This is a genomic window from Streptomyces sp. KR55, from assembly GCF_052245645.1.
Classification (GTDB): Bacteria; Actinomycetota; Actinomycetes; order Streptomycetales; family Streptomycetaceae; genus Streptomyces; species Streptomyces flavusporus.
In genome coordinates, this window is sequence record NZ_JBQQCE010000007.1 from 1 (window position 1) to 51,791 (window position 51,791).

Sequence of the window (51,791 nt, forward strand, 5' to 3'; positions counted from 1 at the left end):
GTACTGCTGCTCGACGAGCCCACCAACAACCTCGACCTTCAGGCCCGGCACAAGCTCTACGACGTGCTGTCGGACTTCACCGGCTGCCTGCTGCTGGTCAGCCACGACCGAGCGCTGCTCGACCGCATGGACCGCATCGCCGAGCTCGGCAGCGATGAACTGCGCTTCTACGGCGGCAACTTCACCGAGTACGAGGAGGCCGTGCGCGCCGAGCAGGAGGTCGCCGAGAAGAACGTCCGCAACGCCGAACAGGAACTCAAGCGCGAGAAGCGGGAGATGCAGCAGGCCCGCGAACGCGCCGAGCGCCGCATGAGCAACGCTTCCCGCAACCTCAAGAACGCCGGTCTGCCCAAGATCTTCGCCGGCAACATGAAGCGCGGCGCCCAGGAGGCCGCGGGCAAGTCCGGCCAGATGCACGCCTCCCGGGTCAGCGAGGCCAAGGCCCGCCTGGACGAGGCCGGACGTGCGCTGCGCGACGAGCAGCGCCTCACCCTGGAACTTCCCGACACCCAGGTGCCCGCCGGGCGCAACCTCTTCCTCAGCGAGGGGATGCAGGTCCGTCTCGAGGACAAGGACGTGTTCGCTCCGGGCGGGGTCGACCTGACCGTTCGCGGCCCCGAGCGCATCGCGCTGACCGGGCCCAACGGCGCCGGAAAGACCACCCTGATGCGGCTGATCACCGGCGAACTCGCCCCGGACAGCGGGGAGATCAAGCGCAACGACGGGCGGATCGCCTACCTCTCGCAGCGCCTGGACCTGCTGGACCTGGACCGCACCGTGGCGGAGAACTTCGCCGCGTTCGCCCCCGAGCGGCCCGAAGCGGAGCGGATGAACCTGCTCGCCCGCTTCCTCTTCCGGGGCGCGCGGGCACACCTGCCCATCAAAGTGCTCTCCGGCGGCGAACGTCTGCGCGCCACCCTGGCCTGCGTGCTGTGCGCCGAACCGGCCCCCCACCTGCTGCTGCTCGACGAGCCGACCAACAACCTCGACCTGGTCAGCGCGGGCCAGCTGGAGAGCGCGCTCAACTCCTACCAGGGCGCCTTCCTGGTGGTCAGCCACGACGAGCGGTTCCTCGCCGAGATCGGCGTGAACCGTTGGCTGCGGCTGGCCGACGGATCCCTCACGGAGACGGGAGCCCCCGCGGTGTGAGCCGCCGACGTGTGACGTGGCCCGCGTCCGAGGCGGCACGCCCCGCGGGCCGAACACCGATCACGTTGGACGGTTCCCCATGCCCCAGCCCCATCCGCAGCCTGCTCTGCTCGCCCACGACCTCGTCCGCACCCTGGGCGGCCGACGCGTCCTCGACGGCATCTCCCTGACCGCCTCCCCCGGCCACCGCATCGGCCTGATCGGGGAGAACGGCGTCGGCAAGTCCACCCTGCTGCGCGTCCTCGCCGGCGTGGACCAACCCGACGCGGGAAGCGTCACCCGCCCGGCCGACCTGGGCTTCCTGCACCAGGAGATGCTGTACGACGCCGACTCCACCATCGCCGCGGTGCTGGACGAGGCGCTGCGCGAGGCCCGCGAGGACCTCGCCGAGCTGGACCGGCTCGGCGAGGAACTCGCCAGCGCCCCGGAGGACAACCCCGGCCACCAGGAACTCCTCGACGCCTACGGCAGGCGCCTGGAGCAGGCCCAGGACCGGGAGTCCTGGGACGCCGACCGCCGCGCGGCTCTCGTGCTGGACGGCCTGGGCCTCGGCGCCTTCGGGCACGACCGCACGCTCGGCTCGCTCTCCGGCGGGCAGCGCGGCCGGCTGGCCCTGGCCGCCCTGCTCGTACGGCGGCCCTTGGCGCTGCTGCTGGACGAGCCGACCAACCACCTCGACGACGGCGCCGCCGCCTTCCTGGAGGAGCAGATCCGCGGCCTGCCCGGAACCGTGGTCGTCGCCAGCCACGACCGGGCGTTCCTCGACGCCGTCTGCACCGACCTGATCGACCTCGACCCCGCGGTGGACGGCCCGGTCTGCTACGGCGGCAACTACAGCGCCTACCTGTCGGAGAAGCACGCCGAGCGGGAGCGCTGGGAGCGGCGGTACGCCGAGGAGCAGGAGGAACTGACGGAGCTCAGGCACGCGGCGGGGGTGACCGCGCACCGGGTCGCGCCGAACCGCGGCCGCACCGACAACGAGAAGATGGGCTACGGGCACCGGGCCGGCCGGGTGCAGAACCAGATCTCCCGCCGGGTCCGCAACGCCACCCGGCGGCTTGAGGAACTCGAGCGCACCCAGGTCGCCGAGCCGCCGCGCCCGCTGCGGTTCGCAGCAGGGGAACTGGCCGCGCGTACCGAGGAGGGCCCGCGACCCCTGGTCTCCCTGCACGAGGTGCGGGTGCCCGGCCGGCTCGCACTGGACGGCCTGGAGGTGTCGGCGACGGACCGGCTGCTGATCACGGGCGGCAACGGGGCGGGCAAGTCGACGCTGCTCGCCGTGCTCGCCGGGCGTCTCCCGGCCGAGGGCGAGGTGCACCGGCGGCGCAGGCTGACGGTGGGGCTGCTCACCCAGGACACCGTGTTCGAGCGGCCCGACCGCACCGTCCGCGACACCTACGAGCTGTCGCTGGGCGCGCAGCGGGCCGAGAAGGTGCCGCTGGGCTCGCTCGGCCTGATGCACGAGGCGGACCTGGACAAACCGGTCGGGCAGCTGTCCGTGGGGCAACGTCGACGGCTCGCGCTGGCCCTTCTGGTGGCCCGCCCGCCCCAGCTGCTGCTGCTCGACGAGCCCACCAACCACCTCTCCCCGCGACTGTGCGACGAGCTGGAGGCCGCCCTGGGGCCGGGGCCCGGCGCGATCGTCGTCGCCAGCCACGACCGCTGGCTACGCCGACGCTGGCACGGCCGCGAACTCCGCCTGGAACCGGGACGCGGGCGACGGGAGGAAGCGGGCCCACACTCGTGGCCCACCCCCGCCCACGGCCCTGACCATCGCTGACCGAGCCCGGTGCCGTACGATCTCCAGCACTCTGGCACCAGGGAGAACCGTCTGGAGCGGTGACGCTTCTTGCATCCGGCGTAAGTCACCTGTCAAGATGGTGATGTGAATCTTGACCATGTATTCGTATGCGGGCACCCGGCTCTCGACTTCGCGGCCACCCTCCGGGCCCGGCGCTCGATCCGGTTCGAGATGTTCGTGACGCCGGAGCGGCTGAATGCCTGGTACTTGGAGTCCGGGCTGGTGGACACGATCACTCCCGGCGGGGAGGACGACGTCCGGGAGGCCACGACCGTACGCGAGGCCATCTACCGGCTCGTCACCAACCGCCGACTCGGCGAGGAGTTCGACCGGGAGGCGCTCGACGCGGTCAACGCCGCCGCGCGCAAGACTCCGGTGACGCCCCAGCTCACCCTGACCGGGCGGCTCACCGAGGCGACGCCCGAGCAGGCGCTGGCGACCGTCGCCCGGCAGGCGGTGGAGCTGCTCAGCGGCCCGGACGTCCCCCTGATGAAGGAGTGCGGCAACCCCGAGTGCACCCGGGTCTACATCGACCGTTCCCGGGGCATGCGGCGCCAGTGGTGCGGCATGGAGTCCTGCGGCAACAAGATCAAGGCCGCCGCGTACCGCGCCCGCAAGAAGTCCGCGCCCGCCGTGGCCGCACGCTGACCTCCTGACCTGGGCGGCGCGCGGTCCCGGCGAACGCGGGGCTCAGTCGGCGGCGAGGTCCTTGAGGGTCCCGCGGAACCTGTTCACCAGCATTCCCCGAGCCCAGCGCACCGGCGGCGGGAAGGCGGCGTACACGTGATCCCGGCCGGGGACGGGCTCGGGGTGCTCCAGTAGACCGAAGACCAGGTGCGGCCCACCCCGCCGTACACCGTCGGCCACCGCCTTGCGGAGCTCTAGGACGTCCTCGTCCAGAGGCTTGCGGAGCAGCCCCCTGAGCAGCGGTTCCACGACGGCGAAGTGCTCGGCCAGCCCGTCCCGGATCCGGCGGGAGGTGAGCGTCCCCTCCTTCATCGCGTGCCCCCAGCTCACCGATCCGCCGACCCGGCGCTCCTCGGCGATCCGCGCGATGCCGCTCTCCAGCTCGTCGAGCCCCTCGGCCAGCGAGTCGCCCTCCTCGCCCAGCAGGTCCAGACTGCGGACCGCTTCGGGGCACCGCTCCCGCAGCACCGGCCAGAGCAGCTCGTCCTCGCTGCGGCGGTGCCGACGTACGAAATCGACAAACCACTGCACGGTCGTCACCAGGGTCTTCGTGTCGACGGCCGCACCGCCCGCCAGCCCGGTGAAGGACCTGACGACGAGCTCGGCGCCCCGGGTCATGACGGCGTGGACGGCGAGGATTTCCCTGAAGAGAGGGGCGCCTTCCGTGACCGGCGCCTGCGTGGCGGACATCCGTGGACCTTTCTTCCCTGTTTCCCGCGCCCCCATGACGACATGTGTACGGCCCGCTCCCGCCACAGGGAGCGGGCCGTACCGGTCCAGCCGTTGGGATGAGGACCTGAACCCGCGGCCGTCCTTGGAGGATCCGTCTCCAGGGGCCGTTCACTGCAGGAACGGACGGGCCGACGGCAGTGGTTCACGACATGTGCGCGCTGGCGGCCGAGGGGGACTCTGGCCGCCAGTGCGGGGACGGGAACGGACCACGAGAGCGTGGCCGGACTCCGAATGTCCCGTCACGGCACCGCCGCCCGCGTGTCCAGACGGCAGAGCCTTCCATCTGGAGAGCGCAGCAACAGGCCGAAAGGTTCACCACAGCATGCGCATCCGGCCGTCACCTTCGAGGTGTCTCAGAGATACATGGCTCGATGACTGCGGTAGGCGAACGTGTCGCCCGAGCTGAGGATGGTCACGATCTCCTCGCAGAAGCGTCGGTACTCCTTCTCCTGCTCGGCCAGCAGGGTCACGGAGACGACGGATCCCTGGGGCACGACGGGCCGCAGGGTGCCCAGAAGGCCTTGCGGGGGCGGCAGCAGCAGCACTTCCATGACGCGTCGGAAGACATCGGTGAGACTCTCCTCCCGATCCGGCGGTTCGGCACACGCCTGCTCCGGCACCGGACGCCAGACCTTGTCGGCCTCGACGAACAGGTCGAGGCAGGCCGCCAGGTGTCCGAGATCGACCTCGGTCAGCTCGATCGGGTACAGACTCGTCAGCTGGTCGCCGCGCACGCTGTGCATGGTGTACCGCTCGGCCGGAGCGGGGTCGGCGGACGCTTCTTCGCCGTGCCACCGGGACCACAAAGACAGCTTCAGCAGCACCTGCACCCAGCTGTCGTAGGCATCCTAGACGATCCGCTCGTCGGACTCCAGGCCCGCGCTGTGCAGTCGGTAGAGGTGGCGGAGAAGCGGTTCTTCGAGGCTCTGGAACTTCGCGAAGAACACGGGATCGTCAGGGACCAGGGCGTACAAGGGCTCCTCCTCTCACCGGCTTGGCGGCTCGAAGCCGAGCGCGGTACGGCCGTCGCGCGGGACACGTGTGCACCGCCTGGCGTCACCGCTCGGACCGGTCCGCCGGTGAGCAGGCTCCCACAGCACTCGCCCAGCCGGCAGGAGCCTGTCATGAAAGCGAACGGAACAGGCCACCGCGGGGTTCACCGGGCGCGCCCTGCCACGTCACTCCCGCGAGTAACCACCTTGACAGGTGACGAAATCTCATGAAACCATCGTCACCTGTCAAGGTGGTTACTTCTCTTCTTTCGGAGGCGCCCATGTCGGTCGTGCGACGCGCTTGCGGACGCGGCAGGAGTGCAGAGTCGGCTGACGGATCCGCCGACTGCCGCCGGCTGCCAGTCTCGGCGCGGCACTCGACACCCTGGGGAGTCATCCCGGCCGCGACTGCTCAGCAGAGACGGTTCCACCCGGACACCACCGCCGCGATGACACACCTCGAGCCCTTCTCCGCTGCGCACACGTGTCACGAATCGTGGCTACACTTCGCGGTCTTGGCCGCAAGCCCCTCGGGCGAAGACGGCTTGGGTCCCCCGGCGGCGCGGTGACGACAGGCGATCAACAGCACCTCATGAGAAATGGCGAGGCCAGCCGCGAGATGGACGCGACAGTGCGCTACTCAATCCTCGGTACCGTGCGGGCGATGCGCGGGGACACCGAGATCGACCTGGGCCCTCCGAAGCGACTGGCCCTGCTCGCCCTGCTGCTGCTCCGTGCCCCCGGCCCGCTCACCCTGAGCGAGGCGGTCGACATCCTGTGGGACGAGGAACCGCCGGTCAGCGCCGTCAACGTGGTGCACCGGCACATCGGCGCACTGCGCAGGACACTCGAACCCGAACTGCGCAGTCGTACCCACGCCGAACACCTCGTCCGCGCCTCCGACGGCTACCGCCTGCTGGTCGACACCTCGACCTCGGATCTGCTGCGCTTCCGCGACCTGCGCGCCCAGGCGCAGCTCGCGGTCAGGGGCGGCGCTCCCGCACAGGCCGCGGAGGACTTCGTCGAAGCCCTCCGGCTGTGGCGCGGTCCCGTCGTCGCCGCTGGCACCTCGGTGGCCCGGCATCCGGTGTTCACCTCGGTCGGCCACGAGTTCGTCGCGACGGTGAAGGAGGCCGCCGACGCCGTCCTGACCGCGGCACCCGCGCTGACGGAGGAGGTGCTCACGATGCTGCGGCGCGCCGTGGAGAGCCACCCTTTCGACGAGGCACTCCACTCCCGGGTGATCGCCGCCCTGGCCGCCACCGGCCGACAGGCAGAGGCCCTGCAACAGTTCGAGACCATCCGGGACGCGCTGGCCGAGGAACTGGGCGTCGAGCCCGGTCCCGAACTGCGCGCCGCCCAGCAGCACCTGCTCCAGCGCAGGGTCTCCCGGGCCCCGGACACTCCCCCACCCCGTCCCACGGAAGCCGAAAGGCCGGCCCAACTGCCCGCGGACTGCGCCTCCTTCGCCGGCCGTCGGCAGACGCTGAGCCAGTGCCTGGAGCTGCTGCCGCTCAAGGGCGAGAGCCGGCCTCCCACGATGACCGCGGCCATCTGCGGCATGGCGGGAGTGGGCAAGACGACACTGGCCGTGCACTGGGGCCACATGGTCGCCGACCACTTCCCCGACGGGCAGATCTACGTCGACCTCCAGGGCCACCACCCCTCCCGCCCCCCGCTCGACCCGGCCGAGGCCATCGCCGAGGTGCTCGGCGCGCTGGGCGTGGAGCACGACCGTTCGCACTCGAGCGCCGCCGCACTCGCCGCCGCCTACCGCAGTGCCCTGGACGGGCACCGGCTGCTCCTCGTCCTGGACGACGCCGAGGACAGCGAGCAGGTACGTCCCCTGCTCCCCGCCACGCCGGGCTGCCTCGCGATCGTCACGAGCCGACGGCGGCTGGAGGGCCTGGCCGTCACGGACAACGCCCGGATCATCACGCTGGATCCCATGACCCGCGAGGAGGGTCTCGAACTGCTCGACCGGCGCCTGGGCACCGACCGGATCAGAGCCGAGCACGAGGCCGCGGAGGAGATCGTGGAGCTGTGCGGCGGGCTGCCGCTGGCGCTGGCCGTCGCCGGCACCCGGGCACTGGTGCAGCCGCAGTTCCCACTGGCCTCGCTCGCGGCCAGGCTCCAGGACGCCGACGACTGTCTCGACGCTCTGTCCAGCCGCGACGCCCGCACCAACATCCGCAGTTCGTTCCACCGCTCTTACGAAGCGCTCAGCAGCAGTGCCGCGCGGCTGTTCCGGCTGCTCGGCCTGCATCCCACGCGTGACATCACCCTGCCGGCCGCCGCCAGCCTGACCGGCACCGACCCGCGCAGCACCCGGCAGGACGTGGCCGAGCTGATGGACCACCACCTGCTCGTCGAACTGACCGCCGGCCGGTACACCTGTCACGAACTGCTGCGCGCCTACGCGAGGGAGCTCAGCTCGCTCCTGGATTCCCCGACCGTGCGGTCCGAGGCGCTGGCCAGGATGTTCGAGCACTATCTGTACAGCGCCAACGCCGCCACGGCGTTGCTCGCGCCGCACTGCGGCACCGTGATCCTGCCGCCGCCGAGACCGGGGGTCCGGCCCCAGGAGTTCGGCGAACGCGCGGACGCCGCCGAGTGGATCGTCGCCGAGCAGTACCTGCTGCCGGAGCTCGTCCGCGCCATCGGCCACGACCCCCGCGGCGAGACGTTCCGACGCCAACTGACCTCAGCGCTGGAGATGTGTCTGCACTCGACCGGTTTCTAAGCGGCCTCTGCCTCTGACCCTACGACGCTCCGCAGCTTGCGCAGGGCGTTGTGGTGACGGCTCTTGACGGTGCCGGCCGGGATGCCGAGGATGCCGGCGGTTTCCTGAATGCTGCGGTCGCATAGGTATATGTGGACCAGCACGGCGCGGTGATCGGGAGACAGCCGACGCAGTAAGGGCCTGGCCACCAGGGTGTCGTGCACCACCTCGGTGCCGTCGGTACCCGACACGGGGTCGTTATAGGTGACTCCGACGACCTCCCTTCGGGCATGGGGTTTGCGCACCCAGTCGATGACCAAGTGCCGGGTCACGGTGAACAGCCAGCCGCGGACCGACCCCTCCATCCCTAGCAGTCTGTCGACGTTCCGCCAGGCCCGGATGATGGTCTCCTGGACGATGTCCTCGGCGAGTCCGTGGTCACCCAGCATCTTCTCGGCGTACGAGACAAGACCGTCCCGGTGTTCCCTCATGATGGTGCCGAGCAGATCGGACCGGGACATAGTCGTGAGGGGCGTAGCCATAGTGTTCTGAACCATCCTGGTTCTCTGTCGTGCGGCGACGGGGGCCTGATGTAACCCCCGCGTGCGCACTTTAGGCAGCGGCAAGTGCCAGAAACATGCCGCATTTGTGTCGCCGTAGTGCCGCGGCCCTCGACCGGCGAACACATATGCTCGCGAGGTGCTCGTCCGGCGCCGGAGAACCCCTTCTCACCAGGTACTTTTCCACCCGAGGCACCGATTCCCGCTATGACGCACTCCAAACGGATGCAGCATGTGAGTTGTATGTCACGTGTGCCTAGCCGCCTTGACCCCGACAGAGGGTGTGCGGCTCCATGGCCCGAAACTACGTATGTGACACTGTCGCATGTTCCATGCGAGACAGTGAAAGGTATGACACATTGCGTAAGAACCTGCTGCGACTGGGAGTGACCATGGCTGCCGCCGCCGGTCTGTCCCTCGGCGCGGGCACCGCGTTCGCCACCCCGGCCGGTCCGGGTGTGACGGGCAAGATCATCTCCCAGACCACGTTCGGCGGGAAGGACTACATCCTCCGCCAGGTCACCATTCCCCCGGGCCAGAGCACAGGCTGGCACTACCACGACGGAACCCTCTACGGCTTCGTCCAGCAGGGCACGCTCAGCCACTTCGACTCGGACTGCGAGTCCGACGGCGTCTACAAGGCAGGCAGCGGCCTCACCGAGCCGTCCGGCGCGGACCACGTGCACATCGGCCGCAACCTCGGCACGACCGACGTCGTCCTCGACGTCCTGTACGTCCTGCCGCACGGCGCCGCGCTGTCGGAGGACGCCCCCAACCCGGGCTGCGACTTCCAGTAGGTCCCCGGCCCCTGCGCAGCACATGACGAGCCCGCCACGGCGACACACCGTGGCGGGCTCCTCGCACGGTGGGGCCCCGAGGCCCCCTCACATGTCGGTGGGCGACCAGGAATGGAACACCGCGGCCTGGCCGTGGATCCGCCCGCGGGTGTCCATCAGGTCCCACATGGTCACGTCCTCGATCCAGAAGGCCCGGCCGCTCTTGCCGACGCGTATCCCCCGGTAGCCGGTGGCGTAGTGGTGGGCCGTCACGGCGCGCACGAAGGCCTCCCGATCCTCCTGGCCGTCGGGGCGCGCCGACAGCCGGGACGGCAGGCCGACGAACTCGTCCCAGGAGTAGCCGAAGCAGTTCTGCGCCGTGCAGTTGGCGTAGACGAAGCGCGGGTCGGCGGACGTGTCGTGCGCCAACAGCCCGAACGGGGCCTGCTCGTACAGCCACCGCGCGGCATCCCGTCCACTCTCCCACACCGCCGGACACAACGGCTCGCCCACCAGCCGTAGATGGCTGGAGAGCAGCAGCTCGGCGAAGGCGGGGCTGGTGGGCCGCACGGGCAGGGTCATCGGCGTGGCGCCGTCGTCAAAGGATGTCATCACCGTTCACATGTTTCTTCGTTCGGCAGGGCCGAGGGTTTCGTCATCGTCAAGGGCCTTGACAGGGAAGCGTCCGCCACAACAGCCTATGGCAACGTTGTCAGATCGCGGGGGCCGCCCCGTACCGGCAACATGCACCGCCTCTCACTCACCCCCTGTGATTGGACGACTACACATGGCCGATCAGTCGTGTCCCTCACGACACCCCTCCCGGCGCACCGTCGTCGCGACCGGCTCGACGCTACTGGCCGGATTCGGCCTCGGCATGGTCTTCGTGCCGGCCGCCGACGCCGCCGCCCGGACCGCGGGCACGACCGGCACCGGCTCATCCTCCGCACCGGGTGAGATTGCCGCCTACCGCCCGGTCCGGGTCTCCTCGCAGGCCTACGCGCCCGCCCCCGCCGAGTTCGTGGTGGACGCGATCCCGGCGCAGGGGGTGCGCGGCACCGGATGGCGCGCCGAGGCGGGCGACCCGCAGTGGATCGAGGTCGACCTCCAGGCGGACTGCCGCGTCGACCGGATCCGGCTGACCTTCGAGGCCAACGCAAGCGATCCCGTGTTCACCCCGCCGACCAGCGGAAACCCGCGCCAGGGCACCACCGGTAAGGAGCTCCTCTCCAGCTACGCCAGGGAGTTCGTCCTGGAGACGTCCCGCAACCGCGACTCCTGGACCAGCGTGTACCGCACCTCGGCCGGCACCGGCGGCGTGGTGGACATCCCGCTGCCAAAGCCCGTCACGGCCCGCTGGGTACGGATGACGGCCCACCAGCGCTCCAGCCCCAACCCCCTCGGCCTCAACGGCTTCGAGGTGTACGGCACCGCTCCCGGCCACCGCCCGAAGGCCACCGGCTGGACCGACTGGGGCACCCACCACGGCAACGCCCCGCGGCTCACGGTCGCCGCCGACGGCACGGTGCCGCTGGAGTCGGGCTGGACGCTCACCCTGGACGACTGGGCGGACGGCGACGGCACGGCCCTCTCGCAGACCGGCGTGGACACCAGCCGCTGGCTGCCCGCGACCGTGCCCGGCACCGTCCTGGGCTCCCTCGTCGACCAGGGCAAGCTGCCCGACCCGGTCGCGGGACTGAACAACCTGCGTGTCCCCGAGGCGCTGTCCCGCCACTCCTGGTGGTACAGGCGGGACTTCGACCTGCCCCGCGGCCTGCGCACCGGCCAAGGGCGGCATCTCTGGCTGGAGTTCGACGGTGTCAACCACAAGGCCGAGATCTGGCTCAACGGACACGGAGTGGGCGAGGTGACGTTCCCCTTCGCCCGCTCCGCCCACGACATCACCGAACTCCTGGCCGCCGAGGGCGGCAACGCGCTCGCCGTGAGGATCTCCCCCATGCCGGTGCCCGGCAGCCCCGGCGACAAGGGACCGGCGGGCGAGGCCTGGGTGGACGCCGGAGCCAACACGATGAACCTCAACTCACCGACGTACCTCGCCTCTTCGGGATGGGACTGGATGCCGGCCGTCCGCGACCGCGCAGCCGGCATCTGGAACCACGTACGGCTGAGATCGACCGGCCACATCGTGATCGGCGACCCGCGGGTCGACACGGTTCTGCCCGCGCTGCCGGACCTGTCGGTCGCCGAGCTCACCCTGACCGTCCCGGTGCGCAACGCCGACTCCACCGACCACGAGGCCACCGTCTCCGCCTCGTTCGGCGACGTCCGCGTCTCGCGCACGGTCACCGTCCCGGCCGGCGGCGACATCGATGTCATCTTCACCCCTGACGCGTTCAGCGCCCTGCGGGTGAAGAACCCCGAGCTGTGGTGGCCCAACGGCCTGGGCGAGCCCACCCTGCACGACCTGACCCTGGTCGCCCGGACCGGTGGCGCCGAGAGCGACCGGCGCACCACCCGTTTCGGCATACGGCAGTTCGGCTACGAGTACGACACCCCGCTGAAGTTCACACCTTCCTCCGACGCCTACACCCAGACCGTCCCGCTCGGTGACCGGCGCGCCCGCCACGTCCGCGTCCGCTGTCTCACCCGGGCCACCAGCTGGGGCAGTTCGCTGTGGGCACTGTCGGTGTTCGACAGCGCCCACCCCGGCACCGACCTCGCCCTGCACGCCCCGGCCGAGGCCTCCAGCACCGACGAGGACGGCCACTGTGCCGTCAGCGTTACCGACGGCGACTCGAACACCCGCTGGTCCTCCGCCTTCGCCGACGACCAGTGGATCCGCGTCGACCTCGGCTCGGTGCAGTCCTTCGACCGGGTCGACCTGGTATGGGAGCAGGCCTACGCGCGGACCTTCGTCGTGCAGGTCTCCGCGGACGGCGAGCAGTGGACGGACGCCGCGTCCGTGGACAACAGGGCCGTACCGCTGCCCTTCAACAGCGGCGACGCCAGCCTGCGGGTGACCGACTTCGAGGCCCGTACGGCCCGTTACGTCCGTCTGTCCTGCGGCCTCCGCAACACCAGCTGGGGCAACTCCCTGTGGTCCCTCGCCGTCATCGACAGCGCCGAGCCGGGCACCGACCTCGCACTGCACCAGCAGGCGACCGCCTCCAGCGAGGAGGACGGCCGCCCGGCCGCCCACGCCACCGACGGCGACCCCGGCACCCGCTGGTCCTCCGCCTACGAGGACCACCAGTGGCTCCAGGTCGACCTCGGCTCCGCCCTGCGCTTCGACCGGGTCGCGGTCCTGTGGGAGCAGGCGTACCCGAAGACGTACTCCATCCAGGTCTCCGACGACGGTGACACCTGGACCGATGTCACGACCGTCTCCAACACCCCCGACCCGCTGAAGATCAGCGTCAACGGTGTGCGGGTGCTGGTGCGCGGTGGCAACTGGGGTTGGGACGAGCTGCTGCGCCGGATGCCCGCCGAGCGGATGGACGCGGCGGTGCGGATGCACCGGGCCATGAACTTCACGATGATCCGCAACTGGGTCGGCAGCAGCAACCGCGAGGAGTTCTACGCCGCCTGCGACGCGCACGGCATCCTGGTGTGGAACGACTTCCCCAACGCCTGGAGCATGGACCCGCCGGACCACGAGGCGTTCCTGTCCGTGGCCCGCGACACCGTGCTGCGCTATCGCATCCACCCCTGCGTGGCGGTGTGGTGCGGCGCCAACGAGGGCAACCCGCCGGCCGCGGTCGACGAGGGCATGAGTGAGGCGGTCGAGAGCCAGGTGCCGGGGGTGCTCTACCAGAACAACTCGGCCGGCGGCATCGTCACCGGTGGCGGCCCCTACGGCTGGGTCGAGCCGGAGCGCTACTTCGATCCGTCGACGTACGGCAGCAAGGACTTCGGCTTCCACACCGAGATCGGCATGCCCGTCGTCTCCACCGCCGCCAGCACCCGCGCCATGGTGGGCGACGACGGGCCGGAGTGGCCGGTCGGCGGTGCCTGGTACCACCACGACTGGAGCGAGCGCGGCAACCAGGCGCCGCAGAACTACAAAACCGCCATCGAGACCCGCCTCGGCACCGCCCGCGACCTGGACGACTTCACGCGCAAGGCGCAGTTCGTCAACTACGAGAACTTCCGCGCCATGTTCGAGGCCTGGAACGCCAACCTGTGGGACAACGCCAGCGGGTTGATGCTGTGGATGTCCCACCCGGCCTGGCACAGCACGGTCTGGCAGACCTACGACTACGACTTCGACGTCAACGGCGCCTACTTCGGCTGCCGGAGCGCCTGCGAACCCCTGCACGTCCAGGCCGACCCGGTGAAGTGGCAGGTCATCGCGGTCAACCACACCCGTAAGGCGCTCAAGCGCGCGACGGTCACGGCGGAGACGTACGACCTGTCCGGCCGCCGGATCGCCGACACCCGGCAGGCGCGCGTGGACGTGGACCCCGCGACCTCGGCGACGGCGTTCACCGCTGCCCCCGCGGACGACCTGCCGGACCTGCACCTGCTGCGGCTGACCCTCACGGACGACAGGGGCCAGGTCCTGTCGCGCAACACCTACTGGCGCTGCCGCACCCCCGAGGCGCTGCGCGCTCTCGACCAGGTCCAGCAGGCCAGGCTGTCGGCCTCCCTCACACAGGTGTCGCGCGACGGGGACCGGCGTACAGCGACCGCCACGGTCCGCAACCGGGGGTCCATGGTCGCCGCGATGGTCCGGCTCTCCCTGCTGGGCGAGGACGGCGCCCGCGTCCTGCCGACTCTCTACGACGACAACTATCTGTGGCTGCTGCCCGGTGAGACACGCACGGTCACACTGTCGTGGCCCGCGTCCGCCCTGCCCTCGGGCCGGCCCAAGCTGCGGGCCGAGGGGTACAACACTCCCCCGGTCACGGTGCGCGGCTGAGCCGTACCGGGAGAGGCCGGGGGCCGTTGCCTCCGTATCGGCGGCACCGGCCCCCGTGCGTGTGTCACACGCTGCGCTCGTAACTGGCCCACGCGATGTGCGACTCGTGCAGAGTCACGACCACCTCACGGATCCCCCGGCCGCGCTCCCCCAGCGTCCCCGCGTGGATCGCCTCGACCAGGCGGTCGGCGATCACCTTGGCCAGGTACTCCGTCGAGGTGTTGATCCGGTGGAACCGCTCCTCGTCGTCGAGGTTGCGGTAGTTGAACTCGCCGATCACCTTGCCGAGTTCCGCGGTGGCCAGACCGATGTCGACGACGATGTTGTCGTCGTCCAGCTCCGGGCGCCGGAACGTCGCGTCCACGACGAACGTCGCGCCATGCAGCCGCTGGGCCGGGCCGAAGACCTCGCCGCGGAAGCTGTGGGCGACCATCATGTGGTCACGTACGGTGATGCTGAACAAGAGTCCTCCAAATGGGGGTGTGCGCTCGGCACGGAGCATAACCGGCGCACATGTGAACCAAGTGTGCGGTCCCCTCGTGTCCTTCATGTGTCGGAAGGCCCTGGGCCGGGTCGCCCTCCGGCACACCCGTCCTCTTCCCCTTTCGGGGACATGCGGCGAGGATGTGCGTGCCGCCTGCGGGTGGCTGCACCGGCAGAGGAGGACGATGGAGACGTCACCGGGAAGTCGTCTGGAGCAGGTCCTTGCCGATTTCGCCGAGCGGTACGGAACTCTGTCCAGGGCCCGGGAACAGATGAGGGCGCTGTCGGTGACGGCGCGTTCCAGGGACGGCGTCGTGGAGGTCACCGTGGGTGCCAACGGCCACGCGGCGTGGATCCGCTTCGTCGACAATCGGTTCCGCGGGATGGCCGCCCCACAGCTGGGCGACAGTGTCCTGGAGGCTCTGACGACGGCCCGGGCCGAGGTCGCGGCCAGGGCGGCCGCCGTGATGACGGCCGCGAACCTCCTGCCGGCGTTGCCCGCGCAACCCGTGCCCGGAGGCGAGCCGACGAGGTCACGGCCGCAGGGGCCGCTGTGGGGCCGTAGGCCCTCGCTGGACACTCCCCTGCCGCCGGAGCTGCGCGAGGCCGTCATGGCGCTGAGAGACTCCGTGTGCGAGCCATGAGCGACTCCTGCCGGCCCTCGATGTGCGGGTGTGCGGGGGTGCCGGAACAGCCGGGGAGAGGTGCGGGCATGGCCGCCGGGCCCGCCTGACGGCATTCCGTCCGGGCCATCGGATGTGTTCAGGGCTGAGGGCAGACACACAGGTTTGGCCACTCACACGTTACTCTGTGGCTGGAGAAATCCCACAGCGAAATGTGCCGGTCTCCGCCGGGTGTCCTAGGCGTGCGTCCCACTTTCGTGTTCCTCGATTCTTTGTCACTCTCCGAGCAGGAGTCACACATATGACCAACTTCCCCTCTCCGCCGCCGGTCCCCCAGGACCGTCAGTTCGTTCTCGGCCAGCATCTGCGCCTGTCGGTCCTCGCCTCCGGGGAGGAGACCGAGGGCCGGCACGACGTGTCCGATGTCATCCTGCCCCCGGGCGCCGGGACGCCGCTGCATCTGCACACCGGCTACGAGGAGCGCATCTGGGTCGTCTCCGGCTCGCTGACGGTCTGGGCGGGCTCGGACGCCTTCACCCTGCGGTCCGGGGACTTCTACGCCATCAAGATGAACACGCCCCACACCATCAAGGCGGGGGACGACGGTGCGCGCACCCTCGCCATCACCTCTCCCGCCAGGTTCGCGGAGCTCATCAGCCGCACCGGTACCCCCGCGCACCTGGCCACCACCGAGACCGAGTGGGACATGGGGCTGTTCCAGGCCGTCACCGAGGAGTTCGGCGACGTCATCCTCGGCCCGCCCGGAGCCACTCCGGCCGATCTCCAGCGCGACACCAAGTGACACGACCGGACCTGCACTGCGGGGTGTGACGACGGCGCCCGTCCGGTCACCCTCCGCGCTCAGGTAGCCGCTTCCCGCGCCGCGCGCCGACGGCGCGCGGCGCGAAGGAAGGGCCCCTCACCCAGCGACAGGGCCCCTCAGGGTTCCGGCCGCAACGAGAGGATCAGAAGGACCATGCCGAAGCTTCTGCGTGAGGACGACATCGTCCGCGTCGAGAGCAACGTCTATTCGGTGTCAGGCAGCAACACCAACTGGGTCATCGTCAAGGACGGCGACAGCTGCACCCTCGTCGACACCGGCTACCCGGGCGACCGCGACGCCGTGCTGGCCTCACTGGAGGCGGTCGGGCTGAACGCCCGCTCCGTGGCCGCCGTCCTGGTCACACACGCGCACAACGACCACATCGGCGCGGCCGAGCACCTGCGCGCCACGTACGACGTGCCGGTCCTCATGCACCAGGAGGAGGTCCCGCACGCCCACCGCGACTTCCTCGACCAGGTGTCCGTCGGCCAGGTGCTCGCACAGGCATGGCGGCCCGGTGTGCTCCCGTGGGCCGTACACGCCCTCCGAGCCGGCGGAACCACGCATGTTCCGGTCGGCGAGCCGCAGGCGTTCCCCGCGCCGGGAGCACTGGATCTGCCCGGTGCGCCGGTGCCCGTGCACACACCGGGGCACACCAAGGGCCACTGCGCCTACCACCTGCCCGGCAGCGGCGTCCTGATCACCGGCGACGCCCTGGTGACCGCACACCCCACGTCACGGATCAGTGGACCGCAACTGTTGCCCGACATGTTCCACACCGACCGTGCCCGGGCTCTCGATTCCCTGGCCGTGATCGAGGGCCTGGACGCGGGTCTCATCCTGCCTGGTCACGGACCCGTGCATCGCGGGTCGGCCAAAGAGGCAGCCCTGACGGCCCGCGAGTGCGCCGCCAGGTGACGGCCCCGGATCCGAGGCGCGGTCCGACACTCGCACTCGTCCCCCCGACGGGGCAACACGGTCCCACACATACAACGACCCACCAAGGGTCGTCAGGGAGGCGGTTCGACGACATACTTACCGGGCAGTATTGGCGGAGGGAGCCTCGTGCGAGTGACGTCGTCGAACCCTCCGGAGGTCGAAGAAGGTCCACACTTCCTCTATACGCAGGCACATCAACGCCTATCGTGGAGAGTGGACATGCTAGACGAACCATCTGGCGTCGACACTTATCTGCACGGGACCCTCGGCGTGGGTACCATGCGCAACGTCATCCATATCGAGGGAGTGAACGGTGTGACCAGCCAATCAGCCGCCACGCTCCGATCGCGGTACGTAGCACAAGCCGCGTCGGACCTGGAGGAGAACCGTCGGCGACAGCAGGAGCTGATGGAGAAGATCAGGATGCTGAAGCAGGAGGAGGCCCTCCTGGCGGACATCATCAACCTCGCCGAGCAGTACGAGGGTTTCACGGACGCGTCCCGTCTGCCCGAGCAGTTGCAGGAAGAGCCCGTCGTCGAAAAGGCGAAGCAGGCCCCGGCCGAAACCGCTTCACGACGCTCCACGTCGGCCAAGACCACTCCGGCCGCCAAGACTGCACAGGCCAGCGCGAAGGGGAAGTCGCACCAGCCTCTGCTCGGTGACCTGCTTGCGGACCTGCTCGGCCAGTACGAGGAGCCGCGTCTGGCGAAGGAGCTGCGGGACGAACTCCTCAAGAAGCACCCGGACCGCAATCCCACACCGCAGGTGGTACGAAACACCCTCGAATCCCTGGTCGCCAAGGGACGTATCAGGCGTCACAAGCAGCAGCGTTCCGTCATGTACACCCTGGTGTAGCGGGCGAGGCGGACAGCTCCGACTGACACCCACGCGCGTCCCGCGGGCGGTGGGCCGCAACCGGGCACTGCAATGCACCTCATGCGACACAACCCGCCACGCGGGACGGGTGCGGCACTTCAGGGCGTGTACCAAGGGTTCCTCCCTACGGAGCCACATCCGCCAGCCATGCCTCGTCGACAGTCGGGGCGAGCATGAGTTCGTCGACGCCGAGGTCCTCGTCGCCCAGGGCGAAGTACGCAACAGCGACGAGGTCCCGCGTGCCCTCGCGTCCGGCAGCCTTCCAGGCTGCACGTGCGCGGCCGAAGGCCGTGGCCGGCACCGACGGGCTGGTGTCGTCCACCACGAAGTCGTCGGCTCTTCCGCCCAGTCCGAGATCGAGAGTGAGCCGCCCGCCGGAGACCGCGTCGAGATACGCCCGAGCGAGCTGAACCCGGTCTCCTCCGACGCCTTGGCCCAGGTCGGGACGGCGTCGGGCCGGACATCTCGGATCTGGTGGGGGCACGATACCGATCCTCACGAGCGCGCCTTCTCCTCACGACGGTCCGACGGGCGGAAAGATCCCGGCTTCCTCTGTTCCCTATAGCTCCACGTACTTCTAAGGGGAAAAGGTTCACACGGGGTTGCCACAGCGTCTGTAGGAGCCGACGGTCGATCAGCCGACCGGTGCCCTGAGCGGCCTCGTCCAGGCAGCGGAGTCTCAAGACGCCCCAGGACGGTCCGATCGACACCATGTCCTCGTCGGGCCCCGGTCCGGCCGTCGCCGCCCTCTCCCACGAGGCAGGTGTGAAAGCCCCACTCACGGTGTGACCACGCCCGTCGGCGCGCCCGCTCAGCGGCCCTATCCCCGCCACACGTTGTCGAACGCGGCGTTCTCGACGTCCCGCCGCAGTCGTACGGCCTCCAGCTGCGTCACCGCGTCGCCGACGGCGGCCAGCACCGTCGTGACCGCGTCCCCGGTAAGGCTCTCGCGGGCCTCGGCCGGGTCCTCCCCGATCCCTGCGGCCGCCAGCAGAGCGGCGAGGACGGGCTCGCCGGACGCCCTGCGTTCCTCCGCACTGCGGCGGGCCTGCGAGGCGGCCAGGACGGTCCGCGCGGACCGCAGCCGGAAGTGGCCTCGTGGGTGGGTGACGAGCCCGGCCCGCTCCAGGTCGTCGACATAGGCCGCGGCGAGCTCGCCACCGCGGCGCCACAGCCACTCGTCGACCTTCTCGTACGGCTCCCGCCGGGTGAGCGAGGCGTGCGCCTGGTCCAGCAGACGGTCACCCGTCGCCACCCGAGGGCCGGGCATCATGCGGTCGCCGTCCAGGCTCAGCGCTCCGCTCTCCAGGAGATCGACCGCCTCGGCCCCCGCGAGCGCAAGGGACAGGTCTCCCTGTGCCACGGGCCGATCGGACGGCATACCCAGGGCGACGAGCGCGAGGTCGCGTGCGGTGGTCATGAGTCCCTCCTCGTCTCGAGCAGGCGCAGCCACACCTCGCTGATGGTGGGGAACGCGGGTACGGCGTGCCAGAGACGCTCGACCGGCACCTCCCCGGTGATGGCGACGGTGGCCGAGTACAGCAGCTCGGCAACGCCCGGTCCTACGAAGGTGGCGCCGACGACGACCTGACGGTCCCGGTCGATGAGGATCCGGGCCCTGCCCCGGTAGTCGGGGCGGTACTGGACGGCGCCCGCGAGGTGACCGATCTCGTAGTCGACGACCTCGACGGCCCGGCCGGTGCGCTCGGCCTCACGGACGGTCAGGCCCACGGAGGCGACCTCGGGGTCGGTGAAGACGACGCCGGGGACGGCCTCGATGTCGGCCGTACTGCTGTGCGGAGCCCAGCGGCCGGTGTCCAGCTGATCACCCCGGGCCCGGCCGGCGATCACGGCACCGGCGATGCGCGCCTGGTACTTGCCCTGGTGGGTGAACAGGGCCCGGCGATTGACGTCGCCGACGGCGTAGAGCCAGTTTCCGGGGACGGCAGTGACGGTGAGGCTGTCGTCGGTGGCGAGCCAGTCACCCGCCTTCAGTTCCACGGTGTCGAGGCCGATGTCCTCCGAGCGCGGGGCGCGGCCGGTGGCGAAGAGGATCTCGTCGGCGGTGATCTCACCGCCGTCCGACAGGCTGACACGGACCTCGCCCTCGCCGTCGTCCACCCGCTCCGCGCCGACGACGAAGACGCCGAACCGTACGTCCGCACCGGCCTCCCGCAGGCGCTCGGTGACCAGCTCGCCCGCGAAGGGCTCCATCCGGGGCAGCAGGCCGTCCTCCCGGGCGAGCAGGGTCACCCGGCTGCCCAGGGCCTGCCAGGCGGTGGCCATCTCGACGCCCACCAGACCGGCGCCGACGATCACGAGGCGCTGCGGCGGCTGCTGGGCGCTGGTCGCCTCCCGGCTGGTCCAGGGCCGCAGGTTCTCGATCCCGGGCAGCCGGGGCAGGGCCGTGCGGCTGCCGGTGCACACGGCGACGGCGTGCCGGGCCCGCAGGCGGACGGTGTCGCCCTCGGGGGTCTCCACGGACACCTCGCGCTCCCCCGCCAGCCGTCCGTGACCGCGCAGCAGGTCGATGCCGGCCGACTTGATCCACTCGACCTGGCCGTCGTCCTTCCAGTCGGCGGACATGCGGTTGCGGTGCGCCAGGACGGCCTCGACGTCCAGCGGGCCCTTGACGGCGGGGTCGAGACCCGGGACGTGCACGGCGTCGGCGCGGAGCAGGACGGGGCGCAGCAGGGCCTTGCTGGGTTCGCAGGCCCAGTACGAGCACTCGCCGCCGGCCAGTTCGCTCTCCACGATGACGGTGCTCAGGCCCGCGGCGGCGGTCCGGTCCGCGACGTTCTCGCCGACCGGACCTGCGCCGATCACTATGACGTCGTACGTGCGTATGTTCTCGGTCGGCATGTGTCCTCCGGTGACGGAGCCGGTCGGATGGGTGTCGGTCGGATGGGTGTCGTGGTCGTGGCGGGATGGCGGTCTCAGCGGCCCGGGGCGCGCTCGGTGACCTCCTGGAGGAACCACTCATTGCCGTCGAGGTCCTTGAAGGCGGCGAAGGTGCCGTAGCTGGCCCGCTCGGGGTGCAGGCCGGGCACCCGGTGGGAGTCACCGGCGTGGTGGAAGGCGCCGGTCTCGTCGCGGAACGGGCCGGAGACCTCCACACCGCGGGAGGTCAGCTCCTCCTGGGCCTTGACGATGTCGGTGACGGTCAGCTGGAGGCCGTGGAGCGTGCCCGCTTCCTGTTGCGTGAGGCCCCGGCCGAAGATGATCGAGCACTCGGAGCCGGGCGGGGTCACCTGCACGATCCGGTAGCCGTCGTTGATCGGGAAGTCGGCGTCGAGGCGCCAGCCGAGCTGCTCCACGTAGAAGCCCTTGGCCCGGTCCACGTCGGAGACGGGCAGGATGACGACTTCGAGCTTCATGTCCATGGCTGTGATCTCGCTTTCTATGGTTCGGCATACGTCGGCAGGCACTGCGCTCTCAGTGTCGGCCGTGGTCGACATGTGTCGCCTCAGCCACCTGACTCAATTCGTTACCGGAGCCATAGCACCTGACGGCTTTGGGATACGTGTGCATGTTGGGCGCTCCGCCTTGGGCCGCGAACGCGCGCCAGGGCGGAGGCCCTCGACCGATCACAGAAGGACAGATCTTGAGAAGAACCTTTCCCGCCTCCCGCACCGGACGCGCACTGACGGTGGGTGCCGCACTGCTCTCCGCCGGAGGTGCCCTCGCCACGGCCGGAACAGCTGCGGCGAGCACAGCCAAGGAGAGTCGGCACAAGGTGGACTACGTCGCCCTCGGTGACTCGTACGCCTCCGCACCACTCGTGCCCACCCAGGTCGACGCGACCTGTCTGCGTTCCAACCAGAACTACCCCTCGCTGGTGGCGCGGTCGCGGTCCGCGACGCTGACGGACGTCAGCTGCTCGGGCGCCACCACCGCCGACATGACGGCCCCGCAGGCCGACGGCGTGCCGGCGCAGCTCGACGCCCTCGACCGGGGCACCGACCTGGTCACCGTCACCATTGGCGGCAACGACATCGGTTTCTCGACCGTGCTGGGCACCTGCGCCCACCTCACGTCCGGCGACCCCGCGGGGGCCCCGTGCCAGTCCCACTACGCGGGCACCGGCGCGGACCAGGTCACGGACGCGGTCGCCCGGACCGCACCGAAGGTCGCGCAGGTGCTGCGCGGCATCCACCGCCGCGCGCCGCACGCCCGTGTCGTGGTGGTCGGCTATCCCGACCTCTTCCCCGAGGACGGAGTGGGGTGCACCAGCAGCAAGGTGCCGCTGGCCGCGGGCGACTTCGCCTGGCTCCGTGACAAGGAGAAGGAGCTCAACGCGATGCTGGCCCGCCAGGCCCGGCGCGGCGGAGTACGTGAACACGTACACGCCGACCGTCGGCCACGACCTGTGCAAGCCGACCGGCGAGCGGTGGATCGAGACCTTCGCCCCCGAGACGCCGGCCGCGCCGGTGCACCCCAACGCCACGGGCGAGAGCGTGATGGCCGCCGCCGTCGAGGGTGTTCTCACACGTCATGGACGGCACCACTGACGTTCCCCTCGTAGCCAGGTGACCGGTCCGGCATGATCCGGTGCCGGACCGGTCCTTCCGCCGGTCAGAGAAAGCTCGAGGCCGACGGGCCGTACCCAGACAGCGCCGCACTCTCCGTCCAGTTCCACACCTGCGTGACCTGCGTGTCCGTCGGCCAGTCACGGTCCTCGGAGCTTGCCGCGTCTCGGGACGGCCGCTCGCCGGGGAGGCAGTCGCGATCCGAACGAGGCTGCGGGGCGATCCGTACGTATGTGTGTGTCATGGAGGCCATGTCTGCCCTCACTCTTCGGTCGGCGGTGTGGGTACGGCTGAGGGGGTGGCGGGTCCCGTGCAGGGGGAACACGGGACCCGCGGTCCAGGGGGACGGGTCAGGCGGCGGCGCTGGCGTTGATGGTGACCGGGATGTTGTCGCGCGTGGCCTTGGAGTACGGGCAGATCTGGTGGGCGGCCTGCGCGAGCTCCTCGGCGGTGGCCTGGTCGACACCGCCGAGCACCGGGTTGAGGACCGCGGAGAGGGAGAACTCGCCGTCGTCGCCGTGCGTGAGGGTTATCTCGGCGGTGATGGTGGTGCTGGTGAGCCGGATCTTGCGGATGGTGGCGGCGCGGCGCAGAGCGCCGAGGAAGCAAGCGGCCCAGCCTGCGGCCAGAAGCTGCTCGGGGTTGGTCGCGGTGCCGGCGCCGCCGAGCTCCTTGGGGAGGGCGAGGCCGGTCTCCAGCAGACCGTCGGAGGAGCGGACGTGACCGCCGTTCCGGCCCTCTCCGTCGACGTCGACAACGGCGGTGTAGCTGACTGCCATGACTGGTGCTCCCCATCTGGGTCGAAAGGTCTTCGGGCGCCTGCCGGCCAGGACACTTTTCGTGTCACCGGTTGAGGCGGTGACGTAATCATGGCAGCCGTTCCGTCACCCGTCAAGCCGGTGATTGGCGACTTCGCGAATCACACATGTCCCCTGTCGCCCTTATGACATGTCCCAGCTGTGCCACCGGTATCGAGTGACACCTGCCTCACGGCCGTTGGATTCTGTCGCGCAGATGAACGGCACGCAGCGCGCCGGGAGAGGCACGGAACCGATGAGACACATCGGCTTGTCGGCGACGTTCACAGCGGGCGTCGCACTGGCCGCAACGGCGGGTCACCCCGTCGTTCGCCGACCCGCCGGGGCTGCCGCACACCAAGGTGGCGACGGGGCCACGTCCGGCGAGACGACCGTCCGCCTGATCACCGGCGACAGTGTGACTGTGGCCAAGGGCCCGGACGGCCGGCAGACGGCCTCGGTACGGCCGGGCCCCGGACGCGACGGCATCGTCTTCCACACCTTCGAACAGGACGGGCACCTGACGGTGCTCCCCTCCGACGCCTCACCCCTGGTGTCCCAAGGCCGTCTGGACCGACGTCGAGGTGCCGACCAGCCCCGCCAACCACCGCCTGGAGCTGAACACTTCGCGCACCTTCCCCGACTGGGACTACGCGACCGCGACCGCGACGACCTGGTCGTTCCGTTCGACCCCCAGAGACAAGCCCACCGCGCTGCCCCTCCTCCAACTCGACTACGCCGTACCGGTCGACGCCCACAACACCATCACCCGGCCGGATCGTACGGCGGGGACGTCACCGTCCGCGCCCAGGGCAGGGCACCCGCCCCGCACGGGTCGAGGGTGCAGGTCGAGATCTCGTACGACGACGGCCGCACCTGGCGTCCGGCGAACGTCCACGACCGTGGCCACGACACGTTCCGGGCCACGGTGGACCGCCCGCGCCATCGGAGCGGCGCCTCGTATGTGACCCTGCGCGTCACGGCCCGGGACTCCGCGGGCAACAGCGTCCAGCAGACGGTCTCCCGTGCCTGGGCGGAGCGCTGCTGACCATCACGGCCCACGGGGCGGGAGGTCATACGTGCCTTTCGCCCCTGCCGCCGCGCGGCCTGGAGTACTGTCCTCGGACTGTCCACGCCACGACAAGCGGGAAGGGCCTTCGGGAAGCTGGAAGCCGCGGGAGTCTCGCCGGAACAGGAGGCCGACTACCGGTTTCTCGTGACGGCGGGCGGAGCGACCGCCGACGACATCTCCCGGCGCACCGGCGTCGACGGAGCCGGGAGCACACGTGTGCTCGAATCCCTCGTGCGCCAGGGGCTGGCCAGCCACATCGACGGCACACCTCGGGTGTTCCGGGCCGTTCCCCCGGACGTGGCCCTTATCCCCCGCATCAAGCACACCGCCGACGCACTGGACATGGCACGGGCGGAGGCGGACCGGCTGCTGGAGACGTACCGGGAGACCGCGCGCCGCCACGACGCGGGGCAGTTGCTGGAGGTCATCACCGGGGCGGAGGCCCTGCGTCAGCGGTTGAGACAAATCCAGGTCAACGCCCGTGAGGAGATGCTCTGGTTCTGCCGCGCCCAGTACGTGGCCATGCCCTCCGGCAGCAATACGGAGGAGTTCGAGGCCCTCGCCCGGGGTGTCCGCTACCGCGTGCTGTACGAGAAGGCCTTCTTCGACGACGAGGGGGCCGTCGAAAACGTGGTGGCGGGTGTACGGGCCGGGGATATTGCCCGCGCCGTCCCGTGGCTGCCCCTCCGCCTCGCCATCGCCGACCGGTCCGTCGGCATCTTCCCGCTCGTGCCCGGCGGCCCTCAGGGCAGCCCCGACCAACCGACCACCGCACTGGTCAGGGACAGCAGCCTGCTCGACGCCCTGGTCGCCCTGTTCGAGAGCTACTGGGAGAACGTCGTCCCCCTGCACCTCTCCGAGGCAGGCGACGACTTGGCCACGGACGACGCCGCGACACATCCCTCCCTGTCACCGGCCGACGGCAAACTGCTGTCCCTGCTGGTCGCGGGAGTCGCCGACAAGGCCATCGCCTCGCAGATGGGCCTCAGCCGAAGGACCGTCCAGCACCGCATCCAGAGTCTGATGACACGTGCCGGGGCCGGGACCCGCATGCAGCTCGCCTGGCAGGCCGCCCGCCGCGGCTGGCTCTGAGAGGGCGGGCCCCGGTTCACCTCCCTTGTCTCAGAGGTCCGTTACGGCAGCGGGAAGCCGAGCTGCTTGGCGGCGTCAACCAGACCGTTGGCACCCCACCGCACCACTGCCTGCTCCGTCGTGGACAGGGATCGCAGCTCGGCGCGGTCAAGGTAGAGCATCCCGTCGAGGTGGTCGGTCTCATGCTGCATGATCCGCGCCCCGAGCCCGGCATGCTCTTCCACATGACGCTGTCCCGCCTCGTCCTCGCGAGTCAGCCTGATCCGGTCGGGACGAGTCACCACGGCCTGCCAGCCGTCCACGCTCAGGCACCCTTCGAAGCTCGCCCTCCGCGGTCGTCCGACAGCCTTGTACGAAGGGTTGACCAGCACGGTGAACGGCACGGGCTGTTGCCCGCGCTCGATCAACCGGGCGGAGAACTCTGCGGGTGTCGACAGCACCGCAAGCCGCAGCGGCAGCCCGACCTGCGGCGCGGCCAGTCCGACAGCTCCGTGGATCTGCTCCATCGTCTCGCGCATCCTGGCGATCAGATGCTGCAGCATGTCGTCGTCGAGCTGCCCGTCGTAGGAAGCGGTCTTCTTCCGGAGCACCGGATCGCCAGCCTGGACGATGCTCAACGGCCCCGGCTTTTCAATGAGTTGAGCCACCTTGTCGGTGAGTTCATTGCTTCCCATGCCTGATAACCGGAGCCGGGCCGGTGCGGGGTTCACACGACCGTTCAAGGAGTGAGGAAGGACACATGCGCGATGTCGCTGGGCAGACATGTGCCGCAAGACCGACATTCCATGATGATGAGCCAGGCCCACATGGGGTTCAGATGCTGCGTCGCCAGCTGCCTGTGCAGGTCAGGGCCGGTAGTGCCGGAAGTACTGGTTTTCGGGGACCGGGTTCGCGTCACATGGCTGTGGCCGTCGAGCACCTGGCCAAGGCGTACTTGGTCTCCGTCGCGCCCGGGCCGTTGACTCCCAAGCATCCTTCTGTGAGCAATCTGCTGGGGCTGGGCGGCCACGAGGACAGGACGGTCAGGGGACGGGCCGGGCTGAGGAGCATCGGCGGCGAGGACGCCGTGAAAAGGGCCGGGGAGGTGTTGGGCGATAAGCGGGTACCGGCGCGCCTCTGGCTTTTTGACCGGTCCGGCGCCACCACCGCCTCGATCACTCACCGGGGCTGTCGCCGTAGGCGGCTGTTTCGTCCGGCTCGGTTTTGGGGGCTTCCCGGCATCGGAGGCTTGACTGCTCATCATCGTCAGCCCGGCAGGGTGGCGGGCGTCGTCTTGGGACCGGCCACAGTGAAGGGCTCGCGACCCCGCAGGAGACGCGGTAGACGCACATGCCTGAAGGGATCCTTCTCTAGGCTCAGGTGGCCGTGGCGGCTGAGAAGGCGTGTGAAGAAGTCGGTGAGCATCGATTCCCCGGCGGCGTGGTCGCCCAGCTCTCGTGGCCGCCGATGCGGTAGACCTCGTAACTCTGCAGCGTGAGCTGGCGGTCCTCCGCCACCATTGCCGCGTAGCGTTCGGGGGGCAGCCGGCCGGGCGCTGACTGACTGCTGCTTCGCCGCCTGGTCGCTCTCGCGGGAGCAGTGCTGAATGCCGTCGACCTCGATTACCGCCCGGGCGCGTTGGTTCATCAGCAGCAGGAAGTCCATCCGCTGGCGGGTAAGACGGCTGACGCCGTTCAGCTCAGTGAGGCTGTAGGGGTCGTAGCGGAGATAGATCTGGGGGATGAGCGCGGGAAGGCCGAAGCCGAGCTTGATGTAGGTGTCGAACACCAGCAGTTCGGCACCGTTGTCACCCAGCGAGCGACGCAGTCGCTCTCGTAGCGAGATGCGCGCCCGCGTTGGATCATCCGCGGGCTCGGAGTGTCGGCCCACCCACCATGCCACCAGGTCTGCCCAGCTCAGTCTGTGGTCTTCCAGGGTTGGTCGTACACGAGGCAGTACTGATCGTTCTTCACGATGCGGACGGTGTTGCTGATGGAGTCCGGCAGCACGATCTGCGGTTTGGGCCATCGGCGGCGAAGATGAGATTCTTCATCTCCCCGTCGACGCCGTGGGCGCCGAGTGTGTGGACCAGGGCCTGAAGGTCGTCGTCGCCGTACTCGCTGATCACGCGCCGCGCGATGTCCACAAGCTCGGGCAGGGTCTTGCTCTGCAGCCGCGCCCGCACATAGATGATCTTGCTCTTGAATGGATCTTCATGGGGCTTCTGAGGTTCCAGTCCCAGGTACTCACACACGGCCGCAAGCTCATAGACCTTCACCACATGCAGCGCACCGGCTATGGACAGCAGTTGCGGCTGTTCCCAGGCGGCGAAGTGGCCTCCCCTGTCGACCTCGTTCCAGTGGATGAGGTTGCCGTAGGCCCGCTCGCCCCAGCTCCGCGGCGCGGGGTAGATCTCGGCCGGGAACATCGTGACCGCCACCGGGACATTGGAGATGTCGAACGCGTTGAACGGGCCGCCGCCGGCCTGGGTGCCTTCCCAGATCTGGACTCCGGCACGCCAACGGCGCGAGCCGCCGCGTCCATGTTCGGCCGCGCCCACCTCCTCACGAACTGATCCGCCGCGTCGTCACCTCGTTGTGTCGACGTCGAACCTCCCCACACCGTCCAGATACCGCAATGTGTTCAGGTCCCGCCCCAGCACCGCCTTCACCGGGTGCCGCAGACGCAGAAGCGACCGGATACTCCAGGTCCTACGTGGCGACCACGACCTCGCGCCGGTAGGGCGTACCGGCCAGCGCGAGGAAGCCCCGCGGCCGGACGTAGGCATCGACGGCCCACTCCAACTGGCCCTCACCGATGGGGTCCGCGATGTGGCAGCCAATGTCCGCCGCTGAGTGACGAGCCGGGCAGACCAGCGTTTTTGGATCGCGTCGTGAGCACCGCCAGGATCACGTGTGTGTGATCCACGCCACATGGCGGGGGTGCATAGCAGGGTAGGGGCCAGTGTCTTTGTTGTAGATGACAGGGGCGTGTCCGCGGTCGTGCGGTAGAGGCCGACGTACTCGGCAGGGAGGTAAGGGGGCGACGCTGATGGGGCAGTTGCGGGCCGATGAGTTCGACCGGTTCCTGGCGGCTCGGTGGTCGGCGTTGCTTCATCTGGCGCGGCTGCTCACCGGTGGAGACCGGCACCGGGCGGAGGATCTGCTGCAGGAGGCGCTGGTCAAGCTGTGGTTTGCGTGGCCGAAGGTGGCCGAGCAGGCGCCCGAGGCCTATGTGCGCAGGGTCCTGGTCCGTGCCGCGGCGCGCTCGGCGCGGCGTCGCTGGTGGGGCGAGCACCCTGTCGACCAGCTGCCCGACCCGCCCGGGGTGGGGGACGAGACCGCCGCCGTGGATGAGCGGACCCGGTTGGAGGCCATGTTGGCGTTGTTGCCGGCGCGGCAGCGGGCTGCGGTGGTGCTGCGTTACTACCAGGACCTGCCCGAGCGGCATGTCGCGGAGGTGCTGGGGTGTCCGGTGGGTACCGCCCGTTCGCTCACGGCACGCGGCGTTGCACGGTTGCGGCGGCTTCTGGCTGAGGCAGTCAAGCCGGTGGAGTGAAGAGGGAGCCATGGATCACTTCGAGCAGGAGCTGGCACGCATGATGCTTGACAGCCAGGAGGACGTGCCGTACGAGGAGCGGCATCGATCTCGATTGCGAGCTGGCGTTCGCGCCCGACGGCGGGCCCGGACGGCCTGGATGGCCACCGGATCCGTGCTGACCATTGCCGGACTTGGCGTCGGACTGCTGCTCCTGGCGAGCCTTTTCGCTCAGGGCGGGTCTAACGGTCCTCAGCCACGTCCCGTCACCTCCGCCGAGTCGGTCCCGATGCCGTCGACGGCCCGCCCCGCCTCCACTGCCAAGGGGGTGCCGATGCCGACACGGACCTCAACCACCACCCAGGTAGCCACTTGGCCGGGTTCAAGGGGTCCCGATCAGTGAGGGCTGACTGAGCCGGCGTGACTACGACCGCCCGCCGGTCAGCTGATCCCCGCTTGTCCTGCTCTCCACGAATTGAAAGCTCACTACGTGATCCATGAGAACGCACCCGCGCTGGCCGACGAGCCTCAGCAGGCGGCGAAGCCCCAGGCGGTCTCCTGGGAGCGGCGGCTGCGCCGGTTCGGGTACGTGGAGCGGCCGCGTACGTCCATGCGCGACCGCCTGGTCGTGCCGTTTCCCGAGCCCGGGTCACGGCTGTGGCGCACGCTCGGCCTCTCCCCGGCAATGGCGGGCCGGCTGGCGCGCTGGTCTGGATGGGGCGGGCCGCTGCTGGTGGCGCTGCTGGCCGGGCTGTTGCGGTTTTGGCGTCTGGGCAGCCCGCGGGCGGTTGTGTTCGACGAGACGTACTACGCCAAGGACGCCTGGTCCCTGCTGCAGCTCGGTTACGAGGGCACCTGGCCGGACCGCAAGATCGCCGACCCGCAGATCCTCGCCGATCCCCAGGTGATCCCGCTCTCCGACACCGGCGCCTTCGTCGCACATCCGCCGACGGGCAAGTGGGTGATCGCCCTCGGCGAGTGGATGTTCGACCTCAACCCGTTCGGCTGGCGCTTCATGACCGCGGTCCTCGGCACGTTGTCGGTGCTGATGCTGTGCCGCATAGGGCGCCGCCTGTTCCGCTCGACACTGTTGGGTTGCCTGGCCGGAGCGCTGATGGCTCTGGACGGCCTGCACTACGTGATGAGCCGGACCGCTCTGCTCGACCTCGTCGTCATGTTCTTCGTGCTGGCGGCGTTCGGATGTCTGCTCATCGACCGGGACCACGCACGAGCCCGGCTCGCGGCAGCCCTGCCGGTCGACGAGGACGGCCACATACGCCCGGACGCACACACCGGCGACCATGCCGGGACGGGAGTGCGTCCCTGGCGGCTCGCAGCCGGCCTCTTCCTGGGACTGGCGGCCTCGACCAAATGGAACGGCCTGTACTTCCTCGCCTTCTTCGTGACCCTCACCCTGCTGTGGGACGTCGGCTCCCGCCGCGTCGCCGGGGCATGCCGCCCCTACCGGGCGGTGCTGCGCAAGGACCTCGGCTGGTCGGTGCTGTCCCTGGTTCCGGTCGCCGTCGTGACGTATCTGGCGACATGGACCGGCTGGTTCCTGTCCGACAAGGGCTACGGACGCCACTGGGCGGACGGCCACGGCGGCACCTGGTCCTGGATCCCGGCCCCGCTGCGCAGCCTGTGGCACTACGAGTACGGCGTCTACCGGTTCAACGTGGGACTGCACACTCCCCACAAGTACGAGTCGAGCCCCTGGAGTTGGCTGGTTCTGGGCCGCCCTGTGCTGTTCCACTACGAGTCACCGAAACCCGGGACGGACGGCTGCCACACGACGGCCGACTGCTCACAGGCGATCCTCGCCCTGGGAACACCGCTCCTGTGGTGGTCGGCATGCTGCGCACTCGTGTACCTGCTCTACCGATGGGCGCTGCGCCGCGACTGGCGCTCCGGCGCCGTCCTGTGTGCGGTGGGTGCCGGGTATCTGCCCTGGTTCCTGTACCAGGACCGCACGATCTTCTCCTTCTACGCGGTCGCCTTCGTGCCGTACCTGTGCCTGGCCGTCACGATGATGCTGGGAGCCCTGCTGGGGCCGCCGGGAGCGACTGACAAGCGCCGCACACGAGGTGCGGTGACCGCAGGCGTGCTGGTCCTGCTCATCGCCTGGAACTTCATCTACCTCTTCCCGATCTACACCGGGCAGACGATCCCGTATGCCGACTGGCGCGCCAGGATGTGGCTCGACACCTGGATCTGAGCCCGGCCGCAGGTACGTGCGGGCGACCTGGGCGACATCAGGTTTGCGGCCGAATGTCAGGAAGGTGTTGTGTTCCTGTCGTCGTCCGGTGCCCTCTTGCCGACTTTCGCGGCAGCAGCAGGGTGTGGACTTCCGCGCTTTCTACGATGGCCACATGTGTGCGTATGTTGTGCTCGCCGACGACGACCCCAAACAGGCCGATCTCCCCCGGTGGTCCTCCCCACCGGCGCGGACGCCATGGCCGCCCGCATCGGTCCGGTGACCAGCGCGAGCGCCGTGGCCAACACCCACAAGACCGTCCTGCGTTCCGACCGCGCCGCCCCGGCCGACGCGTCCGGCATCAGCGTCCTGGCCGCTCGCACCAACCTGCTCGGGGCGGTCCATGGGACCGTCCGCTCGGGATCGTTCCCCTCCCCGACCACGGCACGCTTCCCGATCGTGGTCCTGGGCTTCCGCGCCGCTTCCCGCCTCGGTTTCGACCGGGTGCGCACCGGTCAGGAGTCCAGGCAGGTCTACATCGACGGCCACTGGTTCACCGTCGTCGGCATCCTCGACCCCCTGCCGCTCGCCTCCGACCTCGGCACCGCCGTCCTGGTCGGCTGGGACGCGGCCCGCGACCAGCTCGGCTTCGACGGCCACCCCACCGTCGTCTACGTGACGGCCCGCGAGCCGCAGATCGAGGCGGTGCGCGCCGCACTGCCCGCGACCCTCCATCCGCAGTTGCCGGGCCTGGTCCAGGTCAGCCGTCCGTCGGACGCCCTGGCCGCCAAGCGCGCCACCCAGCAGACGTTGTCGGTCCTCCTTCTCGGGCTTGCGGGTGTCGCCCTCCTCGTGGGCGGCGTGGGCGTGGTCAACACCATGGTCGTCTCGGTGCTGGAGCGGCGCCGCGAGATCGGTCTGCGCCGGGCGCTGGGGGCCAGTCGCGGCCAGATCAGGGGGCAGTTCCTGGCGGAGTCGGTGGCCCTGTCCGCGCTGGGGGCTGTGCCGGAACCGTTCTCGGAGCGGTGGCCACGGTGGGGTACGCCGTGTCCCAGTCCTGGCCCGTGGTGTTCCCGCCCCTCGCACTCGTCGCCGGCTTCCTGGGGGCGGTCACCGTCGGCATGGCCGCGGGCCTGTACCCCGCCCCGTACGCGCCTCCGAGCTGCCTCCGACCGAGGCGCCGGCCGCCGTCTGAGGCGGCCCGGAGCATCGGCATCGAGCCGGAGGGGGCCGGGGCCTCCGCGCAATCGATTCGTCCCGGCCGGCGGGATGTCACCTGCTGTAGTTCTTCCCCGGGGGCTCTCCAGGGGAATCGTCGTGCCGTCGTGCGACGTTGTCCGGTGTTTCTGTGGCCGGCTCAAAGGCTCGGATCGAGCAGGAGCTTGCCGGAGGTGCGCCGCGATTCGATGTCGGCGTGTGCCTGCTCGGCGGCGCCCAGCGGGTAGCGTTCGGTGATGTCGATCCGCAGCTTGCCCTCGCGGATCTTGTCGAACAGGTCTCCGGCGTGCTTGAGCAGCAGCTCCCGGTTGTGGATGTGGTCCGCGAACACTGCGTAGGTGACCCTGATGCTCTTGGGCAGGTCGAGCAGCCGCACCGTGGGGATGTCGCCGATCAGCGGGCCGTAGTAGACCAGCGTCCCGACCCGTCGCAGGGCCTCGATCGAGGGCCAGAACGTGGTGGCACCGCCGCCGTCGAAGACCGCGTGTACGCCCTCGCCGTCGGTCAGGTCCTTGACCCGGTCCACGAAGTCACCGCCCGAGGAGACGAGGACCTCGTCCGCACCCGCCGCCTTCGCGGCCTGGACCTTCTCCTCGCGGGAGACCAGGCCGATCACGCGTGCGCCGCGCAGCTTGAGCAGTTGGGTGACGATGCGCCCCACACCGCCGGCGGCGGAGTGCACGAGCGCGGTCTCGCCCTCGGCCAGGGGTGCGGACTCGGTGACGAAGTGGTGCGCGGTGAGGCCCTGCATCATCGTTGCGGCAGCGACGTCGCTGGGGATGTCGTCCGGGACCGGGACGGCCTGGGCGGCGGGGACCGCGATCCTCTCGGCGTAACTGCCGTAGACGGAGACCCAGGCCACCCGGTCGCCAATCGCGAAGCCGCTGACGCCCTCACCGATGGCGGTGACCCGGCCGGCGCCCTCGACCCCGGGGACGAAGGGCGGGTTGCCGGGCACTGCGAATCCGGTACGGGTGCCGGTGTCCATGAAGTTGACACCGGAGAAGTCGACGTCCACCACCAGTTCGCCCGGCCCTGGCTCGGGGTCGGGCCATTCCTTCAGCTGGAGTACTTCCGGTCCGCCCAGCTCTTCCACTACTACAGCGCGCATGGCGCACACCTCTTTCTGTCGGTACGACCGCCGGATGACCGGCGGATGCAATCGGAGAGACTGGTCCGCTCAGGCCTGCAGCAGGGTGGATGCGTAGGCGGGGTTGGTGTAGTCGCGCCAGGCCGCGATCCTGCCGTCGCGGAGCTCGTAGATCGCCATGTTCATCACCGGGGCGAGCTTCCCGCCGGGCAGGGCGAGTCCGTGGATCTGTTCGGCGATGACGACGTCACCGTTCACCGCCTGGTGCACGGTCTCGAACTTGATCTGTGCGAAGTTCGCGAAGACGCCCTTCCACAGGGCGATGACCGCGTCGCGGCCCTTGACCGGTGAGTCGCCGTAGGCGGTGAAGACGACGTCGTCGGCCAGGAACGGGGCGAGGGCGTCGGCATCCTGTGTGTTGAAGGTGTTCACGAAGTCGCGGACGAGTGCGTCGTTGTCGGTGGCAGCCATGTCAAGGGCCTCCAGGGTCGTTGTCTGTGTGTGTTCGGATGTCGTCGAGCGTAGGAAGAATTTTTTGGACCAGCAAGTCCAGAAAATTCTGCTCCTCGGGTGCATTCAAACAGGGCGCGTCCGACGTCGAAACCGTACACACCTCACACGTTTCTCGCGCGCTATACTCACACGTATGACCGACAACGATGTGGTTTCCCAGGCCGCTGGGGCCTTTCAGGCGGCGGTGGAGGCACTTGCCGGGGTTCTTCCGAACGGCTTTCGTGAGCGCGGTCCCGGTGGTGCTCTACTGACGATCACCGGCTCGCAGATTCCCGCGCTGAACGGGATCACGAGCATCGCTCCCGCACCGGACAAGGCGGAGATCGGCCTGCTCAGCGAGAAGGCCGAGGCGCACGTCCAGGGACTTCCCTGGAGTATCCGGCTGCGGGGCGAGCCGGGAGCGGAGATCGTCGATCTCGCCGCCGCCCACGGGCTCGCCACGCTCACCTCGCAGCCCTTCATGCTGCTGCAGTTGGAGAGCGGTTCGGTCGGGTTGGAGTCCGGCGGGGCGGCCGCGTCCGTACGGCCGCTGCGGGACGACGAGTACGAGACCTTCGCCGCGGTCCTCGGCGCCGCGTTCGGCGCCCCGCCCGCGGTCATCACCAGCCTCTACACGCCTCTCGTCCTCGGGCAGTCCTTCGTCCGCGCGTACGTCGCCGAAGTGGACGGCGTACCCGCGGCGGCGGGGCTGGCGATCCTCACCGGACGGCATGTCGGGCTCGCCGGCATCGGCACTCTGCCCGAGTACCGGCGACGCGGGCTGGGCCGGGCGGTCACCGAGGCGGTCCTGCGGGACGCGGGGGCTGCCGGGGCGCGCACAGCGTATCTCCACTCCAGCGACGAAGCGGTGCCGCTCTTCGAGCAAGTCGGCTTCCGCACCACGGAGTTCTGGGCCTCTTTCGCGGCCTGAGGGACGACGTCACGGGTCACGAGCTGGGTCATATTGGGCTGGGAGACCGCCTCGGACCGTGCGAGGTCGGTCAGACGGCACGGCCCCTCCCGGATCAGCCTGCCGAGCGCGGACGAGGCGGCCGTGCTGAGGCCGCCGGCGACGGAGTGGTGGCGCATGTAGCGGACCATCTGCTCCACGGCGATGATCAGGTTCTCGACCGGGACATCGGTATCCATAACCCGCTTATGCATAAGCCCACTCTGCATATACATGTAGCATGAATCAAACACCTGTCATCGCCGCAGTCGACAGCCGACTGGTTCTGTCGCCATCGACACGTATGTGAGACATGGAGAGACCCATGACGTCTACAGAGAGCCGTGCCCGCCAATCAGTGGCCGTGATCGGCGCGGGAGCGGTAGGAGGTGTGTTCGCGTGGGCCATGCACAAGGCCGGACACGACGTCTCGCTATGTGTGAGGACCCCGTTCGACGAGCTGGTGATACACACCTCCGGCGGCGAGGAGCGCGTGCCCGTACGTGTGGTCACCGATCTCCACGATGTGAAGCCGGTGAACTGGGTTCTGCTGGCGGTGAAGTCCTTCGACACCGTCGGCACCGCGCGATGGCTTGCCGCGCTGTGCGACCAGGACACCACCGTCGTCGTGCTGCAGAACGGCGTCGACCAGGCCGACGGCGTACACGGCCTGGCCCCCGGAACGACCGTCCTGCCGTCACTGGTGTACATCCAGGCCGAGCGTCAGGCGCCGGGGCGTGTCCGTCTCGGCTACGGCAACAGTATCGACGTCCCGGCCGGGCCCGAGGCCGAACGACTGGTGCGGCTGTTCCGCGGCAGCGGGATGAAGGTACGTCCGCAGAAGGATCTGACCACGGCCGCCTGGCGCAAACTCATGCTCAACGCCGCGGTGAATCCTCTGACGGCTCTCACCCTGCGCCGTATGGAAGTGATGCAGGACTCCATGATTCTCGAGCTGGCCGCGGGCCTCATGCGCGAGACGCTCGCGGTGGCCGTCGAGGTCGGGGCCGAACTCACCGAGGCCGACGTGGAGCAGACGCTGGCGTTCATGGGCGAGTTCAGCGAGGGAAACGGCACATCGATGCTGTACGACCGGCTCGCGGGCAACGCGCTGGAATGGGAAGCGCTCAACGGGGCCGTGGTCAGGCACGCCGAGACCCACGGGATCGACGTCCCCCTGAACCGTGCCATGACGGCCTTGCTCCACGCCCTGAGCCCCCAGAAGACGAAGGCCGACGGTGGTACCCAGGTACGCTCCGCTGCGTGAACGCCCGTTCCCCGGCGCCGCCAGGGGGGCTTGTACCCAAGTCGGCGCCGAGCCGGCAGCTCTCCTGGCCCTCCTCATCAACGAGGACGGCCTCGACCGGGTTGTCGAGCCGGCGCCCGCGCCGGTGAACGCTTCGCCCGATCCGTACGAAGCCACCGATCACGGGGCGCCTTACCGATCTTGTTCGGTAAGGCGCCGAAGAGACCCTGATGGGCGACGATCATGCCTGCCGGCACTCCCTCGCTGTACTGCCCCAGCTGGGGAGTAGGTGGTGTCGGCCGCTACGGATGGTGGGGCTGTCGGCCGCTGATGAGCGTGGTGAGCCCGGCGAAACAGTCGGCCACGACCCCCGGTACGACCTTGCAGTCGAGGAGCAGGACGCCTTCGGCTCCCTGGGCCTGCCAGTCACGGACCACGGCGAGGTCGTCCGCCGAGCGCACGGTGGCGCTCCGGGCGCCGAGCGCACGGGCCGTCCCGGCGAAGTCGGTGTCGCCGAAGAGCATGGAACGGGTGTCGGCGCCGCGGTCGCCGAACAGGACGACCTCCATGCCGTAGCCGCCGTCGTCGTAGATCACCACGAGCACCGAGCGTCCGGTGCGAACCAGGGTCTCCAGTTCGGGCAGGCCCATGAGCGCTCCGCCGTCGCCCAGGGCGACCACGGTCGTCCGGTCCGGTCGGCCCACGGCCGCGCCGACCGCGCCCGCGAAGCCGAGGCCGATGCTCTGGAAGGCGGCCCCGGTGAAGACGTAGCCGGCCGGGTCAGGAACCGACCAGTACATGGCGGGCCAGCCCACGAAGTGGCCGCCGTCGGTGACGAGTGTGCGTGTCTCGGGCAGCAGCCCGGCCAGGCCGAGGGTCAGCGTGCGCGGATCGATCCGGCCGTCCGTGCGCGCCTCCTCGAAGCGCTCCTGGTCCCAGCCCAGGTTCGTGATCCGGTCAGCGACGTCGTCGCGCCAGGTTGATTGGGAAATGCCGCGCGCCCGGACGCCGTCGAGCAGGGCCGCTGCCACCTCGGTGGCGTCGCCGGTGACGAGGAGGTCGACGCGGTCGGTCGTCGGGGCGGGTGCGGTGTCCACCTGCATGAGCACCGCCTCGGGGGCGAGCAACCTGCCATCGGCCAGCGTCCACTGGTCGAGGCTCGCCCCGAAGGCGAGCACCACGTCGGCCTGGCCGATCAGCTCGGCGGCGCACGGCGAGGCGAACCCGCCGCACAGACCCAGCGACCAGGGATTGCCGGCGAAGAGGCCGCCGGCCATGGCACTGGTCGCGTAGAGCGCGCCGAGCCGGTCTCCGAGTTCGGTGACGACCTTGGCGGCTCCCGAGCGCCAGGCGCCCAGCCCGCCCAGGATGAGGGGCCGTTTCGCGGTGGCCAGTGCCTCCAGCGCTGCGGCCGTCCCGGTGGCGTCCGCCGCCTTCCGGCGGGGTCGCTCCGGCAGTCGCTCGGTCGGCACTTCCTCGGTGACCTGGGCTGTGATCAGGTCTTGCGGCAGGCACAGCGCCACCGGCCGCTGCTCGCCGCGTGCCCGCCGCAGTGCCCGCAGGGTGTCGGTGCGGGCCGTGGCGAGGTCGGTCAGCCGCACCACGGGTACGCCGAGGGAGTCCAGGAAGGCGTCCTGGTCGATGTCGATCCTGCGCGGCCCCGTCGAAGGCGTATCGCCGCACAGCAGAAGCACACCACTGCGGTGTTTGACCGCGTCGGCCACGCCCGTGGCGGTGTTCGTGAGTCCTGGACCGCTGCCCGTGGTGCACACGGCGACCTCGCCGGTGGTCCGGTGGTAGGCGTCCGCCATCGTGATCGCTCCGCCTTCGTGACGTGCGGACAGGTACCGCACGCCGTGGCGGGTGAGACCGGCGACGGCGAGGACGTTGCCGTTGGCCACGACCCCGAAGGCGTGCCGGACGCCGTCCTCGGCAAGCGTCTGTCCGATCGCCTCGGCCAGGGTCGTCATCGCCTCGCCCCCGTCCTGCCGGCTCGGCCTGCCGTTGTGCCGGACGTTCGCGATCGCGGTGGCTGCGGTGTCGTGAGGTGGCGTTCCGGGGCCGCCGGTTGCCATGTCCTTGGAGGAACGCTGCATTGCCACCTTCCCGTTCACATGAGCTGTTCACACCGAACACGTGTCGAGCGCCGGAAGAAGTTCACGTTTGCTACGGGAAGGTGAGGTCAGTTGACTCCCAGTGGGAAGCACGCCTTGCGCGGCGGGCATGGACTGTTCCGCGCAGGATGTGGGTGTCGCTGTCTGCGCGAGGAGGGAGTATGTCTGCCGTCCTCGACTCCAGGGGCACAGGACGGCTGTCCATGCCGAATGCGACTGTGCTCCGGACGGCGCTGCCTGCTCATGCGATGACGCGGCTGCCGGGCGGGGTGTGTCTTCGGCGGAGGCATGGCCGGACGTCGCGCACTCCAGGGATGGACCGAAAGGTCCAAAGAAGTGGGATGATGGTGAGATGAACAAGGGAATGACCGCCAAGGGCAGAGCTACCCGACACCGCATCATCGTCGCTGCAGCGATGCTGACCAGGGACAAGGGGGCTGCCGAGACGACGCTCGACGACGTGCGGGCAGCCACGGCCACCAGCAAGAGCCAGCTGTTCCACTACTTTCCCGAGGGCAGGGCCGACATCCTTGCCGCCGTGGCCGAGTACGAGGCAGGGCAGGTCCTCGAGGCGCAGCAGCCGTATCTCGGTGATCTCTCCACGTGGGAGTCCTGGCAGGGGTGGCGGCAGGCAGTACTCGACCACTACACGGAACTGGGACAGAAGTGCCCTCTCGGCAGCCTGACTGCCGAACTGGGCAAGTCCTCGCCCCAGGCCCGCTCGATCGTCACCTCTCTCTACGACGAATGGGAGGCAGCTCTCGTACGCGGCGTGAAGGCAGTTACGTCCCACGAAGAGGAAGCCGTACGGCGACGGGCGCGGAGCATCCTGGCGGCCGTACAGGGGGGTGTCGTGATGCTCCAGGGGACGGGGCGCACGGACTATCTCGACGCGGCCCTGAGCGCGGCGATCAGCCCGTTGCAGCCTGTGGCCGTGGGCACCGCGTAGGCCCGACCGCAAGATTGGACTTGACGGTCCTATTTTGGTGAGCCAAGATTGGACCATGCCATCCAATCCTGCTTTGGAGCGCTCCCCCGACCCCGCACCCCGGACGCGCCCCTTCCGCGCGGAAGGGGCGCAGGCCTCGCTGGCGCTTCTATCGGTCGCCTCGGTCTCGTACGCCCTGGTCCAGTCCGTGGTGAACCCCGGTCTGGAGGCGCTGCGCGATCATGTCCACACGAGCCAGCTCGGAGTGGGGTGGGTGCTCACCGGCTTCCTGCTCTCGAGCGCCGTCCTGACACCCGTGCTGGGACGAGTCGGTGACCAGGTCGGCAAGCGCCACGTACTCGTCGCGGTCCTCGCCCTGCTCGCTCTCGGCAGCGTGATCGGCGCCCTCGCCACCAGCCTCCCCGTGCTCGTCCTCGCCCGCGTCCTCCAGGGCGCCGGCGGTGCCACACTGCCCCTGGCCTTCGGCCTGGTACGCGACCTGGTGCCCCGACGCCAGGTCGGCACCGCGGTCGGCACGATCGCCGCCGTCAGCTCCGTCGGCGGGGCACTCGGGGTACTGGTGGCCGGCCCCATCGTCTCCTCTCTGGGTGTCGCCTGGCTGTTCTGGCTTCCCGCCATCGCCAATGGGCTCGTCGCAATCGCCGTGTTCTTCTTCCTGCCGCGGTCCAGCGGCGCCACAGCCGCTGGACGGCTGAACGTGGGTGCCACCGTGACGCTGGCCGGCACTCTGGTCCTCCTGCTGCTGCCGCTCAGCCTCGGCCAGGACTGGGGGTGGCTGTCCGGGCGGACGCTCGGCCTGCTCGCCGGGGCACTCACGGTCGGGACGCTGTGGGTCTGGTGGGAGAACCGGTCCCGCCACCCCTTGATCGACATGCGCGTCTTCCGGATGCGTCCTGTGTGGACGGCGAACCTGGCTTCGTTCCTCTTCGGTTTCACCCTCTACTCGGTCTTCGGCTTCGTCCCGTCCTTCCTCCAGGTGCCCACGGCCACCGGGTACGGGCTCGGCGAGTCGATCACCGTGTCCGGCCTGCTGTTCCTGCCGGTGACGCTCACTCAGTTCGCGAGCGGGGTCGTGACCGGTCCGCTCGCCACCCGAATACCGGCCAAGGCGCTGCTCATCCTTGGATCCGTACCCGTCGTGGTCAGCCTTCTGCTGCTGGCGGCTTTCCACGGAGAACCATGGCAAATCGCTCTCACCATGGCGATAGGCGGCATTGGATTCGGCGTCGGCCTTTCCGCACTGTCGGCGCTCGTCGTGCACGCGGTGCCCGCCGAACACACAGGTGCTGTGAGCGGAATGAACGCCAACATCCGCACCATCGGCGGTGCGGTCGGCGCAGCCGTCGTCACCACGATTCTCGCCTCCACCGCGCGGGCGGACGGGTACCCGAGCGAAGGCGGCTGGGTCGCGGTGTTCCTGGTACTGGCCGTCGCCGCGGTCGTCGGACTCACCTCGTGCCTGCTGATACCCACCGGCCACCAGGAGAACGAGTCGCAGGACATGCACATCGGCGCGGACCAGACCGCGGAAAGCACCGCTCCGGTACCCCGTCCCTGAGGAAGCGGCCGAAGCTCAACCCACCCCTCACATGTGTCACCGGCAGTTGTATGACTGAGTACACGGGCAAGACACATCTGTTAGGCAATAGATACATCTCGGCGAAGGAGGGCGGATACATGACCGCCACGACACATACCGACCTCGACCAAATCCGCGAACTGAGGGCCCGCTACGTCCGGTACGCCGACACCAGGCAATGGGAGAAGATGGCAGGAGTCTTCACTGACGACGCCGTCATGCGATTCCGCAATGTCGACGGCACACTCGCCAACGAAGTCACCGCCGCCGAATTCGCGAAGACCATCGGCGGCCGTGTCGGGGCAGGCCAGCCCATCCACCACCTGTTCACACACGAGGTCACATTCACCTCGGACACAACTGCTCAAGGTGTGTGGGCCATGGAGGACCGGATCTACCACGACCGCGAGGCCCATCCCGAGGCCCCTTACTCCTTCCTGCACGGCTTCGGCCACTATCACGACACGTATCGCAAGGTCGACGGCGAGTGGCGCATCTCCGACTGCGAGCTCACCCGGCTGCGGCTCAAGATCGTTCCCTGACCCGGAGCCACCTCGGCCACGCCTCATCACCCGAGAGAGACTCCCGCATGTCCAGCAAGCCCTTCCCCTTGACCCCCACCACCATCCACGTCCCCGACGAGGTACTCGTCGACCTCAAGGAGCGTCTGCAGCGCACCCGTTACGCCGTGGACGCCGGCAATCGCGACTGGTATTACGGCGTGGACGGTCAGTACCTGAAAGAACTGATCGACTACTGGATCGACGGATACGACTGGCGCGAGGCAGAAGCCGAGCTCAACCAGTACGAGCAATACCAGGTCGAAGTCGACGGCATGCCCATCCACTTCATGCGCAGGGCCGGTGTCGGCCCCGATCCGAAGCCGATGCTGCTCTTCCAGGGCTGGCCCTGGACCGTCGCGATGGCCACCAAGGTCATCGACAAGCTCGCCGATCCGGGTGCCCACGGCGGAGACCCGGCCGAGGCGTTCGACGTCATCGTCCCCTCAACGCCCGGCTTCGGCTGGTCCACGCCCCTGCCCGACAACCCGGACATGAACTTCTGGAAGGCCGCCGACCTGTTCCACAAGCTGATGACGGAAGTCCTCGGCTATGAGAAGTACGCAGCCACCGGCTCCGACCTGGGTTCCATGGTCACCGCTCAACTCGGCCACAAGTACTACGAATCGCTGTACGCCATCCACGTCGGCTCACCGATCCCGCTGAACATGTTCAACGGCGACCGGGCCTGGGACCTCACCGGCGGCAAGACGATCCCCGAGGGCACGCCCGAGGACATCCGCGCCGGGATCCTCTCCTTCCAGAAGCGCTTCGTCGCCCACGTCGCCGTGCACATGCTCGACTCCAGCACCCTCGGCCACGCGCTGAGCGACTCCCCGGCCGGCATGCTGGCCTGGATCCTCGAACGGTGGACGAACTGGAGCGACAACGACGGCAACGTCGAGAACGTCTTCAGCAAGGACGACATTCTCACCAACGCAACGATCTACTGGGCCACCAACTCGATCAGCACATCGATGCGGATGTACGCCAACGCCAACCGCTACCCGTGGACCCCGTCCCACGACCTCACCCCGCCCGTTCAGGCACCCACCGGCATCACCCTGGTCGGGTACGAGAACCCGCCTGGCGTGGCCACCGAGAACCGGGTCCAGGACTTCCTGGGCAGCCCCCGGGCGCCCTGGTTCAACCACGTCAACGTCACCGCTCACCCGGGCGGAGGCCACTTCGTGTTCTGGGAAGTACCCGACGCCTGGGTCGACGACGTGCGCCGTACCTTCCGCGGGCGCACCGACTGACGGTCGGACCGGCCGAAAGCATCCGAGGGCGGGCTGGCCATCCCCAGAGCCGGTCCGTCCCCGGGCCCTCTGCCTCTCCGACGTATCGGCGCCCGTCGCCCCGCTCCCTGACCACAAGCGTCTGCACGAACTGGAGTTTGCAGGCGAAAAAGCGGCAGCCGTACTCCTCGCACAGGACCAGCCCCCTCCGGCCGGCAGCGCGGCCTCGGCCCAGCGGCCCGCCTGGTGGTAGTCCAGGCACAGATGCGGCAGTGCGGCCAGGTACCGGCGGCCGGGCGCGGTGCGTGCCAGGTCGGCGAACCTCTGCGCGCACACCCACAGCAGGTCGGGAGGTGCGGGGGTGAGCCGGTCGAGGGGCCCGGAACAGCGGTGGCAACTTCTGTGGATCGCCGCTGTACGAGCACAACAGGATCAGGGTGAACAGGGCTTCTACGAGAGCGCAGTCGGACGCAGGACGGCCTTGCCTATGCCGGCCTCGCCGGTCAGCAGGAGCGTCGCTCCGTGGATCGCGGAGCCGCTGAAGCGGGACCGTAGGAAGTCGAGACCCCATCCCGCCCGATCAGCCGTGCTGGGGCAAGGCAGGCTGGGCGGTCCAGGTCGTTCATCGGGCTGCTGTCTCCAAGTGCTGCGATCGCATGGAGCCCTTGTGGCGGTACACAGAGCCCGGTCATGTCAACACGTGGCTCTGCAGCGTATGTAGTCGTCCGCGCACAAGGGGTGTCCGTGTCTGCCGGGTGTCTACAGCCCCAGGTCGAGGGCGAGGCACGAGTAGAACTTCCACGAGCCCGCGGGGTCGTACGATGCGTTGACCCCCTCGGCCGGCGCGGCCTCGACCTCTTCGGTCATGTCCTCGAAGCGGATGCGCTCGGGAAGCCTGCCGAATCGCGCGTGTCGTACCGCCGCCTCGGCGGCTTCCGCGGTGAGCCCCTTGTGCATGACCGTGCTCCACTTCGTCGATCGTGGATGGCGTCCTGGTTGTTGCCCTGGACTGCTATCAGCACACCCTCCCACTCGTCACCTGTCAAGACGGTGACGAACGTCGGGGCGCGGATCAGTCACCTCATGGTGTCGACTTCGAGGATCGCGGCGGTGAAGGCTTGGGGCCGCTCCTGAGGGAGGTTGTGTCCGGCCCCCGGGACGACATGGTGCTTCCAAGGGCCCGAGAAGTGGGCGGCGTAGCCGGTCCCGTCGGTCGGCGGGATGACGCCGTCGGCCTGTCCGTCCAGGGTGACGGCAGGAACGGTGATCTTCGGCTGTTCCAGCAACCGCTTCTCCAGTTCCGCGTAACGGGGATCGCCGGGGGCCGCGGCCAGGCGGTGCCGGTAGCTGTGGATCACGACGTCGACGTAGTCCGGGTTGGTCCACAGCTCCGCCGCCTGCGCGAACTCGGCCTCGGTGAACTGCCATTGGGGCGAGTTGCGGTGCCAGACGACCCGTGCCAGGTCCTCCCGGTTGCGTTGGAGCCCCTTCCGCCCACGCTCGGTGAGGAAGTAGAAGAAGTACCAGTACCCCTCCTCGAGCGCGGGCGCCAGCGGCTCCTGGGCGACGGCGAGGTTCTGGATGAGGTAGCCGTTCACGGAGACCACGCCGGTGCAGCGCTCCGGCCACAGAGCCGCGGCGACGTCACCGGCCCGCCCGCCCCAGTCGTATCCGGCGAACAGGGCCCGGGGAAGGCGCAGGGCGTCCATGAAGGCGATCAGGTCCGCGCCGAGCGCCGCCTGCTCGCCGGAGCGAAGGGTGTCGTCACGGAAGAACCGGGTCTCTCCGTGGCCGCGCAGGTAGGGGATGTAGCAGCGGTAGCCGCGCCGAGCGAGCGCGGGCGCCACCTCGGCGTAGGAGCCGACGGGGCTGAAGGGCCAGCCATGCAGAAGGATCACGGGCTTGCCGTGGGCCGGGCCCACGTCGTGATATGCGATGTCGAGGACATCGGTACGGGTATGGCGCACCGGCCCCAGATCGCGTGCGATCCGCCCGGTCGGCGCCGTGTCCGTGCGTGCCGACGCCCGACCCGACCCGGTGAGACCGGCGGCTCCGGTCGCCGCCGCCGCCGTCATGGCCCGGGTCAGTCTCCGTCTGCTGATCATGTCGTTTCCTCGCGTTCGATCCGGAGCGTGTGAGATACATGTGTACACACTCACCATGCATCACCGCTCTAACAGGTTACGAGGATCGTCGTATCAGGTGCCTCTGTCAAGGAACCGACGACGTGGCGGCGCTGCACATGTGTCGGCCAACTCCGTTATCGGAGCGGGGTGCTGAGCGTCGGCGTGGTGCTGGGCGTGGGTCTGCTGCTGAGGTGTTCCGTCCTCGGCAGCGGGCGAGAAAGCGTCGCCTCCAGCCCCCAGTGCGGTGGCCGGCCATAAGGCTTCCGGACGTTGCCACAGGGCCCCTGCCCGCAGTGGAGCATGGCTCGGTGCGCAGCCATCATGTGGTCTGGACGACCCGTCCCGACGATGTCGCACATCTCGACCGGCTGCGCGGGCGACCGGTGCCGGGGTTCTGACAGCGACGGGCCTCCTGCTCCGGGATCGGAGCAGGAGGCCCGTCGCCTGCAGGGTCAGCCACCGATCCTGCGGAAGGTCTCGACGAGGTCCGAGGCGAACGCCTCGGGGTTCTCGTAGTGGACGAAGTGGCCGCCCTTCATGTGGGCGTTGGCGTTGACCACGTTGAAGGAACTGCGCGTCGGCCCGTTCTCGAAGAGGGCGATGCGCTCTTCGACAGTGTTGATGGCGGGCGGGTAGGCGTCGCCGAGCAGGAAGGTGAAGCCGGCCGGCGGCTCGACGACGGGCTGGCGGTCGTGGGAGGGCACCCACGGGTGGCGCACCGCGTTGCGGTACATCCGGATCGAGGTGCCGATGGACTGCGTCACCCAGAAGATGGTGGCCTGGGTGAGGATGAAGTCGCGGGGAAAAGCCTCCTCGAAGTTGCCCCGCTTGTCGCTCCACTTCTTCCACCGCCGCAGCAGCCAGGCGAGCATCCCGATGGGAGAGTCGTTCAGACCGTGGGTGAGGGTCGAGCCGTCCAGCATGTGGACAGCGACGTGCGAGGCATACGTGTTGACGAAGTTCTCCAAGCCCTCCCGCAGCTCCGGCGAGGCGTCCTCGGGGATCTTGTTGCCGTCGGTCAGGTCCCAGAACCGCTCGTTGGCGAACTGCCCCGGAGGCATGTCGTGGCCGTAGTGCAGGCCGATGATGCTGTCGGCGTACTTGTGGCCGAGCGCACTCGTCACCAGAGCACCGTAGTCGGAACCCGCCGCCCCGTACTTCTCGTAGCCCAGCACCTCGGTCATGAGCTTGTGCAGGATGTCGGCGATCTTCCAGTAGTTCAGATCGCCCCTGCTGACAGGGGTGGACCAGGCGAAGCCGGGCAGGTCCGGGATGATGACGTCGAACGAGATGGACGGGTCACCACCATGGGCGGCGGGGTCCGTCAGCGGGCCGATGAGCGCATAGCTGAACTCGCCGGGCCACGGCCATCCGGGGCTGATGATGAGCGGGATCGGGTTCGGGCCCTTGCCGCGCTCGTACACGAAGTGCACGGGTGTGTCGTCGATTTCGACCTTGTGCTGGTTGTAGGAGTTCAGCCGCTTCTCCTGCGCACGCCAGTCGAAGCCGTCCGCCCAGTACTCCACGAGCGGCTTCAGGTATGCGGTGCTGATGCCGTAGTACTCCTCCTCGTTGTCCAGGTCGTCGAAGAAACGGGTCTTCTTCAGGCGGTCCTTGAGGTCATCGAGGACGTCCTGGGGGACGTCGATGTTGTACGGCTCCAGCGCGGCGGGCTTGTTGCTGTTACTCATGTCAATGCTGCTTTCGTGTGGGAATGAAAGAGAGGTTGTTACTCGGTAGGCAGGTGTCGGGGGCGAAGTCGCGCCGTGGCCGGTTGGGTTGCCCGCCTCCGGGCGAAGCGAAGGGGCGCGGTCAGGCGGTGAAGTCCAGACGGACTCGGGTCTGCTTGAGCTCGGCGATCCGCCAGGAACCATCGATCTTGACGAAACGTGCGTGGTAGTGGCCGAAGCCGTGCATACCCCTGAAGGGAATGGTTTCGGACACCTCAGCACCCTCGGGCCGGGTGACGATGTCCTCCATCGCGAACACGCCGCGGGCGGTGGTCCCCGAGTCGACGTCGATCTCGTCAGAGAACAGGTGGTGGATCAGGGTGACACCGGGGCCGCCGCTGGAGCCGACCGTCGCGGCGATCTCGTCCCGACCGTTCATGCGCAGCCACACCGTTCCGTCCGGCTTGTGCGGGGTGAACGTGCCGTCAGGTGTGAACAGGTTCGCCAGGTCGCCCCAGCGCTGGTGATCCGCGTAGCGGACGTAGCGGGCCATCAGACGGCGGAGTTCCTCAGTGATGCTGAGGCGCTCAATAGTTTCCATGATCGATCTTCCTTCTCCCAATGATGTGCGGATCTCCGCAGCGCCCGGCCCGTCCGTCTCCGACGTCATGCGCGTCCGCCGAGGGCTGGCGATCAGCCTGCCGGTGATGCGAACATCGCCGAGGCGCCCCGACTTCTTATGGACTGTTCGGTCCATTCATCATGCGCCCACCAGATTGGACCTGCAAGTCCAAAAAGGAGTGACGCCGGTCATAGTGCGGACCGGTTGCGCAGCACGGACTTCCCCCGGGACCGCCGACAACGCAGCACTCTGAGCGGGAACGACCGCCGACGGCGGCAGGTGATTGGGCCACCTGCCGCCGTCGGCGGTCGTTCTGTGTCGTGCGAGGGGTTGGAACGCTCGCACGGTCTGGGGTCAGACGGTGATGGTCTTGTACTCGGTGTAGGTGCCGAGGCCGACCGCGCCGTACTCGCGGCCGATGCCGCTGGCCTTGAAGCCGCCGAACGGGCCGTCGAAGGCGATGGAGGCGCCGTTGACAGTGATGGTGCCGGTGCGGACGCGGCGGGCGACCGCCAGGGCGTGTTTCTCGTCGGAGGACCAGACGCCGCCGGAGAGGCCGTACTCGGAGTCGTTGGCGATGCGGACGGCGTCGTCCTCGTCGTCGTAGGCGATGACCACCAGGACCGGGCCGAAGATCTCCTCCTGCGCGATCCGCATGGAGTTGTCGACGTCGGCGAAGACGGTGGGCGTGACGTAGTTACCCTTCTCCAGGCCTTCGGGGATCTGCGGGCCGCCGGTGACCAGGCGGGCGCCCTCGTCGATGCCGAGCTGGATGTAGTTGCGCACCCGTTCCTGCTGGTCGGGGCGGATCATCGGGCCGATGAAGGTGTCGGGGTCGTTCGGGTCGCCCACCTTGAGCGACTCCACCAGGTCCTTCAGCGCGGCCACGACCTCCTCGTACCGGCTGCGCGGGGCCAGGATCCGGGTCTGGGCGATGCAGGACTCGCCGTTGTTGAGCAGGGAGCCGAACTTCACGCCCGCGACGGCCTTCTCGATGTCGGCGTCGGGAAGGATGATGGCGGCGGACTTGCCGCCCAGCTCCAGGCTGACCCGCTTGAGCTGCTCGCCGGCGATCGCGGCGATGCGGCGGCCGGCTCGCGTCGAGCCGGTGAAGGCGATCTTGTCGACGTCCTGGTGCGAGACCAGGTACTCACTGGTCTCCCGGTCGGCGGGCAGCACGCTGATCACGCCCTCGGGCAGGCCCACCTGCTCCAGCAGCTCGGCCAGGAAGCCCATGCTCAGCGAGTTCTCCGGGGAGACCTTCAGGACCACGGAGTTGCCGGCGACCAGGGCCGGGATGATCTTCGAAGTGGCCGAGGAGAAGGGCGAGTTCCACGGGATCACCGCGGCGACGACGCCGACCGCCTCGCGGCGCACCACGCTGCGCACCGGGGAGGCCGGGTCGGAGGGCTGAAGCGTCTCCTCCCAGCCGAACTCCTCCGCCGCCTTCAGGTAGGCGTTCGCCTGCCGGGTCAGGCCGGGCTGTCCGGCGCGGGTGAACCAGCCGGCCGAGCCGTTCTCCAGCGAGATCAGGTGTGCGATCTTCTCCGCGTTCTCCTCGCGCAGTGCGTTGAACCGCCGCAGGACCGCGATGCGCTCCGCGGGCGGGGTCAGACGCCACTCGCCCGCCTCGAAGGAGGCCCGTGCCGCGGCGACCGCGCGGTCGATGTCCGCCCGCTGTGCCTGTGCGGCGCGGCCGACCACCGACCGGTCGTGCGGGGAGGCGATGTCGAGCAGCTCCGGGTTGCTCGGCTCGGCCCAGGTACCTCCGACGAAAAGCCGGTCGTAGATGATCATGTGCTTTCTCTCTTCCCGTGTGCCATCTAAATGCCACTTTAATGTAGCACTTTCATTCATTAAGTGCGCATTAGAGTGGTTACAAAGACGTGATCCTCTACATCAGAGGTACTTTTAAGGGATGAGAGCCGACGCTGCGCGCAACCTGGAAGCCGTCCTGACCACCGGAGCACGTATGCTCGCCGCCGACCCCGCCGCGAGCATCGCGAGCATCGCCACCGAGGCGGGTGTGGACCGGCGCACGGTCTACCGACGCTTCGCCTCGCGCGAGGACCTTCTGGCGGCCATTTACGAATCTCGCCTTACGGCCATCGAGCACGCCATCGAGGACGCGCGGCTCCGGGAGGCACCCGTCGCCGTCGCCCTGCACCGCTACGTCGAGAACATCATCGCCGTCAACCGCACCTGGCCCGTCGACCTCGCCCGCATGCTCGCCGACGACACCATTCACGCACGCCGCGACGCATCCGTCCGCGAGGTCGACGCCTTCCTCCGGCGCGCCACCGACGAAGGCCTCCTGCGCCCTGCCCTCCCGGAGGGATGGGCGGGGCCGCTGTTGCCCGAGCTGGTGAACCTGGCAGCGCATCAGCTGGCACACCTGAGCCCCGGGCAGGCGGCCGACGTGGCGGTCGACACGTATGTGCGCGGCATCGGCATCCCGAGCCACCGTGCCCCGCATCCGGCGGAGACCGGGGAGCCGGAGCGAGCCGAACTTGTGCCCAGCGGCTCGCTTCGCCGCGAAAGCAGGGCTCCGCACACATAGGCTCGAAGCGTGTGCACATGTGGCTGGTTCGTTGGTGAGGGGAGTGAGGCGCCGTGGCGTCGCTCGTGACGATGATCGGCCGGGACGGCGAACGAGGGCGGTTGTCCGCGTTCGTGACGGCCGCCGAAGGTCAGGCCCTCGTCCTCAAGGGGGAGACGGGTGTGGGCAAGAGCACCTTGCTCGACCATGTCGCCCAAGTGGCGGCGCAGGCAGGCCACGAGGTGGTCCGGGCCGCCGGGGTCGAGGCGGAGTCCGGGCTCCCGTTCGCCGGTCTGCACCAGTTGTTCCACTCCCTGCTGCCCTCCGTCGACGGTCTGGACCAAGTGCACCGCACCGCGTTCGACACCGCCTTCGGCCGCAGCGCCGGGAAGCCGCCGTCGGTCATGTCGGTCGGCATCGCCGTCCTCGACCTGCTGTCCCTGGCCTCCTCGGCGAAGCCGCTGCTGCTGGTCCTCGACGACGGCCAGTGGCTGGACGCCTCCAGCATCGCGGTGATCGGTTTCGTGGGTCGCCGGCTCACCGGCAGTTCGGTGAAGCTCGCGGTCGGACTGCGCTCGGACATCACATCGGGCTTCGACACCGCCGCCCTGCCCGAACTGCCCGTCAGAGCCCTGCCGGACACGGCCGCCCGACAGCTTCTGGACCTGCGCCACCCGGACCTGGACACAGCTGTCCGCCGGCTGGTGCTGGACCAGGCCCGGGGGAACCCGCTGGCCCTGCTCGAACTGCCCGCCCACGTCCGCGTCGGTCACGCGGGACTCGCGACCGCCGGAGTCCTCGGACTCCACGATGCCTCACTGCCGCTGCCCCGACGCCTCCAGCACGTATACGGCACACGTGTCAGAAAGCTCAGCGACGGCGTCCGTGAGGAGCTGCTGCGCGGTGCTCTCGACGGTGTCGGAGCGACACCCGGAACGGCGCCGGCACCCGGTCTGGGGCGCTACCGCATGCGCGACGCCGACGAGGCCGCGGCCTGCGGTCTGCTGGACGTCGACCCGCTCAGCGGCGAGTTCGTCTTCCGGCACCCGCTCGTACGTTCCACCGTCGTCCAGATGGCCACGCCCAACCAGCGGCGCGCGGTGCACGCGGCCCTCGCCCACGTGCACCGCGACGACATCGAGCGGCGGGCCACGCATCTCGCGGCCTCGACCGTCGACCCGGACGAAGAGGTGGCGGCCGCCCTGGAGGCGGCGGCCGAGTCCGCGACCCGGCGGGGCGGCGCGGTGGCCGCCGTGGCCTGGCTGACCCGCGCCGCGGAACTCAGCGAGAACCACGAGGACCGTTCCCGCAGGCTCGGCGACGCGGCCTTCGTCGCCGGACACGCGGGGCTCTTCGACCAGGCGCAGCAGCTCGTCCGCTCCGACCGGGCACCGGGCACGGCCGAGTCCCCGGCCGCCGTGGTCACCTCGGCCTACATGGCGCTCTTCGAGGACGGAGACGTACAGCACTCGCACCGCCAGGTGACCGCGGCGATCGAGAACCTGCTCGACCGCGAACCGCACAAGGCGTCCGAGGTGCTCACACGTCTCGTGAACCTGCTGCTGGCGATCGACCAGTACGCCGGTGACCCGGCGCAGTGGGAGGAGACCCGCGTCTTGCTCGGCTCACTGGGCGATCTGGCCCCGTCGCGCTCGCTGATCTACCGCGACGCGTGGGGCGACGTGGTCCGGCACGGTGCCGAGGTAGGGGACAGAGTGGAGCGTGAGTTCGCCCGGCTTGCGGACATGGAGCCCTGGGACATCACCCGGCTGGGGGTCGCCGCCTACCACGTGGACACCCTCAGCCAGTACCGGCCGCATCTCCAGCGCACCGTGGACCGCGAGGCCGAGACGGGCTTCGTACGCAACAGCATGACCACGCAGCACCTGATCATGCTGGACCAGATGACGGTCGGTGAGTGGGACGAGGCCGAGCGCACCGGACAGCGCTGCCTGGAGCTGACGACGTCCCACGGATACCTGTTGCTCGCTCATCACACCCGTGCGTATCTGGGGTTGTTGGCCGCCCTGCGGGGCCAGGTGGACCGGGCCCGGGAGTTGCAGGCCACCGTCGACGCCTGGGCCCGCCCCCGCGGCGTCGGCTTCCTCACCCAGACCGCCGACGCCATCGGCACCACCGCCGCTCTCACCGAAG

The 51,791-nt window shown here is 69.3% G+C and carries 44 protein-coding genes and 3 pseudogenes; 24 read left to right on the forward strand and 23 right to left on the reverse strand.

Annotated features, from left to right (window positions below; translation table 11 throughout):
• The 3 genes from ACTWQJ_RS01890 to ACTWQJ_RS01900 all read left to right on the forward strand — a co-directional run.
• A partial coding sequence (locus tag ACTWQJ_RS01890; RefSeq protein WP_443304855.1) for an ATP-binding cassette domain-containing protein occupies positions 1-1,149 on the forward strand: 1,149 nt, incomplete at its 5' end.
• A gap of 79 nt (positions 1,150-1,228) precedes the next feature.
• Positions 1,229-2,929: an ABC-F family ATP-binding cassette domain-containing protein gene (locus ACTWQJ_RS01895; protein ID WP_443304856.1), complete on the forward strand. Its 1,701-nt coding sequence runs from the start codon at positions 1,229-1,231 to the stop codon at positions 2,927-2,929.
• Positions 2,930-3,034: 105 nt separating this feature from the next.
• Entirely contained in the window at positions 3,035-3,598 is a 564-nt protein-coding gene (locus tag ACTWQJ_RS01900) for a CGNR zinc finger domain-containing protein (RefSeq protein WP_443304857.1), read from the forward strand.
• A gap of 42 nt (positions 3,599-3,640) precedes the next feature.
• On the opposite strand, the gene ACTWQJ_RS01905 is transcribed toward ACTWQJ_RS01900, so the two are convergent.
• The 3 genes from ACTWQJ_RS01905 to ACTWQJ_RS01915 all read right to left on the reverse strand — a co-directional run bounded on the left by ACTWQJ_RS01905 (position 3,641) and on the right by ACTWQJ_RS01915 (position 5,343).
• Positions 3,641-4,327: a hemerythrin domain-containing protein gene (locus ACTWQJ_RS01905; RefSeq protein ID WP_443304858.1), complete on the reverse strand. Its 687-nt coding sequence runs from the start codon at positions 4,325-4,327 to the stop codon at positions 3,641-3,643.
• A gap of 395 nt (positions 4,328-4,722) precedes the next feature.
• On the reverse strand, positions 4,723-5,199 hold the full coding sequence (locus tag ACTWQJ_RS01910) for a hypothetical protein (RefSeq protein WP_443304859.1): 477 nt from the start codon (positions 5,197-5,199) through the stop codon (positions 4,723-4,725).
• Between the two features lie 18 nt (positions 5,200-5,217).
• A complete protein-coding gene (locus ACTWQJ_RS01915; protein WP_443304860.1) occupies positions 5,218-5,343 on the reverse strand; it encodes a hypothetical protein in 126 nt (41 codons plus the stop codon).
• A gap of 682 nt (positions 5,344-6,025) precedes the next feature.
• On the opposite strand from ACTWQJ_RS01915, the gene ACTWQJ_RS01920 reads away from it, so the two are divergent.
• A complete protein-coding gene (locus ACTWQJ_RS01920; protein WP_443304861.1) occupies positions 6,026-8,104 on the forward strand; it encodes a BTAD domain-containing putative transcriptional regulator in 2,079 nt (692 codons plus the stop codon).
• Here ACTWQJ_RS01920 and ACTWQJ_RS01925 read toward each other — a convergent pair.
• Complete coding sequence (locus ACTWQJ_RS01925; RefSeq protein ID WP_443304862.1) at positions 8,101-8,625, reverse strand: sigma-70 family RNA polymerase sigma factor; 525 nt, start codon at positions 8,623-8,625, stop codon at positions 8,101-8,103. The genes ACTWQJ_RS01920 and ACTWQJ_RS01925 overlap by 4 nt on opposite strands.
• Positions 8,626-9,035: 410 nt before the next feature.
• On the opposite strand from ACTWQJ_RS01925, the gene ACTWQJ_RS01930 reads away from it, so the two are divergent.
• A complete protein-coding gene (locus ACTWQJ_RS01930) occupies positions 9,036-9,440 on the forward strand; it encodes a cupin domain-containing protein (protein WP_385273574.1) in 405 nt (134 codons plus the stop codon).
• Positions 9,441-9,527: 87 nt separating this feature from the next.
• Here the strand turns inward: ACTWQJ_RS01930 and ACTWQJ_RS01935 are convergent, their stop codons facing one another.
• Complete coding sequence (locus ACTWQJ_RS01935; protein ID WP_443304863.1) at positions 9,528-10,031, reverse strand: MEKHLA domain-containing protein; 504 nt, start codon at positions 10,029-10,031, stop codon at positions 9,528-9,530.
• A gap of 175 nt (positions 10,032-10,206) precedes the next feature.
• Here ACTWQJ_RS01935 and ACTWQJ_RS01940 point away from each other — a divergent pair, with 175 nt between their 5' ends.
• Positions 10,207-14,301, forward strand: coding sequence for a discoidin domain-containing protein (locus ACTWQJ_RS01940; protein WP_443304864.1), 4,095 nt, complete (start codon positions 10,207-10,209; stop codon positions 14,299-14,301).
• A gap of 64 nt (positions 14,302-14,365) precedes the next feature.
• Here ACTWQJ_RS01940 and ACTWQJ_RS01945 read toward each other — a convergent pair whose 3' ends face one another.
• Positions 14,366-14,764, reverse strand: coding sequence for a 6-pyruvoyl trahydropterin synthase family protein (locus ACTWQJ_RS01945; protein WP_443304865.1), 399 nt, complete (start codon positions 14,762-14,764; stop codon positions 14,366-14,368).
• A 205-nt stretch (positions 14,765-14,969) separates the two neighbouring features.
• Here ACTWQJ_RS01945 and ACTWQJ_RS01950 point away from each other — a divergent pair, with 205 nt between their 5' ends.
• The 4 genes from ACTWQJ_RS01950 (at position 14,970) to ACTWQJ_RS01965 (ending at position 18,024) form a co-directional block, all read left to right on the forward strand.
• On the forward strand, positions 14,970-15,428 hold the full coding sequence (locus tag ACTWQJ_RS01950) for a YbaB/EbfC family nucleoid-associated protein (protein WP_443304867.1): 459 nt from the start codon (positions 14,970-14,972) through the stop codon (positions 15,426-15,428).
• 280 nt (positions 15,429-15,708) lie between these two features.
• The gene (locus ACTWQJ_RS01955; protein ID WP_224740098.1) at positions 15,709-16,209 is read left to right on the forward strand and encodes a cupin domain-containing protein; all 501 of its coding nucleotides are present in this window, start codon (positions 15,709-15,711) and stop codon (positions 16,207-16,209) included.
• Positions 16,210-16,383: 174 nt separating this feature from the next.
• Positions 16,384-17,148, forward strand: coding sequence for an MBL fold metallo-hydrolase (locus ACTWQJ_RS01960; protein WP_443304869.1), 765 nt, complete (start codon positions 16,384-16,386; stop codon positions 17,146-17,148).
• Between the two features lie 336 nt (positions 17,149-17,484).
• Positions 17,485-18,024, forward strand: a complete 540-nt coding sequence (locus ACTWQJ_RS01965; RefSeq protein ID WP_385517189.1) for a hypothetical protein — start codon at positions 17,485-17,487, stop codon at positions 18,022-18,024.
• A 145-nt stretch (positions 18,025-18,169) separates the two neighbouring features.
• Here ACTWQJ_RS01965 and ACTWQJ_RS01970 read toward each other — a convergent pair whose 3' ends face one another.
• The 4 genes from ACTWQJ_RS01970 to ACTWQJ_RS01985 form a co-directional block, all read right to left on the reverse strand.
• Positions 18,170-18,544, reverse strand: coding sequence for a hypothetical protein (locus tag ACTWQJ_RS01970; protein ID WP_443304871.1), 375 nt, complete (start codon positions 18,542-18,544; stop codon positions 18,170-18,172).
• Between the two features lie 321 nt (positions 18,545-18,865).
• A complete protein-coding gene (locus tag ACTWQJ_RS01975; RefSeq protein WP_443304872.1) occupies positions 18,866-19,465 on the reverse strand; it encodes a GPP34 family phosphoprotein in 600 nt (199 codons plus the stop codon).
• Positions 19,462-20,907 (reverse strand): dihydrolipoyl dehydrogenase family protein, encoded by a 1,446-nt coding sequence (locus ACTWQJ_RS01980; protein ID WP_443304873.1) that lies wholly within the window; start codon positions 20,905-20,907, stop codon positions 19,462-19,464. The genes ACTWQJ_RS01975 and ACTWQJ_RS01980 overlap by 4 nt, the downstream gene beginning before the upstream one ends.
• A gap of 74 nt (positions 20,908-20,981) precedes the next feature.
• Positions 20,982-21,428, reverse strand: coding sequence for a VOC family protein (locus ACTWQJ_RS01985; RefSeq protein WP_443304874.1), 447 nt, complete (start codon positions 21,426-21,428; stop codon positions 20,982-20,984).
• Between the two features lie 266 nt (positions 21,429-21,694).
• Here ACTWQJ_RS01985 and ACTWQJ_RS01990 point away from each other — a divergent pair.
• Positions 21,695-22,556 (forward strand): annotated as a pseudogene (locus ACTWQJ_RS01990) (SGNH/GDSL hydrolase family protein).
• A 368-nt stretch (positions 22,557-22,924) separates the two neighbouring features.
• Here the strand turns inward: ACTWQJ_RS01990 and ACTWQJ_RS01995 are convergent.
• Complete coding sequence (locus ACTWQJ_RS01995; protein ID WP_385273544.1) at positions 22,925-23,353, reverse strand: organic hydroperoxide resistance protein; 429 nt, start codon at positions 23,351-23,353, stop codon at positions 22,925-22,927.
• 274 nt (positions 23,354-23,627) lie between these two features.
• On the opposite strand from ACTWQJ_RS01995, the gene ACTWQJ_RS02000 reads away from it, so the two are divergent.
• Together ACTWQJ_RS02000 and ACTWQJ_RS02005 are read left to right on the forward strand one after the other, a co-directional pair.
• Positions 23,628-24,419: a hypothetical protein gene (locus ACTWQJ_RS02000; RefSeq protein ID WP_443304875.1), complete on the forward strand. Its 792-nt coding sequence runs from the start codon at positions 23,628-23,630 to the stop codon at positions 24,417-24,419.
• A gap of 168 nt (positions 24,420-24,587) precedes the next feature.
• Entirely contained in the window at positions 24,588-25,535 is a 948-nt protein-coding gene (locus ACTWQJ_RS02005) for a helix-turn-helix domain-containing protein (RefSeq protein ID WP_443304876.1), read from the forward strand.
• A gap of 41 nt (positions 25,536-25,576) precedes the next feature.
• Here ACTWQJ_RS02005 and ACTWQJ_RS02010 read toward each other — a convergent pair whose 3' ends face one another.
• The 3 genes from ACTWQJ_RS02010 to ACTWQJ_RS02020 form a co-directional block, all read right to left on the reverse strand.
• Positions 25,577-26,245 (reverse strand): peptide deformylase, encoded by a 669-nt coding sequence (locus ACTWQJ_RS02010; RefSeq protein WP_443304877.1) that lies wholly within the window; start codon positions 26,243-26,245, stop codon positions 25,577-25,579.
• A 535-nt stretch (positions 26,246-26,780) separates the two neighbouring features.
• On the reverse strand, positions 26,781-27,302 hold the full coding sequence (locus tag ACTWQJ_RS02015) for a hypothetical protein (protein WP_443304878.1): 522 nt from the start codon (positions 27,300-27,302) through the stop codon (positions 26,781-26,783).
• Positions 27,303-27,483: 181 nt separating this feature from the next.
• Positions 27,484-28,074 carry a hypothetical protein gene (locus ACTWQJ_RS02020; protein WP_443304879.1) on the reverse strand — a complete coding sequence of 197 codons (591 nt, stop codon included), beginning with the start codon at positions 28,072-28,074 and terminating at the stop codon, positions 27,484-27,486.
• 491 nt (positions 28,075-28,565) lie between these two features.
• On the opposite strand from ACTWQJ_RS02020, the gene ACTWQJ_RS02025 reads away from it, so the two are divergent.
• The 3 genes and pseudogenes from ACTWQJ_RS02025 to ACTWQJ_RS02035 form a co-directional block, all read left to right on the forward strand.
• A complete protein-coding gene (locus ACTWQJ_RS02025; RefSeq protein ID WP_443304880.1) occupies positions 28,566-29,072 on the forward strand; it encodes a SigE family RNA polymerase sigma factor in 507 nt (168 codons plus the stop codon).
• A gap of 469 nt (positions 29,073-29,541) precedes the next feature.
• Positions 29,542-31,266, forward strand: a complete 1,725-nt coding sequence (locus ACTWQJ_RS02030; protein WP_443304881.1) for a dolichyl-phosphate-mannose--protein mannosyltransferase — start codon at positions 29,542-29,544, stop codon at positions 31,264-31,266.
• Positions 31,267-31,443: 177 nt separating this feature from the next.
• Positions 31,444-32,440, forward strand: a pseudogene (locus tag ACTWQJ_RS02035) (ABC transporter permease); the annotation flags it as partial.
• Positions 32,441-32,602: 162 nt separating this feature from the next.
• On the opposite strand, the gene ACTWQJ_RS02040 reads toward ACTWQJ_RS02035, so the two are convergent.
• Both ACTWQJ_RS02040 and ACTWQJ_RS02045 read right to left on the reverse strand, forming a co-directional pair.
• Positions 32,603-33,574, reverse strand: coding sequence for a quinone oxidoreductase family protein (locus ACTWQJ_RS02040; RefSeq protein ID WP_443304882.1), 972 nt, complete (start codon positions 33,572-33,574; stop codon positions 32,603-32,605).
• A 69-nt stretch (positions 33,575-33,643) separates the two neighbouring features.
• Positions 33,644-34,024, reverse strand: a complete 381-nt coding sequence (locus ACTWQJ_RS02045; protein WP_385517158.1) for a nuclear transport factor 2 family protein — start codon at positions 34,022-34,024, stop codon at positions 33,644-33,646.
• 175 nt (positions 34,025-34,199) lie between these two features.
• Between ACTWQJ_RS02045 and ACTWQJ_RS02050 the strand changes: the two genes are divergently transcribed.
• On the forward strand, positions 34,200-34,976 hold the full coding sequence (locus tag ACTWQJ_RS02050) for a GNAT family N-acetyltransferase (protein ID WP_443304883.1): 777 nt from the start codon (positions 34,200-34,202) through the stop codon (positions 34,974-34,976).
• 11 nt (positions 34,977-34,987) lie between these two features.
• Here the strand turns inward: ACTWQJ_RS02050 and ACTWQJ_RS02055 are convergent.
• A pseudogene (locus ACTWQJ_RS02055) lies at positions 34,988-35,209 on the reverse strand (MarR family transcriptional regulator); the annotation flags it as partial.
• Positions 35,210-35,319: 110 nt separating this feature from the next.
• On the opposite strand from ACTWQJ_RS02055, the gene ACTWQJ_RS02060 reads away from it, so the two are divergent.
• Positions 35,320-36,261: a 2-dehydropantoate 2-reductase gene (locus ACTWQJ_RS02060; RefSeq protein WP_443304885.1), complete on the forward strand. Its 942-nt coding sequence runs from the start codon at positions 35,320-35,322 to the stop codon at positions 36,259-36,261.
• A gap of 281 nt (positions 36,262-36,542) precedes the next feature.
• Here the strand turns inward: ACTWQJ_RS02060 and ACTWQJ_RS02065 are convergent, their stop codons facing one another.
• Positions 36,543-38,336 carry a thiamine pyrophosphate-binding protein gene (locus ACTWQJ_RS02065; protein ID WP_443304886.1) on the reverse strand — a complete coding sequence of 598 codons (1,794 nt, stop codon included), beginning with the start codon at positions 38,334-38,336 and terminating at the stop codon, positions 36,543-36,545.
• 370 nt (positions 38,337-38,706) lie between these two features.
• Between ACTWQJ_RS02065 and ACTWQJ_RS02070 the strand changes: the two genes are divergently transcribed.
• From ACTWQJ_RS02070 to ACTWQJ_RS02085, 4 genes are all read left to right on the forward strand, one after another.
• Complete coding sequence (locus ACTWQJ_RS02070) at positions 38,707-39,303, forward strand: TetR/AcrR family transcriptional regulator (protein ID WP_443304887.1); 597 nt, start codon at positions 38,707-38,709, stop codon at positions 39,301-39,303.
• Between the two features lie 55 nt (positions 39,304-39,358).
• A complete protein-coding gene (locus tag ACTWQJ_RS02075; protein WP_443304888.1) occupies positions 39,359-40,861 on the forward strand; it encodes an MFS transporter in 1,503 nt (500 codons plus the stop codon).
• Positions 40,862-40,980: 119 nt separating this feature from the next.
• Positions 40,981-41,424 carry a nuclear transport factor 2 family protein gene (locus ACTWQJ_RS02080; RefSeq protein WP_443304889.1) on the forward strand — a complete coding sequence of 148 codons (444 nt, stop codon included), beginning with the start codon at positions 40,981-40,983 and terminating at the stop codon, positions 41,422-41,424.
• 47 nt (positions 41,425-41,471) lie between these two features.
• Positions 41,472-42,701, forward strand: coding sequence for an epoxide hydrolase family protein (locus tag ACTWQJ_RS02085; protein WP_443304890.1), 1,230 nt, complete (start codon positions 41,472-41,474; stop codon positions 42,699-42,701).
• Positions 42,702-43,439: 738 nt separating this feature from the next.
• Here ACTWQJ_RS02085 and ACTWQJ_RS02090 read toward each other — a convergent pair.
• The 5 genes from ACTWQJ_RS02090 to ACTWQJ_RS02110 form a co-directional block, all read right to left on the reverse strand.
• The gene (locus tag ACTWQJ_RS02090) at positions 43,440-43,637 is read right to left on the reverse strand and encodes a hypothetical protein (protein ID WP_443304891.1); all 198 of its coding nucleotides are present in this window, start codon (positions 43,635-43,637) and stop codon (positions 43,440-43,442) included.
• Between the two features lie 119 nt (positions 43,638-43,756).
• Entirely contained in the window at positions 43,757-44,785 is a 1,029-nt protein-coding gene (locus ACTWQJ_RS02095) for an alpha/beta fold hydrolase (protein ID WP_443304892.1), read from the reverse strand.
• Positions 44,786-45,258: 473 nt separating this feature from the next.
• Positions 45,259-46,497 carry an epoxide hydrolase family protein gene (locus tag ACTWQJ_RS02100; RefSeq protein WP_385789133.1) on the reverse strand — a complete coding sequence of 413 codons (1,239 nt, stop codon included), beginning with the start codon at positions 46,495-46,497 and terminating at the stop codon, positions 45,259-45,261.
• Positions 46,498-46,618: 121 nt separating this feature from the next.
• Positions 46,619-47,077, reverse strand: coding sequence for a nuclear transport factor 2 family protein (locus ACTWQJ_RS02105; RefSeq protein WP_443304893.1), 459 nt, complete (start codon positions 47,075-47,077; stop codon positions 46,619-46,621).
• A gap of 375 nt (positions 47,078-47,452) precedes the next feature.
• A complete protein-coding gene (locus ACTWQJ_RS02110; RefSeq protein WP_443304894.1) occupies positions 47,453-48,895 on the reverse strand; it encodes an aldehyde dehydrogenase in 1,443 nt (480 codons plus the stop codon).
• 175 nt (positions 48,896-49,070) lie between these two features.
• Here ACTWQJ_RS02110 and ACTWQJ_RS02115 point away from each other — a divergent pair, with 175 nt between their 5' ends.
• Positions 49,071-49,658, forward strand: a complete 588-nt coding sequence (locus ACTWQJ_RS02115; protein ID WP_443304895.1) for a TetR/AcrR family transcriptional regulator — start codon at positions 49,071-49,073, stop codon at positions 49,656-49,658.
• Between the two features lie 71 nt (positions 49,659-49,729).
• Positions 49,730-51,791 (forward strand): AAA family ATPase (locus tag ACTWQJ_RS02120; protein WP_443304897.1); only part of this gene is annotated, 2,062 nt, incomplete at its 3' end.

Excerpts from the sequence above, each read along its gene's own strand:
- ACTWQJ_RS01895 (WP_443304856.1), top strand. The coding sequence starts at position 1,229 with ATGCCCCAGCCCCATCCGCAGCCTGCTCTGCTCGCCCACGACCTCGTC.
- ACTWQJ_RS01905 (WP_443304858.1), bottom strand. The coding sequence starts at position 4,327 with ATGTCCGCCACGCAGGCGCCGGTCACGGAAGGCGCCCCTCTCTTCAGG.
- ACTWQJ_RS01920 (WP_443304861.1), top strand. The coding sequence starts at position 6,026 with ATGCGCGGGGACACCGAGATCGACCTGGGCCCTCCGAAGCGACTGGCC.
- ACTWQJ_RS01925 (WP_443304862.1), bottom strand. The coding sequence starts at position 8,625 with ATGGCTACGCCCCTCACGACTATGTCCCGGTCCGATCTGCTCGGCACC.
- ACTWQJ_RS01930 (WP_385273574.1), top strand. The coding sequence starts at position 9,036 with ATGGCTGCCGCCGCCGGTCTGTCCCTCGGCGCGGGCACCGCGTTCGCC.
- ACTWQJ_RS01935 (WP_443304863.1), bottom strand. The coding sequence starts at position 10,031 with ATGACATCCTTTGACGACGGCGCCACGCCGATGACCCTGCCCGTGCGG.
- ACTWQJ_RS01940 (WP_443304864.1), top strand. The coding sequence starts at position 10,207 with ATGGCCGATCAGTCGTGTCCCTCACGACACCCCTCCCGGCGCACCGTC.
- ACTWQJ_RS01950 (WP_443304867.1), top strand. The coding sequence starts at position 14,970 with ATGGAGACGTCACCGGGAAGTCGTCTGGAGCAGGTCCTTGCCGATTTC.
- ACTWQJ_RS01955 (WP_224740098.1), top strand. The coding sequence starts at position 15,709 with ATGACCAACTTCCCCTCTCCGCCGCCGGTCCCCCAGGACCGTCAGTTC.
- ACTWQJ_RS01960 (WP_443304869.1), top strand. The coding sequence starts at position 16,384 with ATGCCGAAGCTTCTGCGTGAGGACGACATCGTCCGCGTCGAGAGCAAC.
- ACTWQJ_RS01975 (WP_443304872.1), bottom strand. The coding sequence starts at position 19,465 with ATGACCACCGCACGCGACCTCGCGCTCGTCGCCCTGGGTATGCCGTCC.
- ACTWQJ_RS01980 (WP_443304873.1), bottom strand. The coding sequence starts at position 20,907 with ATGCCGACCGAGAACATACGCACGTACGACGTCATAGTGATCGGCGCA.
- ACTWQJ_RS01985 (WP_443304874.1), bottom strand. The coding sequence starts at position 21,428 with ATGGACATGAAGCTCGAAGTCGTCATCCTGCCCGTCTCCGACGTGGAC.
- ACTWQJ_RS01995 (WP_385273544.1), bottom strand. The coding sequence starts at position 23,353 with ATGGCAGTCAGCTACACCGCCGTTGTCGACGTCGACGGAGAGGGCCGG.
- ACTWQJ_RS02000 (WP_443304875.1), top strand. The coding sequence starts at position 23,628 with ATGAGACACATCGGCTTGTCGGCGACGTTCACAGCGGGCGTCGCACTG.
- ACTWQJ_RS02025 (WP_443304880.1), top strand. The coding sequence starts at position 28,566 with ATGGGGCAGTTGCGGGCCGATGAGTTCGACCGGTTCCTGGCGGCTCGG.
- ACTWQJ_RS02040 (WP_443304882.1), bottom strand. The coding sequence starts at position 33,574 with ATGCGCGCTGTAGTAGTGGAAGAGCTGGGCGGACCGGAAGTACTCCAG.
- ACTWQJ_RS02045 (WP_385517158.1), bottom strand. The coding sequence starts at position 34,024 with ATGGCTGCCACCGACAACGACGCACTCGTCCGCGACTTCGTGAACACC.
- ACTWQJ_RS02050 (WP_443304883.1), top strand. The coding sequence starts at position 34,200 with ATGACCGACAACGATGTGGTTTCCCAGGCCGCTGGGGCCTTTCAGGCG.
- ACTWQJ_RS02060 (WP_443304885.1), top strand. The coding sequence starts at position 35,320 with ATGACGTCTACAGAGAGCCGTGCCCGCCAATCAGTGGCCGTGATCGGC.
- ACTWQJ_RS02065 (WP_443304886.1), bottom strand. The coding sequence starts at position 38,336 with ATGCAGCGTTCCTCCAAGGACATGGCAACCGGCGGCCCCGGAACGCCA.
- ACTWQJ_RS02070 (WP_443304887.1), top strand. The coding sequence starts at position 38,707 with ATGAACAAGGGAATGACCGCCAAGGGCAGAGCTACCCGACACCGCATC.
- ACTWQJ_RS02075 (WP_443304888.1), top strand. The coding sequence starts at position 39,359 with ATGCCATCCAATCCTGCTTTGGAGCGCTCCCCCGACCCCGCACCCCGG.
- ACTWQJ_RS02080 (WP_443304889.1), top strand. The coding sequence starts at position 40,981 with ATGACCGCCACGACACATACCGACCTCGACCAAATCCGCGAACTGAGG.
- ACTWQJ_RS02085 (WP_443304890.1), top strand. The coding sequence starts at position 41,472 with ATGTCCAGCAAGCCCTTCCCCTTGACCCCCACCACCATCCACGTCCCC.
- ACTWQJ_RS02090 (WP_443304891.1), bottom strand. The coding sequence starts at position 43,637 with ATGCACAAGGGGCTCACCGCGGAAGCCGCCGAGGCGGCGGTACGACAC.
- ACTWQJ_RS02095 (WP_443304892.1), bottom strand. The coding sequence starts at position 44,785 with ATGATCAGCAGACGGAGACTGACCCGGGCCATGACGGCGGCGGCGGCG.
- ACTWQJ_RS02100 (WP_385789133.1), bottom strand. The coding sequence starts at position 46,497 with ATGAGTAACAGCAACAAGCCCGCCGCGCTGGAGCCGTACAACATCGAC.
- ACTWQJ_RS02105 (WP_443304893.1), bottom strand. The coding sequence starts at position 47,077 with ATGGAAACTATTGAGCGCCTCAGCATCACTGAGGAACTCCGCCGTCTG.
- ACTWQJ_RS02110 (WP_443304894.1), bottom strand. The coding sequence starts at position 48,895 with ATGATCATCTACGACCGGCTTTTCGTCGGAGGTACCTGGGCCGAGCCG.
- ACTWQJ_RS02115 (WP_443304895.1), top strand. The coding sequence starts at position 49,071 with ATGCTCGCCGCCGACCCCGCCGCGAGCATCGCGAGCATCGCCACCGAG.